We start from the raw sequence: 57296 nt of genomic DNA on the forward strand, positions 1-57296 counted from the left end.
ACGCTGGCTGGAGCGTCACACACGGGCGTACGAGGCATGGGCGAGCATGTGGCGCCGGATACTCGAACGAAACCCGGACCGTCACCGGGAGTTCGTGGCAGCTTGCGACACGCTTCCCACGGCACCCGACCTCGGCAAGCCGGGCGAGGGAGAGGACGTCGACGGCTGGCTGGAGCGTCACACACGGGCGTACGAGGCATGGGCGAGCATGTGGCGCCGGATACTCGAACGAAACCCGGACCGTCACCGGGAGTTCGTGGAGTGGGCCGAGCACACTGACGCCGAGCGGACGGTCCGCGACGAGTTGCTGGGCAATCTTCCCTGGTCGGTCGAGCCGGAGCTACTGACCGAGCTCGCCGCGGCCGACCTGGGGCGTTTCCCTTACGAGCTCCTGCTGGCCCAGGCCGCCCGTATGCGCCGCGACGGGTCGGGTAAAGAGCAGGTACTGGATCGCTTCGCCGCGGAACTGTCCGCCCTGACGGACGAGGAGCAGGTCCGCTTCCGTCGCTCCCTGAGCCGCGAGAGCACCACGCTGCTCGACATGGAGTGCGAGGCCCCCGTCACCTGGGTGCGGCACACCGCGTCCGGAACCTGGCGTCACCTGCTCAACCCGGCGCAGGCCAAGGACGGATACCGGCCGGTCCACTGGCGGACCCCCGCCACCACGCTCGCCGACCTCGCGGCAAGGTTCGCCGAGACGGCAGCCCGTGCCCTCCCCTTCTGGGAGTCGAAGGACCGATACTCGGCCATCGACCCGGACGAGGTGGCCTGGGTACGCGACATGATGCTGCACCTTCCGACGGTCACCGAGGAGGTCAAGGCCGGGGTCCGCCTGATCGTCCGGCATGCGCGCAAACGGTTGGGCCCCCACCAGCTCGGCCTGCAGCCGCGTTACGGCCAGCGCCGCGAGCTCGAGGAGATCCTCGACACGATCGAGCGTGTCCTTGCCGACCCGCCGCCTGCCGTCGGCGCGGATCGCCGCCGGACCGCACTCGGCGCCCCAGGCGAGGTGACCGTGCGCGAACTGGCCGGCGTCCTGGCACAGGTATTGAGCGAGTACCTGGACCGGCACCCTGGCGACGACTCCCTCGTGGAGAAGGCGCTCCTCGCGTGTGCCGCGGGTGGGCTCCGGTCCGACGACGATTTCGAGGACGTACTGCGCCGGCACGGTTCCCCGGACGCGGTGCTGCTCCGTCTCACCGAAGGCCTGCGTGAGAACCTCGGTGGCGGGCCATCGTGGCGCGAGGCCTGGACCCGTCTGGTCCTGGCCAGGCGGGACATCACGTCGGAACTGGTACGTGCCCTGCCGGCCTGGTCGGTGCTGCGTGCCCGGGGTGACCGTTACGGAAGCGCACATCCGGCGGTGGTTTCCGTGGTACGTGAGGCCCTGAGCGGCGATCAGGGTGCGTGGGACCGGTTCGCGACCTGCCCGGCCACCTACTCCGGGCCGACCGCCTGGCTGCGCCTCGGCGATCTGCTGGACGCGGCCGCCGCGGGAGCACCTTGGCCGAAGCCACCGGGGAGCCGATGAGTGGCGAGGCACCGAGGAACTGTGCTTTCCCCGCGGCGCGTGGCTGTGCCGCCCCGCGGCCTTGTCTGCGGAGCGGCACAGAAGTCTGCGCTGCCATGTGTGTCCAACTGCAGTGAGTCAGCCGCCGTCGACGTAAGCACGTGCGGCGACCATGACGTCCCTGAATCTCCCGTCAGCGATCACCGTAAGAGGGGCTTCGTCCTCGAGTTGGGGGTTCATCCCGATCATCCAGGCACGTGCTGTGTAGAGGCTCTCAGCGTCCTGGATGAGTTGGAACACCTGCAGGGCCGCGCGGAGACGGTCTTCGGCGTCCTGGCGCGGCGCTGAATCGCCCGAAGCCCACTTACCGACCTGTCGGGGATCGTTGATGTTGGTGATGCGAGCGGTCAGGCGCTGGCCGAGGTTGTCCTGCAGGAAACGGGCGATGTCCGCGATGGACATGCGTACAGTGGTGGCGTGGGCCCGCTCGGCGCTTGCTGCACTTTTGGCGGCTGCAGGATTGTTGGCTGTGGTGGCCATGGCACTTCCTCCCTCGTGTTCTGACTGCACGCCTGGCCGGTGGCCGACTGGTCGCGTGTCAGGCAACGGGTGCAGGACTTGATTGCGGACATCTCGGCCTGCCGCACGTCCAATGGAGTGCAGATGCGGGCTCGGCGCCGCTGACTCATGTGACGCTTCTGATAGGTGGATCCGCGGGGAAGCGTGACCTCTGCGGACTATGACGGCGCTAGACGCCTGTGGTCAGCACCACTGCATGCCGGTCTCGGAGACAGATCCGGTGCAGGGCTGACTGAGGGGGTGCAGGCTGTGCAGGAGCTTGTCGCGACGCCAGTTGCTCGGCTGGCTGGCCTGCGAAGCGCCGTCAGGAGGTATCAGCGCGATCGCAGGTGTGGCGATGGCCGCTGCTTGTAACTGGTGGCTGACTGTGCTCATGGTCCCTCCCCAATAGTTCATGAGTTAAGGCTACCCAGAATCCACTGCTAACTCCACCGTTTTTGCGCTAACTTCTGCTGCCTGACGACCCGTCAAGATCGAGTCCATGCAGCGAGATTGGGGTGCTGACGTGCGGCTTCGCTTCATCCTGTTGTCTGATGGCGTCAAGTGGTGACTGACGTTTTCCTTCGTTCGGGCTACAAGATTGGTGGAGGTTTCAAGGCGGGTGCGAGCGGGGATCACGAGTGTGGCGTCGCGGCGTCAGCGGATGGTGAGTCCGTACTCGTCGGCGACTCTCCGCAGCCCCTCGGTCTCTGGCCAGATCGGCTGCCTCTCCACCTCTTCCAGATCGACATCGCTGAAGATGGCCCAGCACTGTCGCATCCCGAAGCGGGAGCGGTAGGCGATCCCGTGGATCAGCCGACCCTGTTGCGGGTCGCGCTGTGCGATCGCCCAGGCGGCGATCTGGCGCGTCACTCTCCGGTTGGTGCCTTGGATGTGTTCGGCGGTCAGGTCGGTGATGCCGAACTGCGCCAACTCTTCCTTGAGCTCTCTCGACAACGTGCGCAGCGTCTGCTCGTGGTCGACGTCTAAGAATCGCGCCTCCTTGGCCGGCTGTAACCGCACCAGCGTGTGCCGGGTGCGCCAGTCCTGGGGAAGGTAGCCGGGCCTCATGAAATAGGGCTCGTCCCAGTCGTCGCCGATGAATTCACGCAGTTCGGGATCCACGCGGAAAGGAGCCAGCGCCTCGGCGAAGCACCCGTCGAGATCGGAGGCGCAGTACAAGGTGCCGTAGCTCACCAGGCTCCACCGGTTGCCCCCCGAGCGGCTGTCGTCTTCCCGGCTGATCTTGTTGTACTTGCGTGGGTTCTCCGCCTTCCCCAGGCGCCACACCCCGCGTTCCGGTGCCGGTATGAGACTTGCCTCTAACGGTGTGCCCTCGCTCATGGGCCGCTCCTCGCTCAGGTACTAACTTGATCGTGTGGGTTCTTGGATCTGGCTCGTTGCTTGCCGTGTGCGCGGCAGGGACGGGTGTCGGCACGCACTGCCGGACGTCCGGGTGTCTGAACGCAGCCGAACGATCATTTTCTGCTGCTGGGCAGATAAGAGTGACTGGTCCCGCCGATCCCATGAGGGGCGCACGAAGGATTTGAGGGGGCGCACGGCCCTATTTCGTAGGCGACGGGTCCTCCAGGTCCAGCTCGAGAACGGCGACCCCCGCCGCTCCCGCCATGGCGAGAACGACCTTGTCGACGGATTCACCGGAGGGGCGCACGGACAGCGTGTGCACAGGAGTTCCCGTGGCCAGCTGCAGGACACACCGAGACGTCGTCGCATCCCAGACCCGGATCGTGCCGTCCCGAGAGGAACTGGCGACGTAGGAGCGAGGGACATCAGCAGATGTCGTCCAGGCAGCGATGGCCTCGACGGCATCTGTGTGCCCTCGAAGCTCGCCGATGGGTGCGAGGGCACGCAAGTCCCATAGGCGCACGGTGCCGTCATCTCCACCGCTGGCGAGGAAAGGCGGCAACGGGGAGGTGCCTGCGTTGATGGCCACGGCATTGATGATTCCCTGCCGACAGTAGAAAACGTGCTTGGGCGCATGGTCTGTGGCGTCCCACAGGCGCACCGTCCCGTCAGCACTGCCAGAAGCGAACCAGTCCGCGCTGACTCCGTCGGACGCCGCCGCTACGGTTCGGACCGTGTAGGGATGCCGCCACAGCTGTAGCGGTCGTTCTCTGTCCAGGTCCCAGAGCCGGACTGTGAAATCGTCGCCGCTGATGGCCAACCGCCGTCCATCGCAGGCCGCGGTCGAGGCGAGGGCGCGAATGGGCTGGGAGTGCCCCTTGAGGAGGATGCCGGCAGCAGCACCGCGTAAGGGATCCCAGGACCGGATGCTGTGGTCGGATGCCGCCCAGAGGAGTAAGCGTCGGCCCTCGTTCTCCGGTGCCCAGGTGAGGGCAGACGAGGCATGCTTCGAGTCCCTGTCGAACGAGCCGGTGACCATCCCACTGAGAGTGTCCCAGACCTGGGTCTGCGCGGTGCTGTAATTGACGGCCAGGTGCGGTGTGGCAACGGAGTCCGGAGTGATTGCCGCAGCTACAGCGGCAGGCGCTGTGGCAGTGCCCCGGATCGCGTGGAGGATGGCATGCGTGTCCCAGAGCCGGACGGTGTTGTCCCGAGCGGTGGAGGCGAGTCGGTCACAGTCGTCGACCGAGATCGTGCGCAGGGCGGTCACGGCGTCCGTGTGTCCGGTGAGCTGACCGGTCCTGTGCCTGGTGTCCATGTCCCACAGGGCGATCGTTGACCCTGAGCCGGCTGCGGCGAGTAGGTTCGAGCCGTCGATGTGCAGTGCCGCCAGGGTGGTGACGGGCTCTCCCTTCCCTCGGAAGGTGGCTTGGGGGCCTGAGGCCGTATCCCACAGGGTGATGGAGCCGTCGCTGTGGCCCGTCGCGACCCAGCCCGGCGAGGTCGTGTCGGTCAGGCACCTGACCGGAGCGCCGACAGGGTATTCGTGCAGTAGTCGGTGATCTGCGGTGTCCCAGACTTTCAGCGTGTGGCCGACACCGATCAGCAGCTGCCGACCGCCGGGATCGACGGCGAGGGCCAGTGCGAATGCGGCCCGATCCAACGGGTGAGCGCTCATGTCGGCCAGGTGGAGTTCCTCTGATTGCTCGCGCCAGAGTTTCACCGTGCCGTCACCGTTGACCGCTGCCACAGTCAACGTCCCCGCGTCGTTGCGGTATCCGGTGACAGCGGAGGTCCACGTATGTCTTCCGAAGGTCATGTGGTCGAGCAGCGTCCCTTGGACCGTGTCCCAGACGCGTACCGTGCCGTCGGTGCTGCCCGAGACAAGGGCTCCACCGCCGGTGGAGCGCGCCACGAAGAACAGGCACCGTACGTCGCCGTCGTGCGCGGGAATCCGGTCCCCGACAGGTGTACCGGTAGCCGTGTCGATGAGCTCGATGCCGCCCGACACATCGCCTACAGCCAGCAGTTCAGCGCCACCGGGACCGTCGGCCGCGGCCAGCGACAGACTGCGACGGCTGAGTGTCGCGAGCACGTTGGAGGGCGGTGCCCATTGTGACCAGAGGACACACAGACGGGAGCCCGCGAATTCCGCGGCCTCCTGAGGCAGGTCCTGACGAGGAACACCGGGAAACCGCAAGGCGGTGTATGCCAGATGCAGACTCGAGCAGCGAGAGGGGAGATCCGCGTCCTGGACGTAGGGCTCGATGGCAGCCCATGCGGTGAGCCATACCCGGTCCGTTCGGCGGGCGTGCGAGAGACCGAGAAGTCCCCGGATCCCGTCGCCGGAGACCCACGGCAGCAGGCCAGGCGGAACGTGGCTGTCATCCAGTGCCTCGCCGAGCGCGGCATGGTGAGCCAGATGCCGGGTCAGATAGGGGTGCGGCACGGTCACTGCGTCAGGCTTGACCAAACGCGCCAGTGCCGCCGCGATGCGCGCATGGGCCTGCTGCTCGCCGGTGTGGGCATTACTCTGCTGCTCATCCGGATTCATCCAAGGCCCTCCTCATCTCGTACGACGGCTGAGGCCACTGGCGCAGCATCACCCCGAGTTGCTCATGGGCAGGTCGGTACACAACGTGGTCATCCTCGGTGTCATGCGTGAGGTATCCGGCAAGTCGGCCTTCGAGGAGCCGTCGGATCTTCTCGTCGGCGTGATCGATACGGGTCTGCAGCAGTGCTGAAGCCACGGCCGGCCACACCTGGGCCCACGGCATCCCGCGCCCCAGCCCGAAGGCTGTGGCGCGCAGCAGCGCGAGTGCCTCCTCCCTGTTCAGGCCGTCCTCGCCGACCTGGTTGAGATCTTGCTCGAACAGGCCCACGGTGCCTCGGTCGAGCCGTGAGATCCAGAGCTGGTTGCGCAGCAGTGTGATTCCGTCGCTGCGACGCAACTGTTCGGCGGCCAAGCGAGCGTCCAGGAAGGACCGACCTACACGATGTGCCACTCGCTCCGCTGCCGAGGCGATCACCGTCGGGTCGGTGCCCCACGGCGCCCCGGCCAACAGAGCAGTCACGTAGGCAGCGATATCCGCCTGCACCCCCTCTCCATCCGTGCGCACCACCTGCGCTGCCGGGAAGACAAGCCGGAGTTCCTGCAACAGCCCTCGCAGGCCGGTGGCGACGGCTGCCACCGGGGTGCCCGGCCTGGTGCTGCGGACCCCGAGGAGGAGACGCAGGCCACTGTGGCCAGAGGGCGGTTCGGCCGACGTGGAGTCGGTAGCCTGCGCGGGGATGGAGATTCTGCCCGCGATACCAGGCCCGCCGGCATAGCCGGCGAGAGGCACGAGAACATCCCGGATGCAGGCGCCGGCCTCCGGGGATTCGTCGAGGCCGTCGACGACCACGGTGACCGTGCCCTTCTGACGGGTTGTGAAGAAGGTGCGCAGTCCTTCCTGCCATTGCCGCAGAGCATCTGCCGCAGGTTGCGTGCGGTCCCGCTCACCGCCCAGTCGGGTACCGATGGCTTCGATCAGGCTCAGCGGCCCGCGGTTGCGGGCCGACACCGCCACGTGGATCGATCCCTCGTCCGGAACGGTGTCCGCTGGTGCCTTGCTCACTGCCTCTGCGTAGCGAGGTGACGCTCGGAAGGCGGAATCGCTGAGCGTGACTGCCCGGGCCAGTACGGCGGATTTTCCACTGGCGGCGGTGCCGGTCACGATGAGGACGCCCGCGGGCCCTTTGACGAAGGCCGTCAGCCGGCGGTTGAGTTCCTGACGGCCGGAGAAGTACCAGCCGGGATCGTCGCGGCTGGCGCGACCGCTGGCGCGGTCCAGCCAGTACTCCAGTTCCTCGGGCGTGGTTGCGACTTCCTCTCTGGTTTCTGTGACCACCTGCGGTTTGGGCCGGTAGCCAGGGTTGGGCAGGGTGGGGGTCGGGGCGCCGAGCTTGCCCTGGAGGACCGTTCGGGGACCCGCGAGTGAGAGATCTCGTTCTTCGTTGAGTCGCTCGGTGGCCTGCTCGAGAGCCTGTATGAATTCGGAGATCGACAGGTACGGACGGGCGATTCCGGCCGCGTCCTGAAGCCACTCGAAGGCCATGCGCAGGACGATGGCGAACTCGCGGCCCAGCACCGGGGAACGGGCCCCCGTTGTCGCCACGACGTTCAGAGCCCTCTCCGGGGTCCCTGGGCGGACAAGGTCGCGGGCCAGGGCCCTGAGCTCGACGTCGATGCCTTCCGCCTCACAGGCGTTGACGATTACGAGTACATGGCGGGCCACCGAGTCGAGAGCCGCGATGACAACCTCGTTCGTCGGCATGCCCGTCGCCAGCAGCCGATCGGGGTCAGTGCCGGGCAGGAGCAGAAAGTGTCTGGTGGATGTGCCGACAGCGCCGTGTGACGTGACGTAGAGGACCAGTGCCTCGTCTTCTGCCGCCTCCCGGATGCCGGAGCTGTGCAAGAAACGCTCCACATCGTGACGCTCTTCCGGTGCACGCAGAATGGTCTGTACAAACCCTTCGCCTGGTGCCGGTGCTGCTCTCCACCACGCAGTCACGACCGACAGTTGTTCCTCGATCGCCTTGGCGAACTCGGGGTCTCCGTCCTCCACCGTCACGATGACCAGTGAGCCCGCGGCCGGCCCTGCGCCCTCTTCGCTTTTTGCCGGATCGGCCTGTCCGGCTAAGCCGATCTCCCCGTGCTCCCCCTGCATGTTCTCTATTGTTCACAGCCATGGATCGCCACGGGCCAGAACCTGTCAACTCCTCCGCCGCATCAGCTGTGACTGCCGACATCACCCAGGACGCCGTTGTCATCGTCCCGGGCATCATGGGCAGTGAGCTCTACGACACCGTCGCCAAGAAGACTGTCTGGGGCTTATCCGGCGTGTCATGGCTCTTGAAGGCCTGGACGCGCCCCCAGGGCCTCGAGCCGCTGCGCCTGACTCCGGAGGAGCTGGAAGGCAGGACCACCCGGATCAAGCCCACTCAACTGATGCGCCACTCATCCTGGACTCCCTACCTCCAGGGGGTCGAGCCCTACACCAACCTGATCAACGCTGTCCAAGGCTGCGTCGCCGATTCGGCCGCCGTCCTGGAGTTCGCCTATGACTGGCGCCTGCCGGTCGCCGTCAACGGCCGCCTGTTGGCCGAGGCCGCCCGCCGCCACCTGACTGCCTGGCGACTACATCCTGCTCACGACGACGCTCGGCGCAACCGTGTCGACGAGCGTCCCGCACGCCTCGTCTTCGTCGCCCATTCCATGGGAGGCCTCGTCACCCGGGCCGCCCTTGATGCCACACACGACGGCGCCCTTGCCGACGACACCCGCGCCGTACTCACCCTTGGTACGCCCTTCTACGGTGCGGTGAAGGCAACCGCGATCCTCAACACCGGGCGCGGTGCCCCAGTCCCCCTGCCGCACCGGCAACTGCAATCCATCTCAGCCACCATGCCAGGTCTTCATGACCTTCTTCCGCAGTACGCCTGCCTCATCGACGGCAACGATGTCCGTCGCCTCACCCCCAGTGATGTGACAGGCATCGGCGGTAACGCCGAACTCGCCCAGGCAGCATTCGAGTTCCAGGAAAAGCAAGCCAACGTGACGCTGCCCGGGCACTGGGCCGTGGCCGGCACCAACCAGGCCACCATGCAAAGTCTCACCATCAGCGACGGCGTGGTCCACCCGCATCACCACGGAGCTCGCCAGCACACCAGTGGTGACTTCATCCGCGACTCGCGCGGCAACCTGAGGTTCTGGGACGTCAAGGGCGACGGCACCGTCTACAAGGATTCCGCAGCCGTCGGACCCGCGGTCACACCACTTCCCTTGCAGCATGGAGCTGTTGCTTCCGATCGCGTCGCGCTCAAGGCCGTAGCGGAAATACTGCGGGACGACGAACATTTGGGCCCGCCTCAGGGCGCCCCCGGCTGCGGACTGGACGTTCCCGATCTGGTGGAAGTCGGAACCGCTTGGAACATCACGCTCAGCGGCGTGGATTCCTTGGCTGGTCTCCGGTGCGAATTAGCCGACGTCGGGAATCAGAACCCGCAGGTCCTCAAAGCGGGCTGGGGCGACGGACATATCAAGGCCAGGACAACCGTGAATGTTCCCGGCTTGTACCGTGTCACTGTTCGCACCATTGACGGCCACACCATCACCCAACTTGTACTGGCCAGTGAAGCAGGCGCCATGCGGGAAGTGGAATAAGAGTCAGCCTCGGGAATCAACGTGCCAGTGGTGACAGCTGTTGTCACTGGTGAGTGGCCTGCATGTACAGCACATCTTCCTTGGTTTCTTGACTCCCGTCAGCCTTCTTGCGGAAGGCGGGGCGATGCTGAAACGCGGCATCGGACCTGGGCGTCGCTCGTGGTGTATGCCCGTCAGGGCGCAAGGGACGCAGCGGATCAGGGAGGGGCCGCGTGAAAAGCCGATGATGGTTTCGGGCGGGAGTGGGCCGGAGCCGGCGGGGAGGCAGGGGTCAGCTGCGGGTGATGCGGACCTTGTAGTCGCCGTGCAGGTCGGCGCTCGTCACCTGGACGGTGATGCCGTGGCGGGGGTCCTTGAAGGTCTCGCCGGGGGAGAAGGGGGCGTCGGAGAGTTCGGTCTGGACGTTGGGGCTGCGGGTGCAGCCGCCGCTGTTGCGGCGGGAGTCGAAGACGCTGACGGGGCCCCGGCCGGTGTCCACGGCGGCGTCGAGCTTGTAGATGAGGATGCCCGGCTTGCAGATGGCCTCGTCGTTGCCGCCCTGGACGCGCAGTTCCAGCGCGTAGGAGATGCGGGCGTCGATGGGGACGAGGATCAGCTTGCCGCCGCCCTCCTTGTACAGGGGTGTCAACGTGAACTCGACGCTGCCCCGAGCCGCCGCGCAGCCGACCTGGCGCGCGTCCAGCCAGCCCAGTTTCCACTTGTGCCAGCCGAGCAGGTCGTTGTTGGCCCCCCAGTCCTCGCTCATGATGTCCCAGTGCCCGACCGCGCCCCCGCCGTCCTGGGTGTAGAGGTCGGGCAGGCCGAAGGTGTGGCCGTTCTCGTGCGGAAGGACGCGGTAGCCGGTGCTCCCGTACGTGCCGGAGCCGTCGTCCTGGCGGGAGTAGACGAAGGACGCGTTGGAGATGGGGACCCCGTCCGCGACCGGGGCCTCGCTGTTACCGGCGAAGGTCACGGAGAGCACCGTGTCCAGGGCGGAGGGGCCGGCGTTCGGGGTGAACAGCACGTTCAGCAGGTCGTACGAGCGGAAGTCCACGTCGGGATCGGCGGCGGCCACGATGTCCTGGACGAGTTCCCGGTAGCCGGGGTCGAAGGGGGCGCCGCGCTCTATGCCGTAGTCCTTGAACGACTTGGGCATCCGCAGCCAGTGGGTGATCGGTGTCTCGGGGCGGTAGTCCAGGCGGCCGTACGACGCTCTGCGGAACCACTCCTGGGTCATCGGGAAGAACTCGTGGAAGCGGTCGAGGGCGCTGCCCTCCCCGGGCGCGTCGGAGAAGTCGACCATCAGTGTCAGGGCGTGGACGGTGCCGGTGGATCGGGAGTAGCCGGCCGGGGTGGGGAAACCCTCGGTCATCTGCACGTCCCGGGCGCCGCGGATCATGCAGGGCGAGAGGACGGAGGAGCGGGCCAGGCCGATGGGCCCGGAGGTGGTGGGCGCCGCCAGACGTCCGGCCCCGGCCGAGGTGCTGACCGCGAAGGTCAGCATGGTAACCGCGGTGAGAGCGGCCAGGCGGCGCGGGCGTATGCGGCGCTGGCGTATGCGGCGGCGGGGCGACTGTGGCTGCATGCGCGGACCTCCGCTCCACGGCAGCCGCCGATCTCCGGCTGCACCCTTGCGCTCACCCTGTGTCGTGTGGCGCGAGGGGCGCGCGCTGGAGGAGACCGATCGTGGGATTTCGGCTGGTAAGGGTGTGAATTGTGGTGGGGGAGGGTGAGGGAGGTGGATCGGGGGGTGAGGGGGGATCGCGTCCAGTGCTTCGGTCGGTGGGGCGTGCGTCAGCCGGCGGCAGTGCGGCAGTTGTACGCCGTGCGGCCGTTGGTGGGCTGTGGGGCAGGCGGTGACCGTGCGGCCGTTGGTGGGCCGTGCGGCAGGCGGTGGGGTGCCCGCCAGTGCTGTGAGCCAGGTCACTGAGATTTCTTCAGGATGGGGGAAATAACCGGGGACCCTCTCCCCGTTTGGACCTATGTTCGCGCGAAACGGGGATTGCTTCCCCGGATCGCCTCAACCGTCCAGCCGTCCGGATCCGTCCGGACCCCCTTCGGGCCCGTCCGACTTGGAGTACGCCGTGCAGACCGCAACCCTCACCGGCAAGGCGACCCGGCCCCGTGCCGACGCGCTGCGCAACCGGGAGCGGATCGTCACCGCCGCTCAGGAGATGTTCGTCGAACACGGCCCGCACGTGCCGCTCGACGAGATCGCCCGCCGGGCCGGCGTCGGCAATGCCACGGTGTACCGCAACTTCCCGGACCGTGACGCCCTCGTCCGCGAGGTCGTCTGCACCGTGATGGACCGAACCGCCGAGGCGGCCGAGAGGGCGCTCGCCGAGACAGGGGACGCCTTCGCCGCCCTGGCGCACTTCGTGCACACCTCCGCCGACGAGCGGATCAGCGCGTTGTGTCCGATGGTCGCCAGCACCTTCGACAAGCACCACCCCGACCTGGAAGCCGCCGGCCACCGGCTCGAGCGGCTCGTTGAGGAGATCATGGACCGCGCCAAGGCGGCCGGGCAGCTACGGCCCGACGTCGGCGTGGGTGACCTGATGGTCGCCGTGGCACAGCTCAGTCGGCCCCCGGCCGGTACGGACTGTCTCAGCGTCGACCGCTTCGTCCACCGTCATCTCCAACTGTTTCTGGACGGCTTGCGGGCTCCGGCCCAATCCGTCCTGCCGGGCACGCCCGTGACCATGGAGGACCTGCGCCAGGCCTGACCGAACACCGTCCGATCGAGCGTTCGATCGAGCGTCCGACCGATCGGACATCGTCGACCGACTGATCACCCGCCCGTCCGCCCGCCGTATCACGAGCCACGCGAGCCACGCACGAGTCGCTGATTCGCCCGAGCCTTTGAGCATCCGGGCGCCCTTCGCGGCGCGCCGGCTCGGACCCGCACGCCCGTTTTCCCCTTTTCTCCTTTCCCCGTTTCTCCCTTTTTCTCCTTACGAAGTCCCGAAGTGGGTACCCCCATGTCTCAGACAACCGCCAAGGCTCCCGGAGCCTTCGCCCAGAGCGGCGGCGACGCCAATCGCTGGAAGGCGCTCGTCTTCATCGCGCTCGCCCAGCTGATGGTCGTGCTCGACGCGACCATCGTGAACATCGCGCTGCCCTCGGCGCAGCAGGATCTCGGCATATCCGACGGCAACCGGCAATGGGTCGTCACGGCCTACTCCCTCGCCTTCGGTGGTCTGCTGCTGTTCGGCGGCCGCATCGCCGACCTGTGGGGCCGCAAGCGCGCCTTCGTGCTGGGTCTGGTCGGATTCGCCGCCGCCTCCGCACTCGGCGGAGCCGCCACGTCCGGCTCGATGATGTTCGGCGCCCGCGCCCTTCAGGGTGTCTTCGGCGCGCTGCTCGCACCGGCCGCGCTGTCCCTGCTCGCCGTGATGTTCACGGATGTCAAGGAGCGTGCCAAGGCGTTCGGCATCTACGGCGCGATCGCCGGTGGCGGCAGCGCCGTCGGTTTCATCCTCGGCGGCGCGCTGACCGAGTACCTGGACTGGCGCTGGACGTTCTTCGTGAACATCCCGTTCGCCGTGGTCGCCGCGTTCGGCGCGTACTTCGTCATCCGTGAGCCGGAGGGCAGCCGTAACCGCAACCCGCTCGACATCCCGGGCGTTCTGCTGTCCACCCTCGGCCTGGTCGCGCTCGTCTACGGCTTCACCCGCGCCGAGTCCGACGGCTGGGGCGACCCCGTGACCGTCTCCCTGTTCGTCGGGTCGGTGGTCCTGCTGCTCGCCTTCGTCGTCACCGAGGCCAGGGTCAGGACCCCGCTGCTGCCCCTGCGTGTGGTCACCGACCGCAACCGCGGCGGCATCTACCTCTCCCTCGGCATCGCGATCATCGCGATGTTCGGCACGTTCCTCTTCCTGACCTACTACCTGCAGGTCGTGAAGGGTTTCTCGCCGATCAAGAGCGGCTTCGCGTTCATGCCGATGGTCGCCGGCATGATGATCGGCTCGACCCAGATCGGCACGCGTCTGATGACCCGGGTTCCGGCCCGGTTCCTGATGGGTCCCGGCTTCCTGGTGGCCGCGGCCGGCATGCTCCTGATGACGCAGCTGGAGATCGGTTCGTCGTACGCCTCGACGATCCTGCCCGCGATGGTGCTGCTCGGTCTCGGCATGGGTACGGCGTTCATGCCCGCCATGTCCCTGGCCACCCTGGGTGTCGAGCCGCGCGACGCCGGTGTCGCCTCCGCGATGGTCAACACCTCGCAGCAGGTGGGCGGCGCGATCGGTACGGCCCTGCTGAACACGATCGCCGCCTCCGCGACGACCGCGTACATCAAGGACCATGTCGCCGGTGCCGCGACGAAGTCGCAGCAGCAGCTGGTCCAGCTGCAGGGCATGGTGCACGGCTACACCAACGCGATCTGGTTCGCCGTCGGCATGCTGGTGCTCGCCGCGCTGATCGTCCTGACCCTGGTCAACGCCGGTCGTCCGGACGGCAGGCCTGTGGCCTCCGGTGAGGGCGTCGAGGACGAGGTGGCGGTGCCGGTGGTCGCCCACTGACCGCCCACTGACCGACCTCAGGGGTATTCACCCGCGGGGCTCAGCGGAGCCAGGGAAGGTCCGCACCCGCTTCGTCCGGCTGAAGGCCCTCGGCGACGATCTCCATGATCTCGCCGAGGGCCTTCTGCTGTTCCGGGGTCAGCCGCTCGAACAGCGACTGCCGTACGGCGGTCACATGACCCGGCGCCGTACGGCGCAGCACCTCGGCGCCCTGGTCGGTGAGCACCGCGAACTGGCCGCGCTTGTCGGAGGAGCAGTCCTCGCGCTGGACCCAGCCGTTCCTCTCCAGCCGGGCGACGGCGTGCGAGAGCCGGGAGCGGGTGATCTTCGCCTTCATCGCCAGCTCGGTCATCCGCAGCCGGTGGCGTGGTGCCTCGGCGAGGGTGACGAGGAGGCCGTAGTAGATGTGCGGCATGCCCGCGTCGCGCTGGAGCTGCCGGTCGAGGTGGTCCTCCAGCAGCGTGGTGGCGTGCACATAGGAGCGCCAGACGCGCTGCTCGTCGTCGGTGAGCCAGCGGTGCCGGGCGGCGGAGTCCGTCGCGGAGTTCATGGATCCCACGGAGTTCATGGTCCCACTGTACGAGCAATCTTCTTGAAACTTGAACAAGTGAGGCGTACTCTGTCGGAGAAAGCTTGAGAGTTAAAGCACTGACTGGAAGCGTCACGCCGAAGCAGCTCGTCAGAGCGCCTCGTCGACGTCGAAGCGCTGAGTCACAGCACTCTCGTAGTGGAGACACCGAGTACAGGGAGCCGCCGTCATGTCCGCCGCCACGCAGCAGCCGTCCGCCGGCACGCAGCAGTCGTCCGCTGCCGGGCGCGAGCGCATGCCCGTCCTCTATCTCAGCCACGGCGCGCCGCCGCTCGCCGACGACCCGGTCTGGCCCGGCCAGCTCGCCGCCTGGTCCGCCGGCCTGTCCCGCCCCAAGGCGATCCTCATGGTCTCCGCCCACTGGGAAGAGGCCCCCCTCGCCCTCGGCGCCACCGAGACCATCCCGCTCGTCTACGACTTCTGGGGCTTCCCCGAGCACTACTACCGCGTCCAGTACGCCGCCCCCGGAGCGCCCGAGCTGGCCGAGTCGGTCCGCAAGCTGCTGCGCGCCCCCGGCACCCCGGTCCAGGACATGCCCGACCGCGGCCTCGACCACGGCGCCTACGTCCCCCTCGTCGAGATGTTCCCGGCCGCCGACATCCCGGTCCTGCAGATATCCATGCCCACCCTCGACCCGGTCCGCCTCATGGAGATCGGCCGCAAGCTCGCCCCCCTGCGCGACGAGGGCGTGCTGATCGTCGGCTCCGGCTTCTTCACCCACAACCTGGCCGCCCTGCGCCACGCGGGCGTGCCGAGCTGGTCCGCCGAGTTCGACGACTGGGGCAGGCGGGCCCTGGAGGCCCACGACTGGGACGGGCTGCTCGACTTCCTGGACAAGTCCCCGGCCGGCCGCTACGCCCACCCGCGCACCGAGCACTTCGCCCCGCTCTTCGTCAGCATGGGCGCAGCCGAGGCGAGCGGGGAACTGGACGCGCAGAAGTCGGTGATCGACGGGTTCTGGATGGGGCTGGCGAAGCGGTCGGTGCAGTTCGGCTGAGCCGCTGAGCCGCTGAGCCGCTGAGCCGCTGAGCCGCCGAGCCGCCGGGCTGCCGAGCCGCCGGGCTGCCGAGCCGCCGGGCCGTTCGGGTCGCCGGGCTGCCCAGTCGCCGGGCCGTTCGGGTGCTCCTGCCTCGGCCGGCCCGGCTCCGCCTCGGCCGGCCCCGCTGGTCCCGTCGGCCTACAGGTTCTTCTCGTACCAGGCCACGTCCCAGTAGCGGCCGAACTTGCGGCCCACCTCGCGGTACGTGCCGACGTGGCGGAACCCGAAGCGCTCGTGCAGCCTCGTCGAGGCCTCGTTCGGCTGGGCGATGCCGGCGTAGGCGCGGTGCACGTCCTCGTCGGCGAGGGCCTTGAACAGGGCCTCGTAGAGGAGCGTGCCGATCCCGCCCCGGCTGGGGGTGCCCCCTCTGAGGGAGTCGGGGGCGACGTACACGGTCGTCTCCACGGAGGTCGAGTACGCGGCCTTCGGCCGGTAAGGGCTGGATGTGGCGTACCCCAGAATCTCCTCAGGGTCCGCGTCCGTGGCAACCATCAGGCGGTGAGGGCCGTCTTCCGGGTGGGAGAGCAGCCAAGGGCGGCGCTCTTCCGGAGTGAAGGCCTCCATGTCGAACGTGATGGGCGTCTCGCGTACGTAGTGGTTGTAGAGGGCTGTGAGGGCGTCGAGATCCGCCTCGGTTCCCGCCCTGACCTGCACCTCTGTACGTCCGGACGACATCGCGCCTCCCTGCGTGGCCGACAGGGTACTGCATGATCAGAAAAATTGAGGGACGGGTTGGGAATTCTGTCCGGATTCCAGTCGTTGTTTCCCACGGATGCAGGGCACTCCAGAAGAGTCCCAATGGACAGCCAGGAGTGCCTAGCGTTCGACAGGACCACCCGCCAGCCCACCATCGCAAGGGAGCACGCATGGCAACCCGTGCCGTCGCCCGTCGTCAGTCTGCCAGCACCGGCAAGACGGCCGACTCGGCAAGCAGTGTTCGCGCCCATGGCGGCGAGATCGCGGACCGCGACCTGGTCGGTATGTATCTCGACGAGATCGCGCGTACGCCGCTGCTCGACGCCGCAAAGGAGGTCGAGCTGTCCCAGACCATCGAGGCGGGTGTGTTCGCGCGGCAGGTCCTCGACGGCGAGGAGGAGTCCCACACGGACGCCACCCGTGAGGAGCTGGAAGCCCTGGTCGCCGCGGGTGAGCGGGCCAAGGACGTCTTCATCCGGTCCAACCTCCGGCTGGTCGTGGCCGTGGCCCGGCGCTACCCGCGCAGCGGCCTGCCGCTGCTCGACCTGATCCAGGAGGGCAACGCCGGCCTGGTGCGCGCCGTCGAGAAGTTCGACTACCGCAAGGGCTTCAAGTTCTCCACGTACGCCACCTGGTGGATCCGTCAGGCCATCACCCGCTCCATCGCCGACCAGTCCCGCACGATCCGGCTCCCCGTCCACCTGGTGGAGGAGCTGGGCCGCATCCGCCGCGTGCAGCGCGAGTTCAACCGCCAGAACGGCCGCGAGCCGGAGCCGGCCGAGATCGCCACGGAGCTGGGCTCCACGCCGGAGCGCGTGACCGACGTTCTCGACTGGGCCCGTGACCCGGTCTCGCTGAACATGTCGGTGGACGACGCGGGCGAGACCCAGTTCGGCGACCTGCTGGAGGACACCTCGGCGGTCTCTCCCGAGCAGTCGGTGATGACGCTGCTGCGCAGCGAGGAGCTGGACGACCTGATCGGCCGCCTGGACCAGCGCACGGCCTCCATCATCAAGATGCGGTACGGCATAGAGGACGGCCGGGAGCGCACCCTGACGGAGGTCGGCAAGGAGCACGGCCTGACGCGCGAGCGCATCCGCCAGATCGAGAAGCACGCGCTGCTCGAGCTGAAGAAGCTGGCCCGCGACACCGGTTTCGACGCGGCCGCGTGATCGAGAGGTCCGATCGAGAGGTCCGGCCGGCAGGCCCGAGCGACAGGTGTGACCGGGAGGGGCGTACGCCTGGTGGCGGGAGACGGCGCGAACATGGCTCGGTACCGTCGCTTCAACCCCGGGACCGGAGGGAACAACTCTTCAGGGCCCGGGAGTTGAACCCCGGGAACCGCGCTTCCGCACCTCGCGCACACCTCGCACCGGTCCGGCCCGCGTACGCTCTACCCCAGGTCCGGCCGGCGCACCCGTACAACCGGACCGACCCACGCATGAGCCAAGTCCCGACGCACTCCCCCCCGGCGCCGGGACGTTCCCAGCCGGGCTTCGGTGCCTATCCCCCCAGGCGCCGGGGCCCGGCTCTTTTCCGCTCTTTTCCGCGCCCGCTCTTTTCCGCGCCCGCTCTTTTTCGGCCTCAGGGCTTTCGGCCTGAGAGCTTTCGGCCTCGGGTCCTTCGGCCTCGGGCCGGTCTCTTCCGCGTCTTGCGTCAGTCTCTTCCGCGCGTCATGCCCGGTCGCTTCCGCCTCTTCCGCGCGTCACGCCGGCCCGGCGGGCATGCTGGTACGGCGGCCACCCCGTACCTGAACCCCGGGGTGGCCGCCGGATGGCAGATTCTGCCACAGGGGCATAGCCTGCCGAGGTGAGCACCCCCCGCACCACCCGTACCACCGCCGACCAGCAGTCCTTTGCGGCCGCTGCCCCGGTGTCCCTCACGGAGCGCCGTAAAGCCGAGACCCGCGCGGAGATCGCCCGCGCGGCCGCCGCCCTCTTCGTCCGCCAGGGACTCAAGGCCACCCGGGCCGAGGACATCGCCCAGGCGGCCGGTATCGCCCCGCGCACGTTCTACCGTTATTTCGCCTCCAAGGAAGAGGCGGTGGCCCCGCTCTACGCGGCCGGCGCGCAGCGCTGGACCCAGGCGGTCCGCGAGGCCCCGGCCACCTTGACCGTCCCCGAGGCGCTGCGCCACGCGGTCGCCCACATGCTCGCCCCCGGTCTCGGCGTCTCGACGGCGTCCTGGGAATGGGTCCGCACCCTGATCCATCTGGCCGACACGAGCACCGCCCTGCGCAAGGTGTGGGCGGAGGTGTGCCAGGAGTCGGACGAGGAGTTGGCGCAGGTCCTGGCGGACAGGCTGGCGGCGGCAGCCGGCCCGACTGCCGCCACGCCGACAGCGGTCGGCCCGACTGCCGTCACGCCCAAGGCCGTCGGCCCGGCAGCCGTGTCTCAGGCCGGCGATGCCCCGGCCGGTGATGCTCCGGCCGGTGATGCCTCGGCGGGTGATGCCCCGGCTGCCTCCTCCTCGGCCGTGGCCACCCCCGCTGTCGTCGACGACAACGTTGCCGCTCCCGCGCCGATCACCCCCCACCTCCGTTTCGCGGCGGCGGTCGCCGGTGCGGCGGTCCGCGTGGCCGTGGAGTCCTGGGCGGCCACACTGTCCTCTCCCACCGGGCCCGACGGCCCCGCGGCCCTGGCCCTGCGGAATCTGGAGGCGCTGGGGGATTTCGAGTGGGGAGCGGAGCGCTGAGGGAGCGGTACGGCACGCACGTTCTCCACCGCCACCGCCACCGCCACCGCCACCACCTCCGCCACCGCCTCCGTCACCGCCACCGCCTCCGCCTCCGTCATCCCTGCCGCCACCGCCTCCGTCACCGCTGCCGCCGCGGGCGGGCGGGGGCCGGTCGCGCCCCGCGGCCGGGGCGCAGATCGTCTACGGCCCCGCGCCACTAGGGAGTTCCCGCACCCCCCGCCCGGCTCAACCGGCCCCCCAACTCCCGTACGCACTCGACCAGTTCAGCCGGTTCCAGGACCGTGAACTCGCAGCCCGCCATCGCCAGCCGCGTGGCCAGCCACTCCACGGGATCCCCGCTCGTCCCGCGCAGCACGCACGCGTCCTCGCCCTCCGGCTCGGGCGCCCCTATCCACTCCGGCACGAGCGTGGACACCGTCCCGGCCGAGGCGGCGAAGCGGACGGTGAAGGCGTACGTCTCCTGGCGGCGCCGCATCGAGCGCCGCAGGTATTCCGCCGCACCGCCCTCGGGCAGCTCCCGCGGAGCGAACCGCACTCCGGTCGCGAAGGGATCGCTCACCCGGTCCACGCGGAACGTCCGCCAGTCGTCGCGGTCGAGGTCGTACGCGATGAGGTACCACCGCCGGCCCGTCGAGACGAGCCGGTGCGGTTCGGTCAGGCGGCGTGACTCGCCGCCGTCCTTGTCCCGGTAGGCGAACCGCAGCCGCTCGTGCCCCGCCACCGTGGACGCCATCACCGTCAGCGTCTCGGGCGCGATGCTCGCCCCGTCGCCGCTGGTCAGCGCGGTGGTGGCGGCCTGGAGGGTGGAGACCCGGTGGCGCAGCCGGGACGGCAGCACCTGCTCCAGCTTCGCGAGGGCCCGTACGGAGGCCTCCTCCACGCCCTCCACGGCGTGCCCGGCGCCGGCGCGCAGCCCGACCGCGATGGCCACGGCCTCCTCGTCGTCGAGCACCAGGGGTGGCATCGCCTTGCCCGCGACCAGCCGGTACCCGCCGTCCGAGCCCCTCGTGGCCTGCACGGGATAGCCCAGTTCGCGCAGGCGGTCGACGTCCCGCCGCACGGTACGCCGGGACACCCCCAGCCGATCGGCGAGCTCGCCGCCGGGCCACTCGCGGGGCGTCTGGAGGAGGGAGAGGAGCTGGAGGAGCCGAGCGGGTGTGTCGGTCGTCATACGTACAGAATGCCGCAGAAGTAGGACACGATCTGACCTAATGGCGTCCTAGTCTGAGGACATGACGCATGGCGACGACACCATCTCCAAGGGGCGCGGCGGACTGCCCGCCCAGCCACAGCCGACCGACGGCCCGCGCACCGCGGCCACCCCGGTGGCGCTCTCCGAACCCCCTGCCGACCGGGCCCGCTGGCTTGCCCTGGCCATCGTCATGGCCGCGGCCTTCATGGACCTGGTCGACGTGACGATCGTCAACATCGCCATACCCTCGATCCAGCGCGACGCGGGTGCCTCGTTCAGCCAGATCCAGTGGATCACCGCGGGCTACGCCCTCGCCTTCGCCGCGGGCCTCATCACCGGCGGCCGGCTCGGCGACATCCACGGCCGCAAGCGCCTGTTCCTGATAGGCGTCGGCGGCTTCACCCTCGCCTCCGCCCTGTGCGGCTTCGCCGCGAACCCGGAGATGCTGGTCGCCTCCAGGATCCTGCAGGGCGGCATGGCGGCGCTGATGGTCCCGCAGGTCCTGTCGATCGTGCACGCGACCTTCCCCGCCCACGAGCGCGGCAAGGTGTTCGGCCTGTTCGGCGCGATCGTCGGCCTCGGTGCGGTCTCCGGCCCGCTGCTCGGCGCGCTGCTGACCGAGTGGAACCTGTTCGGGCTTCAGTGGCGGCCCATTTTTCTCATCAACCTGCCGGTCGGCGTCGTCGCCCTCCTCCTCGGCCGCCGCTACATCACCGAGTCCCGTGCGCCGAAGGCCCTCAAGCTGGACCTCGTCGGCGTCGTCCTGGTCACGGTGGGCCTGCTGATGCTGCTCTACCCGCTCACTCGCGGGCGTGAGCTGGGCTGGCCGCTGTGGGGGTACGTGTCGATGGTGGGCGCGCTCGGCGTCTTCGCGGCGCTGGTGGCGTACGAGCGGCGCAAGGCGGCCCGTGACGGCTCCCCGCTGGTCGAGCTGTCCCTGTTCCGGGTGAAGAGCTTCGCCGCCGGCATCGCCGTACAGACCGTCTTCGGTATCGCGCTCGGCATCTTCTTCCTGGTCTGGACGCTGTACATGCAGTACGGCCTCGGCTGGAGCCCGCTGCGGGCCGGTCTGACCGGTGTGCCGTTCTCGATCGCGGTGTCCGTCGCGGCCGGCATGTCGGTGCAGAAGCTGGTCCCGCGCTTCGGGCGGAAGGTGCTCCAGGCGGGCGCGCTGGTGATGGGCCTGGGCGTGCTGCTCTACATCTGGGAGGCGCACCACTACGGCCTCGCCATCGCCTCCTGGCAGATGGCGCTCCCGCTGGTCGTGATGGGCCTCGGCATGGGTCTGATCGTGGCGCCGCTGACCGACGCGGTCCTCTCGGAGGTGCCGCGCGAGCACGCCGGCTCCGCGTCCGGCCTGATCAACACCGTGCAGCAGATGGGCAACGCGCTCGGCCTCGGCCTGGTGTCCGTGGTGTTCTTCGGGGTGATCGGCGACCGGCTGACCCGGGACCAGGTCGGCCCGGCCTTCGCGAACGCCTTCCAGCACGCGCTGTGGTGGGTGGCCGCGGTGCTGGGCGTGATCTTCCTGCTGATGTCCGCGCTGCCGAAGCGCCCGGCTCAGCATGTGGAGGGCGCGGAAACCCCCGAGGGAGAGGCTGGACCCACCGAGGGAGAGGCTGGGCCCACCGAGGCGGGGAAGGAGTCCGCGCTGGTGTCCTGACCGGGCACGACGACCGCGGGGGAGGGCCCGGCACCGATCAGGTGCCGGGCCCCTGTGTTGCCCAACTCATGCCCCGCACAGAAACCAGAAGTCCGTTCATGCCTGAACCGGGTCCGAATCTGTTTACTTTCCGGAAATCCCGGCGTAGCCTCCAAGAGAAACCACACGTTCGGGCATCTGTCGGAGGCAAACGGACATGTACGCACCGGAGCGTCAGCAGGAGATCCTCCGGCTCGCCCGGGACGGCGGCCGGGTGGACGTCCTGTCACTGGCCGAGGAGTTCCAGGTGACGGCGGAGACGATCCGCCGCGACCTGAAGTCCCTCGACCGCGCCGGCCTCCTGCGCCGCGTGCACGGCGGCGCCATCCCCGCGGGCCGCCTCGACTTCGAACCCGACCTCGCCGAACGCGAGTCCACCGCCGCCGACGAGAAGGACCGCATCGCCAAGGCGGCCCTCGCCGAGGTGCCCGCCGAAGGCACGATGGTCCTCGACGCCGGTACGACGGTGGCCCGGGTGGCCGCCGCGATCCCGCTGGAGAGCTCCCTCACCGTCGTCACCCACAGCCTGCCCATCGCCGCCCGCCTCGCCGACCACCCGGGCATCCAGCTCCATCTGGTCGGAGGGCGCGTACGGCACCGCACCCGCGCCGCCGTGGACGCCTGGGCGCTGCGCGCGTACGGCGAGATCCGCGCCGACGTCCTGTTCGTCGCCGCGAACGGCTTCTCCGTCGAGCACGGTCTGACCACCCCCGACCTCGCCGAGGCCGCGGTCAAGCGCGCGGCCATCGCCGCCGCCCGCCGCGTGGTCCTGCTCGCCGACTCCGCCAAGTACGGCGAGGAGCACTTCGCCCGCTTCGGCGACCTGAGCGACGTGGACCTGCTGATCACCGACAGCGGGCTCAGCCCCGAGGACGCCGCCGCCATCGAGCGCGGCGGCACGGAAGTAGTACGCGCATGATCCTCACCGTCACCCCCAACCCGTCCCTCGACCGCACCTACGAGGTCCGGCAACTCAGGCGCGGCGAGGTCATCCGTGCCGAGACCGAGCGGATGGACCCCGGCGGCAAGGGCGTGAACGTCTCGCGCGCCGTCGCCGCGGCCGGCCGTCGCACGGTCGCCGTGCTGCCCCTGGGCGGTGCCCCCGGAGCGCTCGTCGCCGACCTGCTCGACGCGCAGGGCATCGAGGTCGCCCCGGTCCCGGTCGCCGGGGCCACCCGCTCCAACATCGCGCTCGCGGAGGCGGACGGGGTCCTGACGAAGATCAACGCGCCGGGCCCGGAGCTTTCGGCGGCCGAGCAGGCCCTGCTCCTGGTCACCGTCCGCGAGCACTCCCACGACGCCGACTGGATCGCCTGCTGCGGAAGCCTGCCCCGGGGGCTCGCACCCTCCTGGTACGCCGACGCCGTCACGGAGGCGCACGCCGGAGGCGCGCGTATCGCGCTCGACGCGTCCGGGCCCGCGCTCCTGGAGGCGCTGCGCGCCGGACCCGACGTCGTGAAGCCGAACGCCGAGGAACTGTCGCAAGCCGTCGGGCGCCCGCTCACGACCGTGGGCGACGCGGTGAAGGCGGCCCAGGAACTGCGCGAGATGGGCGCGCGCGCCGTGCTCGCGAGCCTGGGCGCCGACGGCCAGCTGCTCGTCGACGACACGGGCGCCTGGTTCGGCAGCGCACGCGTGGACGCCGTCCGCAGCAACGTGGGCGCCGGCGACTCCTCCCTCGCCGGCTTCCTCATCGCCGGCGGCAGCGGCCCGGACGCCCTCGCCTCCGCCGTCGCCCACGGCGCCGCCGCCGTCCAGCTCCCCGGCAGCGTCATGCCGGAACCCACCGACCTGGACCCGGCCGCGGTGACGGTCACGACCGACATCCCGCTCGACCGCGCCCTGACCGAGCCGGTGCCATGAACGCCCCGACCAGGGGCCGTACGACGGCCTCCGCTCAGGTGGGGACGCGGCGAGGTTCCCGCTCGCTCGCCGTGCTCCCCGCACCCACCGCCGCCCCCCGCAGCACCCCCGTCCCCCCTTCCGCCCGTCCCCGTTCCCGGGCGATACGCGTGCAGAGGAGCCCGCGATGAGCCACATGATCACCGCGGACCTGGTCGACCTCGACCTGTCCGCCGACACCAAGGAGGCGGCGGCGCGCGCCCTCGCCGAGCGCATGGTGGCCCAGGGCCGGGTGACCGACCTGGAGGGCTTCCTCGCCGACGTCGCCGCCCGCGAGGCCCAGATGCCGACCGGCCTCGACGGCGGTATCGGCATCCCGCACTGCCGCAGCGTCCATGTCACCGAGCCGACGCTCGCCTTCGGCCGCAGCGCCGCCGGCATCGACTTCGGCGCCGCCGACGGACCGGCCGACCTGATCTTCCTGATCGCCGCCCCGGCCGGCGCCGACGACGCCCACCTGACGATCCTCTCCTCCCTGGCCCGGCAGCTGATGAACGACGAGTTCACCGGCGCCCTTCGGTCCGTGACCGACCCCGAGTCGGCGGCGGCCCTGATCCGGGGCGAGGAGGCGCCGTCGGCGGCGGTCACGCCGGGCGCGGAGGAGGCAGCGGGCGCCGAGGGCGCCGAGACGGCCGAGGGCGCGCACGAGGCGGCCGGCGGTGCTCCCGAAGGCACCGCTGCGGCGCCGGCGGCGGCCTCCGCCGGCGCCGCAGCGGGCAGTACGGCACAGGCGACGCGTTCCGACGACACAGGCACAGGCACAGACACAGGCGCCGAGTCCGCCTCCGGCGCTGACTCCGCCTCCGGCTCCGCCACTGTCTCTGTCTCCGGCTCCGCCACTGTCTCCGGCTCCGCCACTGTCTCCGGCTCTGCCTCCGACACTCGTCCCTTTCGTGTCGTCGCCGTCACCTCCTGCCCGACCGGCATCGCCCACACCTACATGGCGGCCGAGTCCCTGGAGAGGGCGGGCCGTGAGGCCGGCGTCGAGGTGGTCGTCGAGACGCAGGGCTCGGCCGGTTTCACCCGGCTCGACCCGGCGGTGATCGCGGCGGCGGACGGCGTGATCTTCGCGCACGACGTCCCCGTACGCGAGAAGAACCGCTTCGCCGGCAAGCCGACCGTGGACGTCGGGGTGAAGGCGGGTATCAACCGCCCCGCCGAACTGCTCTCCGAAGTCCGCGGCAAGGCGGCACGCGGCGAGGCCACGGCAGCGGCCGAGCCGGGCGGCACCCCGGTCGAGCGCGCCGGCGACTCCACCGAGGGCTACGGCACCAAGCTGCGCAAGTGGCTGATGTCGGGCGTCAGTTACATGGTCCCGTTCGTCGCGGCGGGCGGTCTGCTGATCGCCCTGGGCTTCGCGATCGGCGGCTACAAGATCAACAAAGCGCCCTCGGTCATGGACCACTTCATCTGGACCCAGGCCGACAGCTGGGGTGCCCTGCTCTTCCAGATCGGCGGCGTGGCCTTCGGCTTCCTCGTCCCGGTCCTCGCGGGCTACATCGCCTACGGCATGGCGGACCGGCCAGGTCTCGTGCCCGGCTTCGTCGGCGGCGCGATCTCGCTCACCATCAACGCGGGCTTCCTGGGCGGTCTGGCCGCCGGTCTGATCGCCGGCGGCGTGGTGATCGCGATCCAGAGGGTGCGCATCCCCGCGGCGTTGCGGGGCATCATGCCGGTGGTCGTGATCCCGCTGATCTCCTCGGCGATCGTCGGATTCCTGATGTTCGTCGTGATCGGCAAACCCATCGCCGGTGCCCAGAAGGCGATGACGGACTGGCTGAACGGCCTCACCGGCGCCAACGCCGTCCTGCTGGGCGCCCTGCTCGGCCTGATGATGTGCTTCGACCTGGGCGGCCCGGTCAACAAGGTCGCCTACACCTTCGCCACGGCGGGCATCGCGGTCGCGAGCCCCAGCGACTCGGCCATGAAGATCATGGCGGCCGTGATGGCGGCCGGCATGGTCCCGCCGCTCGCGATGGCCCTGGCCACGACCGTGCGCGGCAGGCTCTTCACGCAGACCGAGCGCGAGAACGGCAAGGCCGCCTGGGTGCTGGGCGCCTCCTTCATCTCGGAGGGCGCGATCCCGTTCGCGGCGGCGGACCCGCTGCGCGTCATCCCGTCCTCGATGGTCGGAGGCGCGGTCACCGGCGCCCTGTCGATGGCCTTCGGTGCCACCCTGCGCGCCCCGCACGGCGGCGTCTTCGTGATCCCGCTGATCGGCAACCCGTTCCTCTACCTGATCGCCATCGCCGCCGGCGTGTGCGTCACCACGGCCCTGGTGGTCATCCTCAAGGGCCTGCGCAAGCAGACCCCGGAAGGCGCCGCCGACGCGGCCACGGGCACCGCCCCGGCCACGAAGGAGACCAAGCAGCCGGTCGCCGCCTGACGACCGAACGCAACCTCTTGTCCCTTTGGTGAACTGTGAGTTGTTCACGGCACCTGCGAGATACGTCACGGTCCGGGGCCAAAGTCCCGGACCGTGGTGTTCACTGGGGGACATGGCTGACCACGTCTCGACCTTCCAGATGATCGGCGTGGCCGTCCTCGCTGTGGCGGCCGTCGTCTGGACCTGCGTTTTCATGAACCTGCTGCGCCGTTTCCGGGTCGAGACCGCCGGGTGGCGCCCGGCCTCCCCCTTCCGGGTCCTGCCGGCCCTCCCGGCCCAGGCCCCCGCGGGCCCCTCCCTGGAGTCCGTCGAACTCACCCCGGCCGAACAGGACGCCTTCGCGCGCCTGGTACGGCAGCTCGGCCGCCGCTGACCGAACCGGGCGCCCGGCGTCCTTCGTGCCGGAAGGCCGCCCCTGCCGTGCGGGGGTCGGCCGTGCCCTGCCAGAGGTCAACCCTGCCGGAGGTCAGTCCTGCTCAGCCCTGCCGGAGGTCAGCCCTGTCGTGCCGCGCGCCGCTCCATGGCTTCCCGGGCCGCGTTCTGGGACGCGTACACCTCGCACATGTGCCGCCCGTCGGGTGTCGCCGTGTGCTCGACCTCCCACAGGGAGATCTCCCGGCCGTCCGCCAGCAGGAACGCGTGCTCGTACAGGGCGAAGCTCAGCCCCGCCCGCCCGGCCCGCCCCGGGCGCCCGAACGCCTGGGTGATCTGGTGCGCGACCGCCGTCGCCAGCAGCGCCGCCGTCCCCGTGCCCGGCCCGTCCGGGTTCTCCGCCCGGCGCAGCAGCCGGCGCCCGTGGTCCGCGGAGTCGTCGGGCGCGTAGACGTGCCGGGGCTGCGGAACGGCCGGTAACTGGGCCGGTATCGGCAGTTCGAAGTCCGGGGCCTCCGGGGGCAGGGCGAGCCGGCCCGTGGCGGTGGCCAGCTCCTCCGCGTCGACGTACACCTCGTGCTGCGTCTCGCCGCCCGGCGCGGTGTTGTGGACCAGCTCCCACAGGGTCACCGCCGAGCCGTCGGCGAGCAGCCAGGTGTGCCGGTACGTCTCCCGGTGCAGGCCCGCGCTGTGGTGCGCGGAATGCAGCGAACTGTCGTGCACCAGCGCGCAGTCGAGCTGCCGTATCACCTCGTCGGGCAGCTCGAAGGAGTTCAGGGCACGACCGAGGAGTCGCGCGAGGTGCTCCTCCGGAGACTCGGGCGACTCGGCGGATTCGTACGCTGCCGTCTCGTACGGAACGCTCAAGGTTTCTCCCGGCGTTGCTGCATGTCACCTGGTGAGTGCATACCGTAGCCCCTCGGTCGGACATCATGTCCGGGAACCGAGAAAACGTACGCACAGAAAACGTCAGGGCCGCGCGAAGAGTTCCCCGCGCGGCCCCACGTTCTGTCAGAATCCCCCGCTCAGCTGGCGTTTGCGGCACTTCCGGCGGTCCAGGCGCTCCACGACATGTTCCAGCCGTTGAGCCCGTTGTCCGGTGCCACCGTGGTGTCGGGGGAGTTCTTCACGATCACGACGTCCCCGACGAGCGAGTTGTCGTAGAACCACTTGGCCACAGTGGCACCCCGCGCGCCCTGTACATCCGCGAGCCCCACGCAGCCGTGGCTGGTGCCCGAGCGGCCGAAGGGCGGGTTGCCCCTGTTGTACCAGTAGTTGCCGTGGATGAACGTGCCGGACGACGTCAGACGCATCGCGTGCGGCACGTCCGGGATGTCGTACTCCCCGCCGAAGCCGACCGTCGAGCCGTTCATCCGGGTCTGCACGAACTTCTCGGAGATCACCATCTGCCCGTTGTACGTGGTGTGCTGCGCGCTGCCCGCCGAGATCGGCACCGTCTTGATCGTCCTGCCGTCCCGGACCACCGTCATGGTCTGGGCGTGGGCGTCGACCGTGGAGACCTGCGAGCGCCCGATGGTGAAGGACACCGTCTTGTTCTGCACGCCGTAGACGCCGTTCGCGCCCTGGACCCCGTCCAGGTCGATCTTCATCGTGACCTTCGAGCCTCCCTTCCAGTAGTCCTGCGGCCGGAAGTCCAGTCGGCGGTCGCCGAACCAGTGCCCGGCCACCTGCTGACCGCTGCTGGAGCTGACCGTGATGTGCGACTGCACGGCCTTCCGGTCGGTGATGGACTTGTCGAAGGTGAACGACACCGGCATGCCCACGCCGACCGTGGTGCCGTTGTCCGGCGTGTAGGTGCCGATGAAGCTGTTGGCCGAGGTGACGGTCGTGAAGATGGCGTTGGCCGCGGCCGTGCGCCCGCCGGCGTCCTTCGCGGTCGCGTTGATCTCGTACTTGGTCCCGCGCTCCAGTTGCTCCTTGGGCTTCCACGTGCCGCCGTCCGTGGATATCGCCCCCGGCACGGCCTGATCCGACCCCGCCACGGTCATCTTCACGTCGGTCAGTCTGCCGCCGGTGACCTTCACGCCGGTCGCGTTGATGGACGCGCCGGTCGAACCGTCGTTGGCCGAGATGACGATCTTCGCCGTCGACGTCTTCGGGGAGTCCTTGCCGCCCTTTCCGTTGCCGTCGGTGGCGTTGGCGTTGCCGCCGCACGCGGTCAGGGTGAGGGCGCCGACCATCAGGGCGGCACAGGCCCCCAGTACGCGCCGCGCTGCAATGTCCGGCGTTGTCACGGGCTGCTCCATGTTCGAGTGATGTGGGTGATCCGTTCCAGTGCGTGAAGTAAAGAGGGAACGAGCCCCAGGACGGGTTCCCTCCGTTACCCGTGAACGCCATCACGTGACAGAACCGCGACAAACGGGCGCCGGACGCGCGGCACACCCCGCCCAACTCGCGCGCCCGCACCACCCGTCCTACCGCCCGCCGTACAACTCCCCGTACGACGGCCACACTCCGCCCGGCCCTGCCACCGGCTCCGCGGCCCGCACCGCCCGCACGATCGCGCGCGTCACCAGGTCCGCACCGGCCACGAGCACCTCGTTGAGCGCCAGCGGATTCTCCGCGTCGAGCGGGCGGGCCCCGGTGGCCAGCGTGAACACCGTGTCGCCGTCGTGCAGCAGGTGCACCGGCCGCACAGCCCGCGCGATGCCGTCGTGCGCCGTGCCCGCCACCTTCTGCGCCTGCGCCTTGGTGAGGTCCGCGTCGGTCGCGACCACCGCGAGCGTCGTGTTGAGCGGCGGAGGCGTGCCCGCACCGGCCGACTCGGCGAGCTCGGCCAGACGCCGCAGCGCCGCCTCGTGCACCCGCTCCCGCGGGTAGTCCACGCGCCCCTGGAACAACTCCCCGTACAGCACCCCCGTCTCCGGATCCGCCACCGCCCCCGCGGAGTTCACCACCACCAGCGCGGCCACCGTGATCCCCGAACCGAGGACCGCGCTCGCGGTCCCCACCCCGCCCTTGAGCCGTCCGGCCACGGCGCCCGTGCCCGCACCCACGCACCCTTCCGGCACCCGCGCCCCCGGCGCGCTCGCCGCGGCCGCCTCGACCGCCGCACGGCCCGTCGCCGCGTCCGGGCGGGCCCGGAAGTCGCCGCCGCGCCCGAGGTCGAAGACGCACGCGGCGGGCACCACCGGCACCACATGCGCCGGATCCGCCCCGACCGGCACCCCGCGCCGCTGCTCCTCCAGCCAGGCCATGACCCCGGACGCGGCGTCGAGTCCGTACGCGCTGCCTCCGGTCAGTACGACGGCGTCGACCTTCCGCACCAGGTTGCGGGGGTCGAGGGCGTCGGTCTCCTTGGTGCCGGGACCCCCTCCGCGCACGTCCACGGCGGCGGTGGCACCGCCCTCGGGGGCGAGAACGACCGTGGTGCCGGTGAGCCAGCCGTCCCCGCGGCGGGCGGCGTGCCCCACCCGCAGCCCGGCGACGTCCGTCAATGCGTCAACTGTCATGACGGCCAGTCTGGCCCACCGGCCCGGCGCCTCCCCGGAGTTCAGGCCGCCGGTGCCGCGGCGTCCGCCCGCCGCTCGCGCGCCGCCGTGCGCGCCGTCAGCACCACGTCGGTCGCCACCGCCGCCGCCGACACGATCCCCGCCGCGAACACCGCCCAGCCGCCCAGGAAGGTGCAGCAGATCACCACCAGCGCCGTGCCCGGAAGTATCAGTTGCTGGACGATTCCGACCTTGAAGTGCCGTGCGTGCAGCAGCCAGACCGACAGCAGGAACAGGGCCGTCGGCAGGGTCACGGCCGCCGAGGCGGCCGGCGCCGAGATGTGTGCCTTGCCGACCGCCTGCTGCACCGCCACCTCCAGACCGGCGCCTATCGCGGCGGCCGAGGCGAAGATGAAGTAGTGCCCGTACCCCCACAGGAACGCCCGCTTGCTGGTGCGCAGATGGCCGTGGATGGGCACCACGAAGTAGATCCACCACGCCGAGAAGACGATCAGCAGGCCGCCCGCCGCGATCGACAGCACCTCGACCAGCGCGCCGTGCTCGCTCACCGCCGACTTCACGGCGACCGTGGCCGCGGCGATCGTCTCACCGAGCACGATGATCGTGAACAGGCCGTACCGCTCGGCGATGTGGTGGGGGTGCCAGTTGGTCTGGCTGCTGCGCTCCGCGTGCAGTGGCACGTACAGTTCCGCCATTACCATCACCAGGAACAGCCAGGGCCGCGCGGGCTCGGGCAGCACCACCAGCCCCACCCAGCCGATCTGGCAGAGCAGAACGCCCCCCGCGTAGCGGAGCGTCGTGGTTCTCTCCTCGCCCGAGGCGGACCTCGCCGCTCTCAGCCACTCCGCGGCCATCGCGAGCCGCATGATCACGTAGCCGATCAGGACCAGCAGCCAGTCGTGGTGCTCGAACGCCCGGGAGACACCGGCCGCCAGCACCAGGACGCCGCCGATCTGGAGGAGGGTGACGATCCGGTAGAGCACGTCGTCGTTGTCGTACGCCGAGGCGAACCACGTGAAGTTCATCCACGCCAACCAGATGGAGAAGAACACCATCGCGTAGTTGAGGATCCCCTCGCCCACGTGCCCCGCGATCACGAAGTGCACCAGCTCGACGCCGGCCTGCGCGATGGCCACCACGAAACACAGGTCGAAGAAGAGCTCGAGCGGGGAGGAGACGCGGTGCGCCTCGTCGACCGCGCGAGCGGTGAGGCGCCGCAGGGGCCCCTGGGACTGCGGTGCACCCGGAGAACCGGGCGCCTGAGCGGAAGTCGACGTCATACGTCCCAGGAGATCAGAAAACCAGAACAAATTCTTGTGAACGGAATCACAAGCAATGTGGGGGCCGTACCCTGGAGGTATGAGCAGCACCCTCGCACCCGAGCCGCGCGACCCCAAGGCCGCGCTCGTCTTCGACGACCCGTTGAACCAGCAGTCCTCGGACGACACCGACCGGGGGTGGGGCGAGAGGCCGGACGGCGACAGCGCCGCCGACCTCAAGCGCTTCCTCGACGAGAAGCCGCCCCACCACCTCTGAGCCGCCCAAGGGGGTGCCGTTAGCTCTCGCGCCCCGACCCGCGCTGTGCGACCAGCGCGTCGCGGATCTCCTTGAGCACCTCCAGCTCGCTCACCTCGATGACCTCGCGCGTGCCCTCCTTCGCCTTCTTCCGGGCCTCCTGGGCCGCGAGGTACCTGGACATGGGCAGGACCATGAGGAAGTAGACGACCGCAGCGGTGATCACGAAGGTGAGCGTGGCGCCGAGGACGGAACCCCACAGGATCGGCACACCCTCCTTGACCGTGCCGTCCGCGGCCACCGAACACGGGTCCTTGAGACACGAGCTGTAGTGGTCCAGGTTCTGCGTGCCGATCGCCCCGACCAGCGGGTTGATGATCCCCTTCACCACCGAGTTGACGATGTTCGTGAAGGCGGCACCGATGACCACCGCGACTGCCAGGTCGATGACGTTGCCACGCATCAGGAAGGCCTTGAAGCCCTGCCAGACGCTCGGCTCCCTCTTCTCGCTCACCTCGGGGACTCTCCTCACATGCACAGGTCGTGGAACGATGCGCTCCGCAACCTACGGCACCCTGAGGCCGCTGTGTCCAATTCCCCAACTTGACCGAGGGACTTGACAGAAAGCTTGTTGAAAAGAGACTGACGGAGTTCACCCCAGCGTCACCGCCAGCCGTGCCGTCGCGCTCGCACCGACGAGCCGGGCCGCCGTGGCGCGCGGCACTGACAGTACGACCAGCGCCCCGCTCCCGGACGCCCCGTCGACCGCCGTGTCCAGGGACTCGGGCAGCCTCGCCACCCGCGCCCCGCGCGCGAGCACTTGGGCGCCGCCCCCGGTGGACGCGTCCTCGGCGGCGATCACGTCGACCCGGTCGCCGGGGCGCAGCAGCCGGACGGCGTCGGCGTCGGCGATCCGCACCGGTGCGCGCACCACGTCCGCAGGCCCGTGCCGTCGTACGGGCTTCGCGGCCGGGTGCCCGCGGGGCCGTTCGGTGTCGTGCGCTTCGGTCACCGACCCCGGACCGGCCGCCACGAGCGCGGCCGCGGTGACCGCGAGGCCGGCCGCGAGGGCCCGCCGGCGATGCCGTACGAGCCGCTGCAGCTGATACCGCCCGCCGCGCACCCGCAGGGGCGCGAAGTGCGGGACCTCGCAGGTCGCGGGGGCGTCGGTACCCAGCGGACGCGGGAGACGGAGCGGGGGTGGGAAGGACGGGGGAGGTACCGGGGAGGAGGGCGTGGGGGACGCGGGAGTGGGGGACGACGACGTCATGGGCACGGGGATCACCGCCTGCGAGGAGGGTTCGGCTTGCCCTGCCACGATGACGCCTCGCGCCGAAGTCCGCCGGAGCCGGTGAGCTACCGGCCGGTTGTGGACAACTCGCCCACCCGAACGAGGAGTTCCGCGCCCCGCCGGCCGCTGGCCGCCGCCCTCCGCCCCCGGCCCCCGTCCCCGGCCGCCGTTCCCCGTCCCCGGCCGCCTCTCGCCTCCCCGGCCGCATCTCGTCGGCTGCGCCCGCCTCTCGCAGGCTGCGCCACCCCGCTCCTCTCCTCACCTCTCCTTGCCTCTCCTCACCTCACGGCAGCTCGAACCCCGGGTCCATCCCCCCGAGCGCGTTCGCGCACAGGCAGTCCCGCGCGTCCGTCTCCGGCAGTGCGGCGACCGCGTCGAACAGCACTCCGCGCAGCCGGTCCACGTTGTCCGCGAACACGCGCAGCACCTCGTCGTGGGAGACGCCCTCGCCGGTCTCGGCGCCGGCGTCGAGGTCGGTGACGAGGGTCAGGGACGTGTAGCAGAGCTCCAGTTCACGGGCGAGCGCCGCCTCGGGGTGGCCGGTCATGCCGACCACGGACCAGCCCTGCGCCTGGTGCCAGAGCGATTCGGCGCGGGTCGAGAAGCGGGGGCCCTCGACCACGACGAGCGTGCCGCCGTCCACCGCTTCCCAGTCACGGCCGCGGGCGGCCTTGAGCGCGGCGGCCCGTCCGGCGGGGCAGTACGGGTCGGCCATGGACACGTGGACCACGTTGGGCACCGTGCCGTCGGGCAGCGGCAGCCCGTCGAAGTAGGTCTGCGCGCGGGACTTGGTGCGGTCCGCGAACTGGTCCGGCACGAGCAGGGTGCCGGGGCCGTACTCGGGGCGCAGTCCGCCCACCGCGCAGGGGCCGAGGACCTGCCGGACGCCGACCGAGCGCAGGGCCCACAGGTTGGCCCGGTAGTTGATGCGGTGCGGGGGCAGGTGGTGACCGCGGCCGTGCCGGGGCAGGAAGGCGACCCGTCGGCCGGCGACCTCGCCGAGGAAGAGGGAGTCGCTGGGCGACCCGTAGGGGGTGTCCACCTGGACCTCGGTCACGTCCTCGAGGAACGAGTAGAAGCCCGAGCCGCCGATCACACCGATGTCTGCGTTCGCCATGACGAGCACATTAGCTGGCGGCGAAAACCGGGGGGAGCCGGTGTCGGCGGGGGGAGCCGTGGGAGTACACCGAGGACCCCGCCGTCGTACGACGACAGGGTCCGGGAAGGGAGAACCGGGAAGAACTCAGGCAGCGGAGCTGTTGGCCGAGCTCGACGAGGACGTCGACGCCGACGAGGAGGCCGACGACGACGTGGACGAGGTCGTGGACGGCTTCGCGTCGGACGACGAGCCGCTCGCCTTCGACGCCGGGCTGCTGCTCGACGTGGCGCCGCGGGAGTCGTTGCGGTAGAAACCGGAGCCCTTGAAGACAATGCCGACAGCGGAGAACACCTTCTTCAGGGGGCCACCGCAGTTGGGGCACACGGTGAGGGGGTCGTCGGTGAACTTCTGCACCGCCTCGAGACCCTCGCCGCACTCCTTGCACTGGTACTGGTAGGTCGGCACTGTCTTCCTCCTGGCACTCTCACTTGATGAGTGCTAACGATGGTCCATAGTGACGTATTCCCGGGGATCAGTCCACCGTGACCGGCACGCGGTGACCGACGCCACGTGCGACCGTGCGGTTCCGGGGCCGGACGATCAGCCGCGAGCGCAGCGCCACCAGGGTGACCAGCGCCAGCACGGTCCCGGCCATCGGCACCAGGAATCCGGCGCCGCCCCACAGGCGGTCCTCCAGCTGTCCGGCGGCCGTGACGGCGGCGGCCTGGCCGAGCGCGACAGCGCCGGTCAGCCAGGTGAACGCCTCGGTGCGGGCGCCGGCCGGGACCAGCGCCTCGACCAGCGTGTAGCCGGTGATCAGGGCGGGCGCGATGGACATGCCGACCAGCAGGCCGAGGCCGGCCAGCAGCAGCACCGAGTGCGCCGTCCACAGCGCGGACGCGGTCAGCGCGAGCGCCGCGTAGCCCACCAGCAGGCGCCGCCGCGGGGCGACCTTCCAGGCGATCGCGCCGCAGGCGACGCCGGAGAGCATGTTGCCCGCGGCGAAGACGCCGTACAGGACGCCGTTCAGGCCGGGCTCGCCGATCGACTCGGTGAACGCGGCCAGCGAGACCTGCATGCCGCCGAAGACCGACCCGATGCCCAGGAAGGTCACCACCAGCACGCGTACGCCCGGGATGCGCAGGGCGGGGGTGTGCTCCACGCGCGCGTGCTCGTTCCGGCCGGTCACCGGCGGCTGCGTGCTCTTCTGCGCGGCGAACAGCAGACCGCCGACGAGGGTCAGCGCGGCCTCCGTGACCAGGCCCGCGGAGGGGGTCACGGTGGTGCACAGGGCGGTCGCGAGCAGGGGGCCGACGACGAAGGTCAGCTCGTCCGTGACGGACTCGAAGGCCGCGGCGGTGGCCATCAGGGGCGAGCCCTGGAGCTTCACGCCCCAGCGGGCCCGCACCATGGGGCCGACCTGCGGCACCGAGGCACCGGTCGGCACGGCCGCCGCGAACAGCGCCCACAGGGGGGCGTGCGCCAGGGCGAGCGCGGTCAGGGACAGGCCGGACACCGCGTGCACGAGGAGGCCGGGGATCAGCACCGCGCGCTGGCCGTGGCGGTCGGCGAGGCGGCCGCCGTAGGGCGCGAACAGCGCCATGGAGACACCGGTGACGGCCGCGGCGGCGCCCGCGGCGCCGTACGAACCGGTGGTGTGCTGCACGAGCAGCACGATGGAGATCGTGAGCATCGCGAACGGCTGGCGCGCCGCGAAGCCGGGCAGCAGGAACGTCCAGGCGCCGCGGGTGCGCAGCAGTTGGAGGTATCCCGGGCGGGGGGCGGCCGGGGAGGTGTTCTCCGGTGCGGTGGTGGTGACCGTGGATCCCACGGCCCGTGCCTTTCTGCCGCCTGGTAGCGGGGCCCCGTTGCGGGCCCGGGTGCCGAGAGCTGTCCTCTTGCGCGGACTGCGGTAGATACCGGAGATACGGCGCCCACGATGGGTGGGGGCGTCTCGGCCGCCATACGGTCGCGCCAGCTCTGCGTCAGGCAGAGTTGGTTCGATCAGGGTGCCTTCATCGTACAGGGGAGTGGCGTTCGTGCGACTGTGAAAACGAGCACCACAGGGTGGGTCACCTGGGATTCAGCGGGGCATGAACGACGCTCCGACAAGTGCGTGAACAAACAACAGTGTGAACGGGAACGTCTGGCGAGAGCTTCCCGAAACATCTAGCGAGAGCTTCCCGCCCCGGGTCCGTCGAGGCCCAGCCAGCCCGCGAGCTTGCCGCCGTGGCCGACCGCGCGCAGTCGCCGTTCCGCCGCGTCGCGGACGGGGTCCGTGGCGACCACGAGCAGTTCGTCCCCGCGCCGCAGCACGGTCGTGGGCAGCGGCACGAACGATTCCTCCTCGCGCACGACGAGGGTGACGGCGGCCCCGGGCGGCAGCCGCAGTTCGGCCACCTCCACGCCGTGCATCCGCGAGCCCTCGGGGATCGCGACGGACAGCAGATGCCCGCGCAGCCGCTCCAGGGGCGCCGACTCGATGCCGAGGTCGGAGGCCTCGCCGTCCTCGCCGAGCCGAAGTGCGCGCGCCAGCCAGGGCAGGGTCGGCCCCTGGACGAGGGTGTAGACGACGACCAGGACGAAGACGATGTTGAAGACGTGCCGGCTGCCCGGGACGCCGTTCACCATCGGGATGGTGGCCAGGATGATGGGCACGGCGCCGCGCAGGCCCGCCCATGACATGAGCGCCCGTTCCGGCCACGGCACTCGGAACGGCGCGAGGCTCAGCACCACGCTCAGCGGGCGGGCGACCACGGTCAGCACCAGCCCGATGACCAGGGCCGGCCAGAAGTCGTCGATCAGGTCGTGCGGGGCGACGAGCAGGCCGAGCAGGACGAACATGCCGATCTGGGCGATCCAGCCGAGCCCCTCGGCGAAGCCGCGGGTGGCCGGCCAGTGCGGGAGCTTGGCGTTGCCGAGGACCATCGACGCCAGGTAGACGGACAGGAAGCCGCTGCCGTGTCCGAGCGCGCCGGCCGCGTACGCGGTGACGGCGATCGCCATCACGGCGATCGGGTAGAGGCCGGAGGCGGGCAGGGCGACGCGCTTGAGGGCCCAGGCGCCGGCCCAGCCGACCACGAGGCCGGTGGCGGTGCCGATGGCCAGTTCCAGCGCGATCCGGCCGAGCAGCAGGTACCAGTGTTCGATGGGGCCGGCCGTGGAGAAGGCGACGACCAGGATGACCACCGGGGCGTCGTTGAACCCGGACTCCGCCTCCAGCGTGCCCGTCACGCGCGCGGGCAGGGGGATCTTCCGCAGGACCGAGAAGACGGCCGCCGCGTCCGTCGAGGAGACCACCGCACCGACGATGAGTGCCTGCCGCCAGTCCAGCCCGACCAGATAGTGCGCGCCGGCCGCCGTGACCCCGACGCTGATCGCGACACCCGCCGTGGCCAGGACGGAGGCCTGGCCGAGGACCGGCCGGATCTCCTTCCACTTCGTGCCCAGACCACCCTCGGCGAGGATCACGACCAGGGCCGCGTACCCGATGACCTGGGTCATCGCGGCGTTGCTGTAGTGGACGTGGCCGATGCCGTCCTGGCCGATGAGGACGCCGATGCCCAGGTAGATGAGCAGGCTGGGGAGCCCGCTGCGCGAGGAGATCCGCACCGCCGCGACGGCGATCAGGAGGACGAGGGCGCTGACGAGCAGGAGCTGGTTGAGGTGGTGGACAGTCAGCGGCGGTTCCCTTCCTTGGCCCGCGCGGGACGCGGGGCGCACGTACACAAGATCCGAGGCTGCGGCGCACCGCACCCAAGTAGTTCGTTATCTTACCTAACTGTTGACGCTTTCTTGACGCTCGGCGAGGCAAGATCGAACGCTCGTGCCCGCCGGTTCCCCGGTCCGCGTCAAGCGGCTCGGGGCCCTGCGCCTATGGTTGCTCCAGCGCTCATTCAAAGTCACAGCCCGACCTGCCGCTCGCGTTAGGACAGCAAGGACAGCGATGCCCCCCAACACCACCGCCACAACGGGTGACAAGCCCGGCAAGTCCGGCAGGAAGAAGGGGCGCAAAGCCCGACTTATCGTGCTGGTGCTCGTCCTGGCCATCGTCGGAGGCATCGCCTACGGGGGGTACTGGTCGATCGGCACCGTGCGCGCCTCCTTCCCGCGGACCGAGGGTGAGATCACCCTCGACGGACTCTCGGGACCCGTCGACGTCAAGCGGGACGGCTACGGCATCCCGCAGATCTACGCCTCGTCCGACGAGGACCTGTTCATGGCGCAGGGCTACGTCCAGGCGCAGGACCGGTTCTACGAGATGGACGTGCGCCGCCACATGACGTCCGGGCGCCTGTCCGAGATGTTCGGCAAGGGTCAGGTCGACAACGACGCGTTCCTGCGCACCCTCGGCTGGGACCGTGTGGCCAAGGAGGAGTACGACACCAAGCTGTCGGCCTCCACCAAGAAGTACCTCGACGCGTACGCCGAGGGAGTCAACGCCTACCTGCAGGGCAAGGACGGCAAGGACATCTCCCTGGAGTACGCGGCCCTGGGCCTCACCAACGACTACAAGCCCGCGAAGTGGACCCCGGTCGACTCGGTCGCCTGGCTGAAGGCGATGGCCTGGGACCTGCGCGGCAACATGCAGGACGAGATCGACCGCGCGCTGATGACCAGCCGCCTCGGCCCGCAGCAGATCCAGGACCTGTACCCGCAGTACCCGGACGGCCGCAACAAGCCGATCGTGCAGGACGGCCAGTACGACGAGCTGACCAAGAGCTTCCAGCAGAGCGGCGCCCCGAACGGCGTGCGCAACGACGTCACGAGCGGGACCGGCACGACCGGGACCGGCACGAGCGGCACCCAGGGCGGCGGCGCCACGAGCGGCTCTCAGGGCACGACCGGCACGACCGGCTCCTCGACCTCGGCCTCGTCCGGTTCGGGGCTCACGAGCCAGCTGGGGGGCCTCTACAAGGTCCTGGACAACATTCCCACCGCCGTCGGAGTGAACGGCCAGGGCATCGGCTCCAACTCCTGGGTCGTCTCCGGGCAGCACACGATCACCGGGCACCCGCTGCTCGCCAACGACCCGCACCTGTCCCCGTCGTTGCCGTCCGTCTGGTACCAGATGGGCCTGCACTGCCGGACCGTCTCCAGCAAGTGCCAGTTCGACGTCGCGGGTTACACGTTTGCCGGGATGCCCGGTGTGATCATCGGTCACAACGCGGACATCGCCTGGGGCATGACGAACTCCGGGGTCGACGTCACCGACCTCTACCTGGAGAAGCTCTCCGGCGACGGCTACCAGTACGACGGCAAGGTGCGGCCCTTCAGGACCCGCGAGGAGACGATCAAGATCGCCGGCGGCGGCTCCAAGAAGATCGTCGTGCGCCAGACCGCCGACGGGATGCCGCTGCTGTCCGACCGTGACGACGAACTCGTCCAGGTCGGCAAGCGGGCCACCGTCACCACCGCGGCACCCGACCGCGGCGACGGCTACGGCATCGCCCTGAGGTGGACCGCGCTCGACCCGGGCACCTCCATGGACGCCGTGTTCGCCATGGACAAGGCGTCCGGCTGGAGCGAGTTCCGGTCCGCGGCCGCGCTCTTCGACGTGCCCTCGCAGAACCTCGTCTACGCCGACTCCGAGAACATCGGCTACACCCTGCCCGGCAAGATCCCCGCCCGCACCTCGGCGGACAGCGGCTCCGTCCCGGCGCCGGGCTGGGACTCGAAGTACCGCTGGACGGGCTTCGTCCAGCAGAACGAGCTGCCGTACGAGTACAACCCCAAGCGGGGCTTCATCGTCACCGCCAACCAGGCCGTCATCGGCCAGGACAAGTACCCGTACACGCTGACCACCGACTGGGGCTACGGCACCCGCAGCCAGCGCATCACCGACCTGATCGAGTCCAAGATCAAGGACGGCGGCAGGATCTCCACCGACGACATGCGTCAGATGCAGCTGGACAACAGCAGTGAGATCGCCAAGCTCCTGGTGCCCGAGCTGCTGAAGATCAACCTGCCGGACAAGAACGTCCGCGAGGCCCAGAAGCTGCTGGAGGGCTGGGACTACACCCAGGACGCCGACTCGGCCGCGGCCGCGTACTTCAACGCCGTCTGGCGCAACATCCTCAAGCTCGCCTTCGGCAACAAGCTCCCCAAGGAACTGCGCGTCAAGGGCCAGTGCCTGTGGGTCGACAAGATCGACAACACCGGTCCGGTGGACGAGGACACCAAGGTGCGCGAGTGCGGCAAGCGCGACGCCGACCAGGCGCAGCCGGACGGCGGCGACCGCTGGTTCGAGGTCGTGCGCCAGCTGATGGACAAGCCGGACAGCGACTGGTGGAAGACGCCGAAGGTGTCGTCCACCCGCCCGGGGGCGGAGAACCGGGACCAGCTGTTCGAGCGCGCCATGATCGACGCCCGCTGGGAGCTGACCGCCAAGCTCGGCAAGGACATCGACACCTGGAGCTGGGGCCGGCTGCACCGCCTGTTCCTGAAGAACCAGACCCTCGGCACCGAGGGCCCCGAGTTCCTCCAGTACATCCTCAACCGCGGCCCCTGGAAGCTCGGCGGCGGCGAGGCCACCGTCAACGCGACCGGCTGGAACGCCGCCGGCGGCTACGGCGTCGTCTGGGTGCCGTCGATGCGGATGGTGGTCAACCTGGCCGACCTCGACAAGTCCAAGTGGATCAACCTGACGGGTGCCTCGGGCCACGCCTACAGCGCCCACTACACCGACCAGACCGGCAAGTGGGTCAAGGGCGAGCTGCTGCCCTGGTCGTTCTCCGGCAAGGCGGTCGACAAGAGCACGAGCGACACCCTCGTCCTCAAGCCGTGACCCGCTGACGGCACACCTGCCGAACACCCGCCGAAATGGCCCTCCACGCACGCGTGGAGGGCCATTTCGCATGAGCCGTGAGCCGTGAGCCGTGAGCCGTGAGCCGTGAGTCGTGAGCCGAGTCGCGAACTGTGACCTCTGAGGCGTGAGAGGCGCGAGGTGCGGGGACAGGATCGAGGGTGCGGACGGGATCAGGGGCTCGTGAAGCGGCGCACGCCCGACGGCGTCACCACCGCGTGCACCGGACGGTCGTGCGCCTCCGCCGGTACCCGTGCGACGACCTCCGTGTCGTACAGGAGCACCACGAGCGCCGGACGGGCCCGCACGCGCTCCAGGCGCGCGAGCACGCGGTCGTACGAGCCTCCGCCGCGCCCCAGCCGCATCCCGAGCGCGTCGACCGCGAGCCCCGGCAGCAGGACGACGTCCGCGCCGTTCACCGCGTCGGGGCCGAGGCGCGCTCCCGAGGGTTCGAGCAGTGCCATTTTTCCGCCGTGCCGGACCCGTGCGAGGGAGTCCGGGCCGGTGTACTCGCCCCAGTCGAGGTCGTTGTCGGGCAGCAGCGCGGGAAGCAGCACGCGCACGCCCCGCGCCCGCAGCGCCTCCAGCAGCGCGAGCGTGCCGGGCTCGGTGCCGACGGAGACGTACGCCGCCACCGTGCGCGCACGCGCCAGTTCGGGCAGTTCGAGGGCCCGTTCGGCCAGCGCGTCGCCCGTTGCGCGGACGACATCCTCCGTCAACCTGTTCCTCACCGCGAGGAACTCCCGCCGCCACATTCGCTTGTCAGGCTCGGCCGTGCGTCCGTCGTGTTCCACTGGTCGCTCTGCATCCTTCTCGATGTGCTCATATGTGGGCGAAGTGACCGGAGCCGCAGATTCACCGCAAAGGCACCGGATAAGGTTGCGGGCATGACTCAGTCGCACCCCAGGATCAGCAAGGCTGTCATTCCCGCAGCAGGTCTCGGTACCCGGTTCCTGCCGGCCACCAAGGCCACTCCGAAGGAGATGCTGCCGGTTGTCGACAAGCCGGCGATCCAGTACGTGGTCGAGGAGGCCGTGTCGGCGGGGCTCGACGACGTCCTCATGATCACCGGACGCAACAAGCGTCCCCTGGAGGACCACTTCGACCGCAACTACGAGCTGGAATCGGCGCTCCAGAAGAAGGGTGACGCCGGCCGGCTCGCGAAGGTGCAGGAGTCCAGCGACCTGGCCACCATGCACTACGTGCGCCAGGGCGACCCCAGGGGTCTCGGCCACGCCGTGCTGTGCGCCGCCCCGCACGTCGGCCACGAGCCCTTCGCCGTCCTCCTCGGCGACGACCTGATCGACCCCCGTGACCCCCTGCTCCAGCGCATGATCGAGATCCAGGAGCGGCACGGCGGCAGCGTGGTCGCCCTCATGGAGGTCGCCCCCGAGCAGATCCACCTCTACGGCAGCGCGGCCGTGGAGGCCACCGCCGACAGCGACGTCGTCAAGGTGACCGGCCTGGTCGAGAAGCCGGACCCGGCGGACGCCCCGTCGAACTACGCGATCATCGGCCGTTACGTCCTCGACCCGCACATCTTCGACATACTCCGCAAGACCGAGCCGGGTCGCGGCGGCGAGATCCAGCTCACCGACGCGCTCCAGCAACTGGCCCAGGACGAGAAGGTCGGCGGCCCGGTGCACGGTGTCGTCTTCAAGGGCCGCCGTTATGACACCGGCGACCGTGGCGACTACTTGCGTGCCATTGTCAGGCTGGCATGCGAACGTGAAGACCTGGGCCCGGACTTCCGGACCTGGCTTCGCACGTACGTAGCCGAGGAGATGCAAGAGAGTTGAGCAGCGCCGCGTCCCGCCCCGCCGGCCCGGACCACCTCTGGTCGGTGGACGAGCACCTGGAGGACATCCTCAACACCGTCCGTCCGCTCGACCCCATCGAGCTGCAACTCCTCGACGCCCAGGGCTGCGTCCTGGTCGAGGACGTGATGGTGCCGGTGTCCCTGCCCCCGTTCGACAACAGCTCCATGGACGGGTACGCGGTGCGGGTCGCGGATGTCGCGGGCGCGAGCGAGGAGTTCCCGGCCGTCCTCGAAGTCGTCGGGGACGTCGCGGCGGGCGCCGCCGACCTCGTCCACGTCGGCCCCGGGCAGGCCGCGCGCATCATGACCGGCGCCCCGCTGCCGCCCGGCGCCGAGGCCGTCGTCCCCGTCGAGTGGACCGACGGTGGACTCGGCGAGGGACCCGTGAGCGGGATGCGGGCCGGCACTCTGGCCCCTGAGGGCGCCGAGGGGCAGGTGCGCGTGCACCGCCCCGCCGAGGCACGCGCGCACGTGCGCGCCAAGGGCAGCGACGTGAAGGCCGGCGACCGCGCCCTGGAGGCGGGCACGATCCTGGGCCCGCCGCAGATCGCCCTGCTCGCCGCGATCGGCCGGGGCACCGTCCGTGTGCGCCCCCGCCCGCGCGTGGTCGTCATGTCCACCGGCAGCGAACTCGTCCAGCCCGGCGAGGCACTGGGCAACGGCCAGATCTACGACTCCAACAGCTTCGCCCTCACCGCGGCCGCCCGCGACGCGGGCGCCATCGCCTACCGGGTCGGCGCCGTCGCCGACGACGCCGACACCCTGCGCTCCACCATCGAGGACCAACTCGTCCGCGCGGACCTGATGGTGACCACGGGCGGCGTGAGCGTCGGCGCGTACGACGTCGTCAAGGAGGCGCTGTCGCACGTCGGCGACGAGGACGAGGCGGGCAGCGGCGTCGAGTTCCGCAAGCTCGCCATGCAGCCCGGCAAGCCCCAGGGCTTCGGCTCCATCGGCCCCGACCACACCCCCCTGCTGGCCCTGCCCGGCAACCCCGTGTCGTCGTACGTCTCCTTCGAGCTGTTCGTCCGCCCCGCGATCCGCACCCTCATGGGCCTGGACGACGTCCACCGGCCCCGCACCCGCGCCACCCTGCGAGCGGAGAAGGCACTCAGCTCGCCCCAGGGGCGCCGGCAGTTCCTGCGCGGGACGTACGCCGACGGCGAGGTGACCCCCGTCGGCGGCGCCGGCTCCCATCTGATCGCGGCGCTGGCCCACGCCGACGCGCTGATCGTCCTTCCCGAGGACAGGGACTCCGCCGAGCCCGGCACGGAGGTCGAGGTCGTCCTGCTCGGCTGACCGCCGACCGGCCGACCAACTGGCCGCTGACCGGCAGACCAGCCGCCCTCCGACCGGCCGCACACGCGCGTGCGGCCGGTCCCGGCCTGCCCGAGGGTCCTGCCCCGCTGCCCGCCCCGAGTTGGCGGTACCGTGTCGCGCACAACAGGCCTGTGCCCCGCATGGCGACGGGCCGTGACCGGGAAGCGCCACACACCATGAGTACGCAGGACCGACTGACGCACCTCGACGACGCGGGCGCGGCCCGTATGGTCGACGTCTCCGGGAAGGACGTCACAGCCCGCACCGCCCGCGCGAGCGGCAGGGTCCTGGTGTCACCGCGCGTGATCGAGCTGCTGCGGGGCGGGGGTGTACCCAAGGGTGACGCCCTGGCCACCGCGCGCATCGCCGGGATCATGGGCGCCAAGCGCACCCCGGACCTGATCCCGCTGTGCCACCCGTTGTCGGTGTCCGGTGTGACACTGGATCTGTCGGTCGCGGACGACGCCGTGGAGATCACGGCGACGGTGAAGACGACGGACCGCACGGGCGTGGAGATGGAGGCGCTCACCGCCGTGGCGGTCGCCGGGCTGACCGTGATCGACATGGTGAAGGCGGTCGACAAGGGAGCGGTCATCACGGACGTGCGCGTGGAGGAGAAGACGGGCGGCAAGTCGGGTCACTGGAGCCGGGCATGACCTACCGCGCTCTGGTGGTCACCGCCTCGAACAGGGCTTCCGCCGGGGTCTACGAGGACCGGGGAGGCCCCCTGGTCGCCGACGGCCTCAAGGGCTTCGGCTTCGACGTCGACGGCCCCCAGGTGGTCCCGGACGGGGCACCCGTGGAGGCGGCGCTGCGCGCCGGTGTCGACGCCGGGTACGACGCCGTGGTCACCACCGGCGGCACCGGCATCTCGCCCACGGACCGCACGCCCGAGGCGACCCGCGCGGTGATCGACTACGAGGTGCCGGGCATCGCGGAGGCGATCCGCGCGTTCGGCCGGGAGAAGGTGCCGACCGCCGCCCTGTCCCGGGGCCTGGCCGGAGTGGCGGGCCGGACGCTGATCGTCAATCTGCCCGGCTCCACCGGCGGGGTGAAGGACGGCCTCGCCGTCCTTCAGCCGCTGCTGACGCACGCCGTCGAGCAGATCCGCGGCGGCGACCACGCGAGACCCAGCGGGGGTGCGAGCTGAACAGCCCATCCTGGCCCGTCGTGCTGGCGGACGGAGATGTCGTCCTCCGGCCGATAAAGCTGCGCGACCAGCGGGCCTGGCGCGAGGTGAACCGGCGCAACCGGGAGTGGCTGCGCCCTTGGGAGGCGACCATTCCGCCGCCCACGCCGAGCGGGCCGATCACGCACCGGCCGACCTACCGGCAGATGGTCCGGCACCTGCGCTCCGAGGCGAGCGGGGGCCGGATGCTGCCGTTCGTCGTCGAGTACCAGGGGCGCCTCGTCGGGCAGTTGACGGTCGCCGGGATCACCTGGGGATCGATGTGCTCGGGGCACATCGGCTACTGGGTGGACGAGGGCGTGGCCGGGCACGGGGTGATGCCGACGGCCGTCGCGCTCGTGGTGGACCACTGTTTCCGCACCGTCGGGCTGCACCGCATCGAGGTCTGCATTCGCCCCGAGAACCGGCCCAGCCGCCGGGTCGTGGAGAAACTCGGATTCCGCGAGGAGGGGCTGCGCCCACGATATCTGCACATCGACGGAGCCTGGCGCGACCATCTCGTCTACGCCCTCACGGCGGAAGAAGTGCCCGAGGGGTTGCTCGCACGCTGGCAGCGGGCACGCTCCCACAGGGCGTCGCACACGCAGGACAGTCCGGGCAGCCCCATGTAGCTGCGAAGAGGGGGTCCGGGAGAGGCAGTCCGGAAGGGCCGGTCGCGAACAGCGTCGGGAATTGAATATGTGTTCGAAATTGACCGGTCGCCGACTGTCTCGAGGGCATTCAATTCGCGACTTCGGTGGTCCGCTGATCGCATCGGTCGCAAAAAAAGCTCGAAATATCAGCCAGATCGTGCGACACACCGGCCCAATTGGCAGATGGCCTCACGCAAACCCCTCTACCGTGTGAGGCGTGAGCAGCAGCGGCCTCATCTACGCAGTCATTGTCGGGGCCTGGGCCGCCTACTTGGTGCCTATGTGGCTCCGTAGGCAGGACGAGCTGAACGAGGCCCGTCCGACGGAACGCTTCAGTACCGCCATCCGGCTGCTGTCCGGACGGGCGGGGATGGAGCGCCGGTACGCCAGGGACCTGCGGGCGCGCTCCACCCGGGAGGGGGAGCAGGACGCCGGCGACCCGGACGCCGTCACCGACTCGGTGGACGTCCGGGCCTTCGCCATGCCTCCGACCCGCCGTCAGGTCCGTGCGGAGGCCGAGCCGGAGGCGCCCGGGCGGACGGAACCGGCACGCGAGCAGTCGGCGGGTCCGGCACGCGCCCAGGCGGCGGTGCCGGCGCGCGATCAAGCGGCACCGGCCCGCGAACAAGCGGCGGCATCGGCCCGCGACCAAGCGGCGGCACCGGCACCCAAGTCCCCTCCCGCGCCTGCGCGGGGGCGTGTGCCGTCCGACCGGCGAGCACCCTCGGGACAGGCGGCGGCAGCGCGCGCCCAGCGCTCGAAGGTGCTCGCACGCCGGCGGCGCACCACCGTGCTGCTGTTCGTCGCCTTCAGCCTCGGCGCGATCGTCGCCGCCGTCGGCGGACTCGCCTTCCTGTGGGCGCCCGCCGCGCCCGCCGTCCTGCTCAGCACGTACATCGCCTACCTGCGCACGCAGGAGCGCCGCCGCTTCGCCTACCAGATGGACCGCCGGCGCGCCGAGGTCGCGGCCCAGCAGCTGCGGGAGCGCGTACGCCAGCCGCGCCGGCGTGCACCCCTCGCCGCGGACGCCGGCGCGGACGAATCGGACGGGGTCCCAGGACCCGCGACCGACCCCGCACTCTCCGCCTCGCTCGCCGCGGACCGGCGCGCCCTCGTCGAGCAGACCGACCACGCCGAGTGGGTCGACCAGCAGCGCGAGCGCCGGCGGCGGCCCGGCCACGGGGACAGCTGGGACCCGGTGCCGGTGCCCCTGCCCACGTACGTCACCGCACCCGTCGCACCCCGGGCCACCTCCGACGTCGACCTGGGCGCCCCCGACGCCTGGAGCTCGGCGCGCTCCAGCCCGGTCGCGCCGGAGCAGGAGGCGGGCCACGCGCCGGAGCCCTCGGCGGACAAGCCGGCGTCGCCCGACGCCGAGGACAAGCCGACGGACGGCCGCGGCGACGGCCGCCCCCAGGCTCGACGGCGCTCGCGCGGAGCGACCCCCGGCGCCGCCTCGACCCGCCGGGCACGCGAACGCGGACGCACGCCGCTGTTCGACCAGTACGAAGAAGGCGACCGCCCGCGCGCAGCCAACGAGTGACCGGCGTCAACGAGTGGCCCGCGTCAACGAGTGACCGGCGTCAACGAGTGACTCACGGCCGCCGGGTGGCCGTCGTCACGCCGCCGGGGGTACGGGCCGACACCCGGCCCCTGACCAGACCCCTGACCAGTCCGGGAGCGGATTTCCGGGCACCCGGATCGGGATGCTAGAGTTTCACTCGTTGCAAGGGCCTGTGGCGCAGTCCGGTAGCGCACCTCGTTCGCATCGAGGGGGCCAGGGGTTCAAATCCCCTCAGGTCCACGCAGCATGAAGCCCCGGTCGGGAAACCGACCGGGGCTTCAGCACGTTCAGAGCCGCTTCGCGAAGCAGCGGCTGTCCTCGTGGTGACGGTAGTAGCCGAACTTGGTGCAGGGCTCGTACCCGCTCGAGGTGTACAGGGCGATGGCCTCCGGCTGCTTGGTCCCGGTCTCCAGGACCATCCGGACGCGGCCGGCCATGCGGGCGTCCTCCTCCAACGCATCGAGCATGCGGCGGGCCAGGCCCCGGCCGCGCATTCCGTCGACGACGAACATGCGCTTGAGTTCGGCGTCGCCGTCCTCGTTGCCCTGGCCGTTCTCGTCCTGGCTGCGCCAGCCGCCGGTGGCGACCGGGCGGTCGTGCTCGTCGTACGCGATCAGGTAGACGCCCCGGGGCGGGTCGAAGTCCGTGGCGTCGAGGGCGGTCGCGTCGCCGCCGTCGCCGTAGCGCAGGTCGTACTCGGCCTGGACCTCGTCGTTGAGCTTGACGGCGTCGGGATGATCGAAGCGGACGCGGCGTATATTCATGCGAAGAATCGTACTTCTATGCGAACGTGGGGCATCGGACGTTCCCAGTGTGCCGGTATCGTGCCCTGGTGCTGACTGTGACCTCGGTGAACGTGAACGGACTGCGGGCCGCTGCCAAGAAGGGCTTCGTGGAGTGGCTCGCCCAGACCTCCGCGGACGTTGTCTGCCTGCAGGAGGTGCGTGCGGAGGCGCACCAGCTGCCCGAGGAGGTCCGGCAGCCCGACGGCTGGCACGTCGTGCACGCCCCGGCTGCCGCCAAGGGCCGCGCCGGCGTCTCCCTCTACACGCGCCGCGAGCCCGACCGCGTCCGGGTCGGCTTCGGCTCGGCCGAGTTCGACGGCAGCGGACGCTACGTCGAGGCCGACCTGCCCGGCGTCACCGTCGCCTCCCTCTACCTGCCCTCCGGCGAGGTCGGCACCGAGCGGCAGGACGAGAAGGTCCGCTTCATGGACGAGTTCCTCACCCACCTCAAGGACCTGCGCGCACGGGCGGCCGCCGACGGGCGCGAGGTGGTCGTCTGCGGCGACTGGAACATCGCCCACCAGCAGGCCGACCTCAAGAACTGGCGCGGCAACACCAAGAACTCGGGCTTCCTGCCCGAGGAGCGGGACTGGCTCGGCCGTGTCCTCACCGCCGAGGACGGCGGCTACGTCGACGTCGTGCGCACCCTGCACCCCGACGCGGAGGGCCCGTACACCTGGTGGTCGTACCGGGGGCGGGCTTTCGACAATGATTCGGGATGGCGCATCGATTATCAGATCACCACCCCGCGGCTCGCGGGGAAGGCGGTCAAGGGGTTCGTCGAGCGCGCGGCCACGCACGCCGAGCGGTGGTCCGACCACGCGCCGGTGACCGTGGTGTACGACCTGTAGGTCGCGGCGCGCGCTAGTCCCGCTTGTTCAGCCGCCGATCCAGCGCCAGCGACAGTTCCGCCTCCACCACGCTGCGGGCGAGGGGGCGCAGGCGGAGCAGGTCCTCCTCGGGGGCGTGGCGGAGGATGAGGTCGGTGAAGAGTTCGGCCAGGGCGTCGGCGTGTTCGCGGACGCGCCGGCCGGCGGTGAGGACCTCGGCGAGGGGGATGCCCTCGCGGACCAGGGCCGAGGAGACGTCGAGCAGGCGGCGGCTGATGTGGACGATCTCGTCGCCGTCGGTGCCGAGGTAGCCGAGGTTCAGGGCGGCGGCGAGGTTCTCGGCGGTGACCTGGCCCTCGAAGCGGGCGGCGAGTTCCTCGGGGGTGAGCCGGACCGGCTCCTCCTCGGTGGGGGTGGCGACGCCCAGGAGGTCGGCGACGTCCCGGCCGTGGTCGAGGGCCTCGGCCAGTTCCGCGATGCCGCTGAGGGTGTGGCCGCGTTCCAGGAGTGCCGAGATGGTGCGCAGGCGGGCCAGGTGGTGGTCGTCGTACCAGGCGATGCGGCCCTCGCGGCGCGGGGGCGGGATCAGCTTGCGTTCGCGGTAGAAGCGCAGGGTGCGCACGGTGATGCCGGCCAGGCGGGCCAGTTCCTCCATGCGGTACTCGCGCGGTGCGCCGACCTGTCCGTTTTCCGGTCCGGTTTCCTGCCCGGCTTCCTGTCCGCTCGCGTGTTCGCCGTCGTCTGCCACGCCCGAAGCCTATGTTGTACCGCCGGTAACTTTCCCTCTTCCGCCCCCTACCGCTCGGTACGGCGCTGTTCTACAGTCCTCCCATTGCGCCAGTGTTTACTGGCGGAGTCGTTGGCGAGATACGGCGAGATACGTGGAGGCTTCGGGATGGCCGAGCACGAGCATGTACGAGTGGCGGTGATCGGGTCCGGGTTCGGCGGGTTGGGGGCCGCCGTGCGGCTGCGCCGCGAAGGGATCACCGACTTCGTCGTCCTGGAGCGGGCCGACGGCGTCGGCGGCACCTGGCGGGACAACAGTTACCCCGGGTGCGCCTGTGACGTGCCCTCGCACCTCTACTCCTTCTCCTTCGCGCCCAACCCCGACTGGCCGCGCACCTTCTCCGGGCAGCGGCACATCCGCTCCTACCTGGAGCACGTCACCGACACCTTCGGGCTGCGGCCGCACATCCGCTTCGGCTCCGAGGTGAAGCTGATGACGTGGGACACGGAGCAGCTGCGGTGGGAGATCGAGACCACGAGCGGGTCGCTGACCGCCGACGTGGTCGTCTCCGCCACCGGGCCGCTGTCCGATCCGAAGGTCCCCGAGATACCGGGTCTGGACTCCTTCCCGGGCAAGGTGTTCCACTCCGCGCGCTGGGACCACGACTACGACCTGCGCGGCAAGCGCGTCGCCATGGTCGGCACCGGTGCCTCCGCCATCCAGATCGTGCCCGCGATCCAGCGTCAGGTGGGCCGGCTCACGCTCTTCCAGCGCACCCCCGCGTGGGTCATGCCGCGCATGGACCGCGCCATCAGCGGTGCCGAGCGGATGCTGCACCGGGCACTGCCCTTCACCACCCAGCTGCGGCGCGGACTGCTCTGGGGCATCCGCGAACTCCAGGTGCAGGCCTTCACCAAGCACCCCGAGGAGCTCGGCATGGTCGAGCGGCTCGCCAAGCGCAACATCGCCCGCGCCATCAAGGACCCGGCCCTGCGTGCCAGGCTCACCCCCGACTACCGCATCGGCTGCAAGCGGATCCTGCTGTCCAGCGAGTACTACCCGGCCCTCGCCCGGCCGAATGTGGACGTCGTGGCGAGCGGGCTCAGTGAGATCCGCGGGTCGACCGTCGTGGCCGCCGACGGCACCGAGGCCGAGGTCGACGCGATCATCTTCGGTACGGGCTTCCACGTCACGGACATGCCCATCGCCGAGCGTGTGGTCGGCGCGGAGGGCTTCACTCTCGCGGAGTCCTGGAAGGGCGGGATGCAGGCGCTGCGCGGCGCCTCGGCCACCGGCTTCCCGAACTGGATGACGATCATCGGGCCCAACACCGGCCTCGGGAACTCCTCCATGATCCTCATGATCGAGTCCCAGCTGAACTACATGGCCGACTACCTGCGCCAGCTCGGCGTCCTGGGCGGCCGTACCGCCCTCGACGCCCGGCCGGCCGCCGTCGACCTCTGGAACCACCGGGTCCAGGAGCGGATGAAGCGGACCGTGTGGAACACCGGCGGCTGCACCAGCTGGTACCTCGACGCGAGCGGCCGCAACACCACCATCTGGCCCGGTACGACCACGGAGTTCCGGCGTGCCACCCAGCGGGTGGACCTGGCGGAGTACGAGGTCATCCGCAAGCCCGAACGGGTGGACGAGAAGCGGGTGGACGAGAAGCGGGTGGACGAGAAGAGGGCCGCGGACGAGAACACCGTGGCGCGGAAGGCCGCCGGGAAGGCCGGCGCGGGCGCGCGCAAGGCCGCGGGGAAGGGCGAGACTGCCGGGAAGAAGAGCGAGGCCGCCGCATGAGTCGTCTCACCTCCGTCGCCAGCGGCCCCTACGCTCCGCCGGCCCCCGCCCGCACCCTCGCCGTGACCTCCGCCGACGGCGCCCGGCTGTACGTCGAGGTGCACGGGCCCGAGGACGCGCCCCCGGTCGTCCTCTCCCACGGCTGGACCTGTTCGACCGCCTTCTGGGCGGCGCAGATACGGGAGTTGGCGATCGACCACCGGGTGATCGCGTACGACCAGAGGGGCCACGGACGCAGTCCCGCGAGTTCCGCGTGCACCACGACCGCGCTCGCGGACGACCTCGAAGCGGTGCTCGCCGAGACGCTGGAACGCGGCGAGAAGGCCCTGATCGTCGGCCACTCCATGGGCGGCATGACCGTCATGGCGGCCTCGGAGCGTCCCCGCTTCCTGGAGCACGCCGCGGCCGTCCTGCTGTGCAGCACCGGAAGTTCGCGGCTGGTCGCCGAGGCGAGCGTGCTGCCGATGCGCGCCGGCCGGGTGCGCACCTGGCTCACCGGTCGCGTCCTCGGCTCCTCCGTTCCGCTCGGGCCGGTCTCGCCGGTCGCGAAGAGCGTCCTCAAGTACGCCACGATGGGCGCCGGTTCGGCCCCGCACATGGTGGAGGCCTGCGCGCGGATCGTGCACGCCTGCCCGCGCCGCGTGCGTCAGGCCTGGGGTGCCGTGCTCGAGGCGCTCGATCTCGACCACGGCGTACGGGAGTTGCGTGTGCCCACCGCGGTGGTGCACGGCGCCTCCGACCGGCTCACGCCCCGCGTGCACGCCCGCGCGCTGGTCGCCGCGCTGCCCCAGTGCGTCGGCCTCACGGAGCTGACGGGCGTCGGCCACATGACCCCGATCGAGGCCCCGGAGAAGGTCACCGGCCGGATCCGGGAACTCGTCACCACGTACGTCACGGGGAACACCCCCGGGTCCCACACCACCCCCGCGCAGCTCAAGGAGGGCGCATGAGCAGGGTCAGCCTCGAAGGACAGGTCGCCGTCGTCACCGGAGCGGCGCGCGGCGTCGGTGAGTTGCTCGCGCGCAAGCTCTCCGCGCGCGGTGCCAAGGTCGCGCTGGTCGGGCTGGAGGAGGAGGCGCTCAAGGAGGTCTCCGAGCGGCTGCACAGCGACAGCGCCCACTGGTACGCCGACGTCACCGACCACGAGGCGATGGGCCGGGTCGCGCAGGAGGTGAAGGAGCGGTTCGGGAAGGTCGACATCGTGGTCGCCAACGCCGGTGTGGCGACGGGCGGCCCGTTCATGGACTCCGATCCGGGGGCCTGGCGCCGGGTGATCGAGGTCAACCTGATCGGCTCGGCGGTGACCGCCCGCGCGTTCCTGCCGGTGCTGGTCGAGAGCCGCGGCTACCTGCTGCAGATCGCCTCGCTCGCCGCGATGACGCCGGCGCCGATGATGACGGCGTACTGCGCGTCCAAGTCGGGTGTGGAGGCGTACGCGCACAGTCTGCGGGCCGAGGTCGGCTACCAGGGTGTGCGGGTCGGTGTCGGGTACCTGTCGTGGACCGACACCGACATGGTGCGCGGGGCCGACCAGGACGACGTCATGCGGGAGCTGCGGCAGCGGCTGCCGTGGCCGTCGAACAAGACGTACCCGCTGGGGCCGGCGGTGGACCGGATCGCCGACGGCATCGAGCGGCGCTCGGCGCACGTCTACGGGCAGTGGTGGCTGCGGGGCATGCAGGGTGTGCGCGGGTACCTGCCGGCGCTCATCGGGACGGTCGGGCAGCGCGAGATGAAGCGGTTCGCGCCCCGGTTGCAGGGGATGAGTTCCGGGCTCGTCGGTGCAGGTGGGGCGGCCGACGAGGAGGCGCGGACTACGCACCGTAACTGATCGACATGCGCAGCGTGTTCGCCCGTGTGACGCTGGTCGAGGCCCCTCCGAGGGGCCAACCCCCCACCTCACCCACATCGGGAGTGAACCCACATGGGTATGAAGGACAAGGCCGGCCAGATGCAGGGCCAGGGCAAGCAGAAGATCGAGCAGGCTCGTGAGAAGGCCGGTCAGCACGGCCAGCCGCAGCGTGGTGGTCAGCAGGGCGGCCAGCCCCAGCGTGGCACGCAGGGCGGTCAGCCGCAGCGCGGTCCGCAGAGCGGGCGGCCGCAGTCGGGTCACCGTGACACCGACGAGGAGCGGTTCGACGGCGACTACGACGCGTAGCCGCTGCGCTCGGCTTCGGCCGTGAGGCGTGGGGTACCCCATCTTTTTGGGGTGCCCCACGTTTTTGTCGTGGGGCGGTGCGGTGCGTTGTCGGGTGCGGCTGGGTGGGGGCTTGCCGCGCCCACGCGGCGGAGCCGCACATCGATACAGCCCCGCGCCCCTGGGGAGTTGGGGTCGGCCCTTGTCGGGAAGTGGTCGTGTGATGTGGCGGGTCCGCGTGGTGGAGCCGTAAATCGACACGTCTGGTGCCGACTCCCTTGTTCTACGTGGCCCTTGGAGGTAGCTCCGGGCGGGAGTGGTCGGGGGTGGCCGTGTAGTCGGGGGGGATGGCGGCGGGGGTGGCTTCGAGGAGGTCCAGGGCCAGTTGGACGGCGTGGTCCATCTCGACGTGGCGGCCTTCGGCCCAGTCCAGGGGGGTGCGGAGGATGGCGACGTCGGGGTCGACGCCGTGGTTCTCGACGGACCAGCCGTAGGCGTCGAACCAGGCCGCGTTCATGGGGACGGTGATGACCGTGCCGTCGCCGAGACGGTGGCGGCCGGTCATGCCGACGACGCCGCCCCAGGTGCGCTGGCCGACGACCGGGCCGAGTCCGAGGAGCCTGATGGCGGCGGTGATCATGTCGCCGTCGGAGGAGGTCGCCTCGTCGGCGAGGGCGACGATCGGGCCGCGGGGGGCGTTCGAGGCGTACGACACCGGCTGGGCGTCGCGGGTGAGGTCCCAGCCGAGGATGGTCCGGGTCAGCTTCTCGATGACCAGCTCGCTGATGTGGCCGCCCGCGTTGCCGCGCACGTCCACGATCAGCGCGGGCCGGGAGACCTCCATGCGCAGGTCGCGGTTGAACTGGGCCCAGCCGGAGCCGCCCAGGTCGGGGATGTGCAGGTAGCCGCACTTGCCGCCGCTCAGTTCCCGGGTCACCGCGCGGCGCTTGGTCACCCAGTCCTGGTAGCGCAGCGGGCGTTCGTCGACCAGCGGGACCACCGCGACCCGCCTGGCCCCGCCGTTCTCGCCCTTGGGCGGGGTGAAGGTCAGCTCCACGGTCGTACCGCCCGAGCCGGCGAGGAGCGGGTAGGGGCCGGTGACCGGGTCGACCGGTCTGCCGTCCACGTGGGTCAGGACGGCGCCCTCGCGGATGCCGGTGCCCGCCAGCGGGGAGCGTGCCTTGGAGTCGGAGGAGTCGCCGGGGAGGATGCGCTTGATCGTCCAGTGCCCGTCGCGGCGCAGCAGGTTGGCGCCGAGGTGGCCCTGCCAGCGCTGGTAGTGGGGCGGGCCCTCGTTGCGGCGGGCGGCGGTGACGTAGGCGTGCGAGGTGCCCAGCTCGCCGAGGACCTCACGCAGCAGGTCGGCGAACTCGTCCGGCGTGGACACGCGCTCGACCAGCGGACGGTACTGGTCGAGCACCGCGGTCCAGTCGATGCCGCACATGCCCGGGTCCCAGAAGTAGTCGCGGATGAGGCGCCCCGCCTCCGCGTAGGACTGGTGCCACTCGGCGGGCGGGTCGACCTCGTGCAGGATGCGGCGCAGATCGATCCAGACGGTCGTGTCGCTGTCGCCCGGCTCGGTCGAGGGCACCGCCCGCAGTTCGCCCTCGTCGACCACCACCAGCCGGGTCCCGTCCCCGCTCATCGCGAACCAGTCGAGATGCCCGACCAGTTCGGACTTCTTGGCCTTGGTGATGTTGAAGTACTCCAGCGTCGGCCGGCCGCTGGTGTCGGCCGGGTTGACGAAGGTCTCGCCGAGCGCGCCGGAGATCGGCCAGCGCAGCCAGACCAGGCCGCCGCCCGCGACCGGGCGCAGCGCCGAGTACTTGGAGGCGATGACCGGGAACGGCGTGACCCTGTTCTCCAGGCCCTCCACCTCCACGGTCACCGTGCCGGCCTCGCCGGTCTCCTCGTCCTCGAGGGGGTCGAGCCCGCCGGCGGCCGGCCGGCCCTCGGGGGTGAGGGCGAAGGGGGAGGGGGTCGCCGAGGAGAGCGGGACGAGGTAGGGGCGGCAGCCCAGCGGGAAGGACAGGTCGCCGGTGTGGACGTCGTAGACCGGGTCGAAGCCGCGCCAGGACAGGAAGGCGAGGTAGCGGCCGTCGCGGGTGAAGACGGGGTTCTCGTCCTCGAAGCGGCCGTTGGTCACGTCCACGACGAGCCGGTCCTTGATGCGGGCCAGTTTGATCTTCCGCAGTGAGCGGCCGATGCCCGGGTGGGACCAGGTGAGCCAGGCGCCGTCCGGGGAGAAGGCGAGGTCGCGCACGGGGCCGTTGAGGGACCGGATCAGCTCGGTGACGTGGCCGGTGATCTCTCCCGAGCCTTCGGTGGGCTCCGCCCCCTCCTCGCCCTCGGTGACGTCGATCAGCAGCAGGCGTCCGTCGTGGGAGGCGACGGCCAGCCGTTCGCCCTGCGCGTCGGAGGCCGTCTCCAGCACGTGCCCCAGTTCGCCCCGGGCCAGCCGGCGCGGCGGGAGGTCGCCGCTGGCGCGGGGGAGCTGGGCGACCTCGACGGCCTCCTCGCCGCCGGCGTCCGTCACGTAGGCGACCTGTCCGGTCGAGCCGAGCATCTGCGGGAGCCGGACCCGTTCGCCGGGTGTGTCCGCGATGGTCCGGGCGGGGCCGTCGCGGTGCGTGAGCCAGTACAGGCTGCCGCGGACGACGACGGCGCCGGCCCGGCCGGTCTCGTCCACGGAGATGCCGTCCAGGTTCTGCGAGGCCGGCACCTGGTAGCGCCTGCGTCCGGGGCTGGGTCCGCCGAGCCTGATGTCCAGCTTGTGCGGCATGCCGGCCGGGGAGAAGTCGTCCACCATCCACAGGTCGCCCGCGCACTGGTAGACGACCCGGTTGCCGTCGGTGGCGGCGTTGCGGGCGTAGAAGGCGTCGTGGTCGGTGTGGCGGCGCAGGTCGGTGCCGTCGTGGGCGCAGGAGTAGAGGTTGCCGACGCCCTCGTGGTCGGAGAGGAAGGCGATCCGGCCGGCGACGAACATGGGGGAGGAGAACTGACCGCCGAGGTCCGGCAGCAGCCGCTGCCCGTGCAGCCACAGCCTGCCCGTGGCGCCGCCCCGGTACCGCTTCCAGGAGGCGGGTTCGTGCGGCGCGGCGCCGGTCAGGAGCAGGGTCTTGTGCTCGCCGGCGACGTCGGCGACCTGGATGTCGGCGACCGGGCCCCAGGGCAGGCGGCCGCCCGGGTCGCCGTCGGTGGGGACCTTGTAGGCCCAGGCGAAGTAGGAGAACGGCTGTCCGTGCGAGGCGACGGCCAGGATGTCGCTGCGGCCCTCGGCGTCGGGGGGCGTCCAGCCGCACACCTGGGTGTCGGCGGTGCCCCAGTACGTCAGCTGCCGGGAGGGTCCGCCGTCGACGTCGGCCAGATGGATCTCGGGTTCGAGGCTGCGCCAGGTCGTGTAGGCGATGTGGCGGCCGTCGGGCGAGAAGCGCGGATGACCGGCCTTGGTGCGGTCCACGGTGAGCCGCCAAGGACGGCCCGGGGTGTCGAGGGGGGCCAGCCAGAGGTCGTCCTCGGCCACGAAGCACAGCAGGTCGTCGCGGAGGTGGGGAAGGCGCAGATAGCTCACCTTTCCATGCTTTTCCGGTGG

Annotated in this window: 48 protein-coding genes and 1 tRNA gene; 26 read left to right on the top strand and 23 right to left on the bottom strand. The window is 70.6% G+C overall.

The window, feature by feature from the left end; genetic code table 11:
• Nucleotides 1–1531: hypothetical protein (locus ACWD5D_RS17475; protein WP_451373571.1), on the top strand; the 1531-nt coding region annotated here is incomplete at its 5' end.
• A gap of 117 nt (nt 1532–1648) precedes the next feature.
• Here ACWD5D_RS17475 and ACWD5D_RS17480 read toward each other — a convergent pair.
• The 5 genes from ACWD5D_RS17480 to ACWD5D_RS17500 form a co-directional block, all read right to left on the bottom strand.
• A complete protein-coding gene (locus tag ACWD5D_RS17480; RefSeq protein WP_451373572.1) occupies nt 1649–2050 on the bottom strand; it encodes an XRE family transcriptional regulator in 402 nt (133 codons plus the stop codon).
• A gap of 222 nt (nt 2051–2272) precedes the next feature.
• Nucleotides 2273–2464, bottom strand: coding sequence for a hypothetical protein (locus ACWD5D_RS17485; protein WP_451373573.1), 192 nt, complete (start codon nt 2462–2464; stop codon nt 2273–2275).
• Nucleotides 2465–2725: 261 nt separating this feature from the next.
• Complete coding sequence (locus tag ACWD5D_RS17490) at nt 2726–3412, bottom strand: RES family NAD+ phosphorylase (RefSeq protein ID WP_451373574.1); 687 nt, start codon at nt 3410–3412, stop codon at nt 2726–2728.
• Nucleotides 3413–3632: 220 nt separating this feature from the next.
• Complete coding sequence (locus tag ACWD5D_RS17495) at nt 3633–5987, bottom strand: WD40 repeat domain-containing protein (RefSeq protein WP_451373575.1); 2355 nt, start codon at nt 5985–5987, stop codon at nt 3633–3635.
• Complete coding sequence (locus ACWD5D_RS17500) at nt 5974–8142, bottom strand: hypothetical protein (RefSeq protein ID WP_451373576.1); 2169 nt, start codon at nt 8140–8142, stop codon at nt 5974–5976. Before ACWD5D_RS17500 ends, ACWD5D_RS17495 begins: the two co-directional genes overlap by 14 nt.
• Before the next feature lie 68 nt (nt 8143–8210).
• Here ACWD5D_RS17500 and ACWD5D_RS17505 point away from each other — a divergent pair, with 68 nt between their 5' ends.
• A complete protein-coding gene (locus ACWD5D_RS17505; RefSeq protein WP_451373577.1) occupies nt 8211–9638 on the top strand; it encodes an esterase/lipase family protein in 1428 nt (475 codons plus the stop codon).
• A gap of 271 nt (nt 9639–9909) precedes the next feature.
• Here the strand turns inward: ACWD5D_RS17505 and ACWD5D_RS17510 are convergent, their stop codons facing one another.
• Nucleotides 9910–11202, bottom strand: coding sequence for a M6 family metalloprotease domain-containing protein (locus ACWD5D_RS17510; RefSeq protein WP_451373578.1), 1293 nt, complete (start codon nt 11200–11202; stop codon nt 9910–9912).
• 499 nt (nt 11203–11701) lie between these two features.
• Here ACWD5D_RS17510 and ACWD5D_RS17515 point away from each other — a divergent pair, with 499 nt between their 5' ends.
• Nucleotides 11702–12343: a TetR/AcrR family transcriptional regulator gene (locus ACWD5D_RS17515; protein WP_451373579.1), complete on the top strand. Its 642-nt coding sequence runs from the start codon at nt 11702–11704 to the stop codon at nt 12341–12343.
• A 255-nt stretch (nt 12344–12598) separates the two neighbouring features.
• The gene (locus ACWD5D_RS17520) at nt 12599–14140 is read left to right on the top strand and encodes an MFS transporter (protein ID WP_451373580.1); all 1542 of its coding nucleotides are present in this window, start codon (nt 12599–12601) and stop codon (nt 14138–14140) included.
• A 40-nt stretch (nt 14141–14180) separates the two neighbouring features.
• On the opposite strand, the gene ACWD5D_RS17525 is transcribed toward ACWD5D_RS17520, so the two are convergent.
• A complete protein-coding gene (locus tag ACWD5D_RS17525; RefSeq protein ID WP_451373754.1) occupies nt 14181–14690 on the bottom strand; it encodes a MarR family winged helix-turn-helix transcriptional regulator in 510 nt (169 codons plus the stop codon).
• 274 nt (nt 14691–14964) lie between these two features.
• Between ACWD5D_RS17525 and ACWD5D_RS17530 the strand changes: the two genes are divergently transcribed.
• The gene (locus ACWD5D_RS17530) at nt 14965–15726 is read left to right on the top strand and encodes a dioxygenase family protein (protein ID WP_451373755.1); all 762 of its coding nucleotides are present in this window, start codon (nt 14965–14967) and stop codon (nt 15724–15726) included.
• Between the two features lie 180 nt (nt 15727–15906).
• On the opposite strand, the gene ACWD5D_RS17535 is transcribed toward ACWD5D_RS17530, so the two are convergent.
• Nucleotides 15907–16443 (bottom strand): N-acetyltransferase family protein, encoded by a 537-nt coding sequence (locus tag ACWD5D_RS17535; protein ID WP_451373581.1) that lies wholly within the window; start codon nt 16441–16443, stop codon nt 15907–15909.
• 191 nt (nt 16444–16634) lie between these two features.
• Between ACWD5D_RS17535 and ACWD5D_RS17540 the strand changes: the two genes are divergently transcribed.
• A complete protein-coding gene (locus tag ACWD5D_RS17540) occupies nt 16635–17636 on the top strand; it encodes a sigma-70 family RNA polymerase sigma factor (protein ID WP_451373582.1) in 1002 nt (333 codons plus the stop codon).
• Between the two features lie 637 nt (nt 17637–18273).
• Complete coding sequence (locus ACWD5D_RS17545) at nt 18274–19158, top strand: TetR/AcrR family transcriptional regulator (RefSeq protein ID WP_451373583.1); 885 nt, start codon at nt 18274–18276, stop codon at nt 19156–19158.
• A 199-nt stretch (nt 19159–19357) separates the two neighbouring features.
• Here ACWD5D_RS17545 and ACWD5D_RS17550 read toward each other — a convergent pair whose 3' ends face one another.
• On the bottom strand, nt 19358–20332 hold the full coding sequence (locus tag ACWD5D_RS17550) for a helix-turn-helix transcriptional regulator (protein ID WP_451373584.1): 975 nt from the start codon (nt 20330–20332) through the stop codon (nt 19358–19360).
• 61 nt (nt 20333–20393) lie between these two features.
• Here ACWD5D_RS17550 and ACWD5D_RS17555 point away from each other — a divergent pair, with 61 nt between their 5' ends.
• From ACWD5D_RS17555 to ACWD5D_RS17575, 5 genes are all read left to right on the top strand, one after another.
• The gene (locus ACWD5D_RS17555; RefSeq protein ID WP_451373585.1) at nt 20394–22016 is read left to right on the top strand and encodes an MFS transporter; all 1623 of its coding nucleotides are present in this window, start codon (nt 20394–20396) and stop codon (nt 22014–22016) included.
• A gap of 196 nt (nt 22017–22212) precedes the next feature.
• Nucleotides 22213–22974: a DeoR/GlpR family DNA-binding transcription regulator gene (locus ACWD5D_RS17560; RefSeq protein WP_451373586.1), complete on the top strand. Its 762-nt coding sequence runs from the start codon at nt 22213–22215 to the stop codon at nt 22972–22974.
• Nucleotides 22971–23918 carry a 1-phosphofructokinase gene (pfkB, locus tag ACWD5D_RS17565; protein WP_451373587.1) on the top strand — a complete coding sequence of 316 codons (948 nt, stop codon included), beginning with the start codon at nt 22971–22973 and terminating at the stop codon, nt 23916–23918. The genes ACWD5D_RS17560 and pfkB overlap by 4 nt, the downstream gene beginning before the upstream one ends.
• A 166-nt stretch (nt 23919–24084) precedes the next feature.
• Nucleotides 24085–26343: a PTS fructose transporter subunit IIABC gene (locus ACWD5D_RS17570; RefSeq protein ID WP_451373588.1), complete on the top strand. Its 2259-nt coding sequence runs from the start codon at nt 24085–24087 to the stop codon at nt 26341–26343.
• 112 nt (nt 26344–26455) lie between these two features.
• Nucleotides 26456–26716, top strand: a complete 261-nt coding sequence (locus ACWD5D_RS17575) for a hypothetical protein (protein ID WP_451373589.1) — start codon at nt 26456–26458, stop codon at nt 26714–26716.
• Nucleotides 26717–26835: 119 nt separating this feature from the next.
• On the opposite strand, the gene ACWD5D_RS17580 is transcribed toward ACWD5D_RS17575, so the two are convergent.
• The 4 genes from ACWD5D_RS17580 to ACWD5D_RS17595 form a co-directional block, all read right to left on the bottom strand.
• Nucleotides 26836–27582: a DUF6227 family protein gene (locus ACWD5D_RS17580; protein ID WP_451373590.1), complete on the bottom strand. Its 747-nt coding sequence runs from the start codon at nt 27580–27582 to the stop codon at nt 26836–26838.
• 158 nt (nt 27583–27740) lie between these two features.
• Nucleotides 27741–28970 carry an Ig-like domain-containing protein gene (locus ACWD5D_RS17585; RefSeq protein ID WP_451373591.1) on the bottom strand — a complete coding sequence of 410 codons (1230 nt, stop codon included), beginning with the start codon at nt 28968–28970 and terminating at the stop codon, nt 27741–27743.
• A gap of 180 nt (nt 28971–29150) precedes the next feature.
• Nucleotides 29151–30188, bottom strand: a complete 1038-nt coding sequence (locus ACWD5D_RS17590; protein WP_451373592.1) for a P1 family peptidase — start codon at nt 30186–30188, stop codon at nt 29151–29153.
• Nucleotides 30189–30229: 41 nt separating this feature from the next.
• Nucleotides 30230–31468: a low temperature requirement protein A gene (locus ACWD5D_RS17595; RefSeq protein WP_451373593.1), complete on the bottom strand. Its 1239-nt coding sequence runs from the start codon at nt 31466–31468 to the stop codon at nt 30230–30232.
• 79 nt (nt 31469–31547) lie between these two features.
• On the opposite strand from ACWD5D_RS17595, the gene ACWD5D_RS17600 reads away from it, so the two are divergent.
• The gene (locus ACWD5D_RS17600; protein WP_451373594.1) at nt 31548–31724 is read left to right on the top strand and encodes a hypothetical protein; all 177 of its coding nucleotides are present in this window, start codon (nt 31548–31550) and stop codon (nt 31722–31724) included.
• A 19-nt stretch (nt 31725–31743) separates the two neighbouring features.
• On the opposite strand, the gene mscL is transcribed toward ACWD5D_RS17600, so the two are convergent.
• The 6 genes from mscL to ACWD5D_RS17630 all read right to left on the bottom strand — a co-directional run bounded on the left by mscL (nt 31744) and on the right by ACWD5D_RS17630 (nt 37816).
• Entirely contained in the window at nt 31744–32217 is a 474-nt protein-coding gene (gene mscL / locus ACWD5D_RS17605; protein ID WP_451373595.1) for a large conductance mechanosensitive channel protein MscL, read from the bottom strand.
• 138 nt (nt 32218–32355) lie between these two features.
• Nucleotides 32356–32973, bottom strand: coding sequence for a hypothetical protein (locus tag ACWD5D_RS17610; protein ID WP_451373756.1), 618 nt, complete (start codon nt 32971–32973; stop codon nt 32356–32358).
• Between the two features lie 304 nt (nt 32974–33277).
• Entirely contained in the window at nt 33278–34111 is an 834-nt protein-coding gene (locus tag ACWD5D_RS17615; protein WP_451373596.1) for an S-methyl-5'-thioadenosine phosphorylase, read from the bottom strand.
• A 126-nt stretch (nt 34112–34237) separates the two neighbouring features.
• On the bottom strand, nt 34238–34558 hold the full coding sequence (locus tag ACWD5D_RS17620) for an FmdB family zinc ribbon protein (RefSeq protein WP_451373597.1): 321 nt from the start codon (nt 34556–34558) through the stop codon (nt 34238–34240).
• Between the two features lie 67 nt (nt 34559–34625).
• Entirely contained in the window at nt 34626–35924 is a 1299-nt protein-coding gene (locus ACWD5D_RS17625; RefSeq protein WP_451373598.1) for an MFS transporter, read from the bottom strand.
• A gap of 338 nt (nt 35925–36262) precedes the next feature.
• Complete coding sequence (locus tag ACWD5D_RS17630; RefSeq protein ID WP_451373599.1) at nt 36263–37816, bottom strand: potassium/proton antiporter; 1554 nt, start codon at nt 37814–37816, stop codon at nt 36263–36265.
• Nucleotides 37817–38039: 223 nt separating this feature from the next.
• Between ACWD5D_RS17630 and ACWD5D_RS17635 the strand changes: the two genes are divergently transcribed.
• Nucleotides 38040–40880 carry a penicillin acylase family protein gene (locus ACWD5D_RS17635; protein WP_451373600.1) on the top strand — a complete coding sequence of 947 codons (2841 nt, stop codon included), beginning with the start codon at nt 38040–38042 and terminating at the stop codon, nt 40878–40880.
• Nucleotides 40881–41071: 191 nt separating this feature from the next.
• On the opposite strand, the gene ACWD5D_RS17640 is transcribed toward ACWD5D_RS17635, so the two are convergent.
• On the bottom strand, nt 41072–41653 hold the full coding sequence (locus tag ACWD5D_RS17640) for a 5-formyltetrahydrofolate cyclo-ligase (protein ID WP_451373757.1): 582 nt from the start codon (nt 41651–41653) through the stop codon (nt 41072–41074).
• A gap of 132 nt (nt 41654–41785) precedes the next feature.
• Between ACWD5D_RS17640 and galU the strand changes: the two genes are divergently transcribed.
• The 7 genes from galU (at nt 41786) to ACWD5D_RS17675 (ending at nt 47662) form a co-directional block, all read left to right on the top strand.
• Complete coding sequence (gene galU / locus ACWD5D_RS17645) at nt 41786–42697, top strand: UTP--glucose-1-phosphate uridylyltransferase GalU (protein ID WP_451373601.1); 912 nt, start codon at nt 41786–41788, stop codon at nt 42695–42697.
• Nucleotides 42694–44016 (top strand): molybdotransferase-like divisome protein Glp, encoded by a 1323-nt coding sequence (glp, locus tag ACWD5D_RS17650; RefSeq protein ID WP_451373602.1) that lies wholly within the window; start codon nt 42694–42696, stop codon nt 44014–44016. The genes galU and glp overlap by 4 nt, the downstream gene beginning before the upstream one ends.
• A 197-nt stretch (nt 44017–44213) precedes the next feature.
• Nucleotides 44214–44693: a cyclic pyranopterin monophosphate synthase MoaC gene (gene moaC / locus ACWD5D_RS17655; RefSeq protein ID WP_451373603.1), complete on the top strand. Its 480-nt coding sequence runs from the start codon at nt 44214–44216 to the stop codon at nt 44691–44693.
• Complete coding sequence (locus tag ACWD5D_RS17660; RefSeq protein WP_451373604.1) at nt 44690–45187, top strand: MogA/MoaB family molybdenum cofactor biosynthesis protein; 498 nt, start codon at nt 44690–44692, stop codon at nt 45185–45187. The genes moaC and ACWD5D_RS17660 overlap by 4 nt, the downstream gene beginning before the upstream one ends.
• Before the next feature lie 20 nt (nt 45188–45207).
• Entirely contained in the window at nt 45208–45837 is a 630-nt protein-coding gene (locus tag ACWD5D_RS17665) for a GNAT family N-acetyltransferase (protein ID WP_451373605.1), read from the top strand.
• A 238-nt stretch (nt 45838–46075) separates the two neighbouring features.
• A complete protein-coding gene (sepX, locus tag ACWD5D_RS17670; RefSeq protein ID WP_451373606.1) occupies nt 46076–47401 on the top strand; it encodes a divisome protein SepX/GlpR in 1326 nt (441 codons plus the stop codon).
• A gap of 187 nt (nt 47402–47588) precedes the next feature.
• Nucleotides 47589–47662: transfer RNA gene (locus tag ACWD5D_RS17675), tRNA-Ala, on the top strand.
• 47 nt (nt 47663–47709) lie between these two features.
• On the opposite strand, the gene ACWD5D_RS17680 is transcribed toward ACWD5D_RS17675, so the two are convergent.
• The gene (locus ACWD5D_RS17680; RefSeq protein ID WP_451373607.1) at nt 47710–48186 is read right to left on the bottom strand and encodes a GNAT family N-acetyltransferase; all 477 of its coding nucleotides are present in this window, start codon (nt 48184–48186) and stop codon (nt 47710–47712) included.
• A gap of 68 nt (nt 48187–48254) precedes the next feature.
• Between ACWD5D_RS17680 and ACWD5D_RS17685 the strand changes: the two genes are divergently transcribed.
• On the top strand, nt 48255–49058 hold the full coding sequence (locus ACWD5D_RS17685) for an exodeoxyribonuclease III (RefSeq protein WP_451373608.1): 804 nt from the start codon (nt 48255–48257) through the stop codon (nt 49056–49058).
• Nucleotides 49059–49071: 13 nt separating this feature from the next.
• Here the strand turns inward: ACWD5D_RS17685 and ACWD5D_RS17690 are convergent, their stop codons facing one another.
• Nucleotides 49072–49692 carry a MerR family transcriptional regulator gene (locus ACWD5D_RS17690; RefSeq protein ID WP_451373758.1) on the bottom strand — a complete coding sequence of 207 codons (621 nt, stop codon included), beginning with the start codon at nt 49690–49692 and terminating at the stop codon, nt 49072–49074.
• A gap of 240 nt (nt 49693–49932) precedes the next feature.
• Here ACWD5D_RS17690 and ACWD5D_RS17695 point away from each other — a divergent pair, with 240 nt between their 5' ends.
• The 4 genes from ACWD5D_RS17695 (at nt 49933) to ACWD5D_RS17710 (ending at nt 53725) form a co-directional block, all read left to right on the top strand.
• Nucleotides 49933–51567 (top strand): flavin-containing monooxygenase, encoded by a 1635-nt coding sequence (locus ACWD5D_RS17695; protein WP_451373609.1) that lies wholly within the window; start codon nt 49933–49935, stop codon nt 51565–51567.
• The gene (locus ACWD5D_RS17700; protein WP_451373610.1) at nt 51564–52517 is read left to right on the top strand and encodes an alpha/beta fold hydrolase; all 954 of its coding nucleotides are present in this window, start codon (nt 51564–51566) and stop codon (nt 52515–52517) included. Before ACWD5D_RS17695 ends, ACWD5D_RS17700 begins: the two co-directional genes overlap by 4 nt.
• Nucleotides 52514–53398: an SDR family oxidoreductase gene (locus tag ACWD5D_RS17705; protein WP_451373611.1), complete on the top strand. Its 885-nt coding sequence runs from the start codon at nt 52514–52516 to the stop codon at nt 53396–53398. The genes ACWD5D_RS17700 and ACWD5D_RS17705 overlap by 4 nt, the downstream gene beginning before the upstream one ends.
• A gap of 93 nt (nt 53399–53491) precedes the next feature.
• Nucleotides 53492–53725 carry a hypothetical protein gene (locus ACWD5D_RS17710; RefSeq protein WP_451373612.1) on the top strand — a complete coding sequence of 78 codons (234 nt, stop codon included), beginning with the start codon at nt 53492–53494 and terminating at the stop codon, nt 53723–53725.
• 262 nt (nt 53726–53987) lie between these two features.
• Here ACWD5D_RS17710 and ACWD5D_RS17715 read toward each other — a convergent pair whose 3' ends face one another.
• Nucleotides 53988–57275, bottom strand: a complete 3288-nt coding sequence (locus ACWD5D_RS17715) for a S41 family peptidase (RefSeq protein WP_451373613.1) — start codon at nt 57273–57275, stop codon at nt 53988–53990.
• Nucleotides 57276–57296: the final 21 nt, after the last annotated feature.

Source organism: Streptomyces sp. NPDC002520 (assembly GCF_053595235.1).

Bases quoted from the DNA above. Each gene is read 5' to 3' on its own strand.
- ACWD5D_RS17700 (WP_451373610.1), top strand. From the start codon at position 51,564: ATGAGTCGTCTCACCTCCGTCGCCAGCGGCCCCTACGCTCCGCCGGCC.
- ACWD5D_RS17705 (WP_451373611.1), top strand. From the start codon at position 52,514: ATGAGCAGGGTCAGCCTCGAAGGACAGGTCGCCGTCGTCACCGGAGCG.
- ACWD5D_RS17570 (WP_451373588.1), top strand. From the start codon at position 24,085: ATGAGCCACATGATCACCGCGGACCTGGTCGACCTCGACCTGTCCGCC.
- galU (WP_451373601.1), top strand. From the start codon at position 41,786: ATGACTCAGTCGCACCCCAGGATCAGCAAGGCTGTCATTCCCGCAGCA.
- ACWD5D_RS17690 (WP_451373758.1), bottom strand. From the start codon at position 49,692: ATGGAGGAACTGGCCCGCCTGGCCGGCATCACCGTGCGCACCCTGCGC.
- ACWD5D_RS17555 (WP_451373585.1), top strand. From the start codon at position 20,394: ATGACGCATGGCGACGACACCATCTCCAAGGGGCGCGGCGGACTGCCC.
- ACWD5D_RS17600 (WP_451373594.1), top strand. From the start codon at position 31,548: ATGAGCAGCACCCTCGCACCCGAGCCGCGCGACCCCAAGGCCGCGCTC.
- ACWD5D_RS17680 (WP_451373607.1), bottom strand. From the start codon at position 48,186: ATGAATATACGCCGCGTCCGCTTCGATCATCCCGACGCCGTCAAGCTC.
- ACWD5D_RS17495 (WP_451373575.1), bottom strand. From the start codon at position 5,987: ATGAATCCGGATGAGCAGCAGAGTAATGCCCACACCGGCGAGCAGCAG.
- ACWD5D_RS17610 (WP_451373756.1), bottom strand. From the start codon at position 32,973: ATGACGTCGTCGTCCCCCACTCCCGCGTCCCCCACGCCCTCCTCCCCG.
- ACWD5D_RS17500 (WP_451373576.1), bottom strand. From the start codon at position 8,142: ATGCAGGGGGAGCACGGGGAGATCGGCTTAGCCGGACAGGCCGATCCG.
- ACWD5D_RS17520 (WP_451373580.1), top strand. From the start codon at position 12,599: ATGTCTCAGACAACCGCCAAGGCTCCCGGAGCCTTCGCCCAGAGCGGC.
- ACWD5D_RS17510 (WP_451373578.1), bottom strand. From the start codon at position 11,202: ATGCAGCCACAGTCGCCCCGCCGCCGCATACGCCAGCGCCGCATACGC.
- ACWD5D_RS17485 (WP_451373573.1), bottom strand. From the start codon at position 2,464: ATGAGCACAGTCAGCCACCAGTTACAAGCAGCGGCCATCGCCACACCT.
- moaC (WP_451373603.1), top strand. From the start codon at position 44,214: ATGAGTACGCAGGACCGACTGACGCACCTCGACGACGCGGGCGCGGCC.
- pfkB (WP_451373587.1), top strand. From the start codon at position 22,971: ATGATCCTCACCGTCACCCCCAACCCGTCCCTCGACCGCACCTACGAG.
- ACWD5D_RS17640 (WP_451373757.1), bottom strand. From the start codon at position 41,653: ATGTGGCGGCGGGAGTTCCTCGCGGTGAGGAACAGGTTGACGGAGGAT.
- ACWD5D_RS17590 (WP_451373592.1), bottom strand. From the start codon at position 30,188: ATGACAGTTGACGCATTGACGGACGTCGCCGGGCTGCGGGTGGGGCAC.
- ACWD5D_RS17660 (WP_451373604.1), top strand. From the start codon at position 44,690: ATGACCTACCGCGCTCTGGTGGTCACCGCCTCGAACAGGGCTTCCGCC.
- ACWD5D_RS17550 (WP_451373584.1), bottom strand. From the start codon at position 20,332: ATGACGACCGACACACCCGCTCGGCTCCTCCAGCTCCTCTCCCTCCTC.
- ACWD5D_RS17490 (WP_451373574.1), bottom strand. From the start codon at position 3,412: ATGAGCGAGGGCACACCGTTAGAGGCAAGTCTCATACCGGCACCGGAA.
- ACWD5D_RS17480 (WP_451373572.1), bottom strand. From the start codon at position 2,050: ATGGCCACCACAGCCAACAATCCTGCAGCCGCCAAAAGTGCAGCAAGC.
- ACWD5D_RS17535 (WP_451373581.1), bottom strand. From the start codon at position 16,443: ATGTCGTCCGGACGTACAGAGGTGCAGGTCAGGGCGGGAACCGAGGCG.
- ACWD5D_RS17530 (WP_451373755.1), top strand. From the start codon at position 14,965: ATGCCCGTCCTCTATCTCAGCCACGGCGCGCCGCCGCTCGCCGACGAC.
- ACWD5D_RS17525 (WP_451373754.1), bottom strand. From the start codon at position 14,690: ATGAACTCCGCGACGGACTCCGCCGCCCGGCACCGCTGGCTCACCGAC.
- ACWD5D_RS17540 (WP_451373582.1), top strand. From the start codon at position 16,635: ATGGCAACCCGTGCCGTCGCCCGTCGTCAGTCTGCCAGCACCGGCAAG.
- ACWD5D_RS17710 (WP_451373612.1), top strand. From the start codon at position 53,492: ATGGGTATGAAGGACAAGGCCGGCCAGATGCAGGGCCAGGGCAAGCAG.
- ACWD5D_RS17560 (WP_451373586.1), top strand. From the start codon at position 22,213: ATGTACGCACCGGAGCGTCAGCAGGAGATCCTCCGGCTCGCCCGGGAC.
- ACWD5D_RS17575 (WP_451373589.1), top strand. From the start codon at position 26,456: ATGGCTGACCACGTCTCGACCTTCCAGATGATCGGCGTGGCCGTCCTC.
- ACWD5D_RS17695 (WP_451373609.1), top strand. From the start codon at position 49,933: ATGGCCGAGCACGAGCATGTACGAGTGGCGGTGATCGGGTCCGGGTTC.
- ACWD5D_RS17635 (WP_451373600.1), top strand. From the start codon at position 38,040: ATGCCCCCCAACACCACCGCCACAACGGGTGACAAGCCCGGCAAGTCC.
- ACWD5D_RS17615 (WP_451373596.1), bottom strand. From the start codon at position 34,111: ATGGCGAACGCAGACATCGGTGTGATCGGCGGCTCGGGCTTCTACTCG.
- ACWD5D_RS17595 (WP_451373593.1), bottom strand. From the start codon at position 31,468: ATGACGTCGACTTCCGCTCAGGCGCCCGGTTCTCCGGGTGCACCGCAG.